Below are 57,671 nucleotides of genomic sequence, written 5' to 3' on the forward strand. Positions count from 1 at the left end.
CGATGCCGTGAATGGTGTATGCAGGCGGCTTCTTGCTGAACTTCTGCGCGTTCTCGCCATACATCCTGAGCAGATTGCCCATGTTCGGATCGATCGGATCGATGGCAAACCGGGCGGGGCGCCCGATCACCTGGTCCATCGGGATTCCAGCCATGGGGCTTGTGAATTCAATCTCGTACCAGTACAGCTGGCTGATCCTGTCGATACCAGCAAATTTCAGGACCGAGAAGGGCGCCGGGTGTGGCGCCAGTTTCAATTCATAAGCCTGCAACGGCATGACCATCGACATCGGAGACCTCCTCAACGCGCGAACGCAACGGCATAGCCGGGGCACTGATCGGTGCCCCGGCGGGTACATGCGGGAATCGTCAGATCAGCCCGGTCAGCTCTTGGCCTTTCTGCGTCGAATCGGCCGAGAAGAAGCACGCGAAGTCGTGGTTCTTGTAGAACGAGAGCGGAATGAAACCGAGATTCGCAAACTCGAATTCGCGCGTCTCCGGAATCAGCACTTCCGTCGGGATCTTCGGCTGGACACCAGTCCCAAGGTCGTAAAGGTGAAGAGGCAGCCCTTCGACCTTGCCACCAGCCTGCGGACCGCGGATCTGAACACACCACCCCGTTATTCACGAAGCTACGCGTCATGTTCGCAGCGAACGCGAACGATGCGTTGACCCACAGGTACCGGTTATGATCTGGGCCCTTCACCGCTTCTTCGTAGTTGAAGGCACGCACCGGCACTGTGTCCTTGCCATACGGCAGACGGCCCAGCACGCGCGGCATCGTCAGACCCACGTAGCGGGCATCATCCATGTCTCGGAAGCTCTTCCATTTGATGTACTCGGCGCGGTCGAAATAGTTGCCGATATCCTGGATGGCCGCCACTTCTTCCATCGACTGCTTGCCCAAGAATGCCGGACCCACCGAGCCGATGAACGGCATGTGCGCGGCAGCCGCCACCTTCGAGATGTTGCGCAGCAGGGCGATGTCCATCGGCGAATTCGAAAACTCGAAGTCGCTGATCATGGCGCTGATCGGCTGGCCACCGGGGGTGTCGTATTCCTCGATGTACGCGAGGCGATACAGTAATGAGATGGCATAAAGTGCTCGATCGATAATTTAACATTGGCTAACATAGCTCAATGCGCTAGCAAAATCTCTGTAAAGAGTAGAATCCCACGTATTTCAACGAATCTTATTGATGGCTGTCAAACATACGTTAGGTTTACTAACTTATCTTAATAATTTATTCGATGCACATTGATATCGAATAAATGTTAATTTAATTTAACGAATTCTCCGATCTATGTTGATAAGTGTTCCATGGTAAAAGCGTTTGATTTTTGCTAGCCTGGCGTTTTCGCTGATGCCGGGTCTTGGATGAAGTGTGTCGTTGTGCTGGAGGCAGTTGAGGAGCTGACGTTGCAGCAGACGTCGATCAATCACCCTCTTCGGGGGATACGCGAACACGCGCGGCGGGCTTGTTGATGCTCGGACGTGGCCTCAAGCCACGTGTCATCGCGGCCCAACTGGGCGTGAATGGCCAGAGCGTCTACAACTGTCGCACGCATGGCGAGAGTGCGGCGTATGCGGCTTGATGGGTGCGCATAACGGCGGTCGGCATGCGCTGCTGAGTGAGGCCTAGATCACCGTGGCCCTGGACATCGCGCGCGCCGAACCCCTGTTGAGTCGCATCGCCCAGCGCCTCGAAGCTGCGCTCAACGGACCGCTGCCCTGCAAGATTGAAACGCTGGGTGAAGCACTCGAGCGCAATGGCTTTTCGTTCAAGCGAAACCGCTACGCGCTCAAAAAAGCGTAATGAAGAAGTGTTCGCGATGAAACAGACCACACTCGAGAAGCTCCAGCAGGCCGCGCGCGATGGTGCCGTGCGGCTGTATCTGGATGAGGCGGGCTTTCATGGATCGCCGCCGGTTCAGCGTAGCTGGTCACCGCGAGGCTTGCCCCATCAGTTCGAACCGAATCATCATTGCCGTCGCAGCATGATCGGTGCGCTGGACTTCGGCGAGAACACGTTGATCCACGCCGCGCATGGCGGGACTATCAAAGCCCCGAACGTCGAGCACTTCATCGACGGCTTGCTCGCGGATGCCACCCCTGAAATACCGATGGCGTCGAGCCCTCACCTGGACACGCGATACCATTGACGCAGAACTTGCAGCATTGCTAATGCAGATACGGCACTGACTTTCAAATCAATTTCTCGTGAACACTTAGCGTCTCTACGACGGGAACGGTAACGCTGCCGTAGACATTGATTTCGACCATGACCATGGTTTCGGCGCCCCGCATTCGCATAATCGGGACAACGGCGTCAGAGATAACGGGAATGCCTTCTCCCTGTTGGCTTATTAAAGAGGTTTTGTGTGAACAGGCTAAAAGAGTTTTAGTATTTCCACGACTGGCATATGGATACACTCGCCGTGCGTGATCGCCATAAACTCATCATTGCGCTTGAATTCAACGGGAAACGCGCAACACTGACTTTTAACAGGACTAGTCCATTGAACCATTGAAATTGCACTGATCTAATAGTGCATGGGTAAAATGAATCTGAGTGAAACCGAGCGCGAAGAGCTGATGTCGATTCAGCGCAGCCGCACGATGGCCGTTGGCCAGGTGAGGCGTGCGCGATTGATCTTGCTGCTCGACGAAGGGGCCTCGCGCGCGGCGATCATGGCCGAATTGCACTGCGATTCGCGTTTCATCACAACGTGGCAAACGCGTTTCGCAAGTGAGCGCCTGGCAGGCCTGTACGGCAGACATCCAGGCCGCACGCCGCGACCTGACCTCGCGGGTCTTGAAGCGAGAGTGCTCGACTACACGCTGCGACGCAAGCCTGCCGACGGCTCGACGCACTGGAGCAGCCGCAAACTGGCGGCACAGCTGGGCATGGCTTTCATGACCGTGCAACGTATCTGGCGCAAGCACGACATTCGGCCACATCGTCTCGATACGCACATGGTGTCCAATGATCCTGACTTTGAGGCGAAGGCGGCCGACGTGATCGGGCTGTACCTCAATCCGCCATTGCATGCGGTGGTGTTCTGCGTGGACGAGAAGACAGCCATCCAAGCGCTGGATCGCAAGGACCGGATGCTGCCGCTCTCGCCCGGGCGCGCCGAGAGCCATGGCTTTGAATACAAACGCAACGGCACCCTGAGCCTGTTCGCGGCATTGAATGTTGCCACCGGTGAGGTGCTGGGCAAAACCGCGCCACGCCACACCAGCACCCAGTTTGTTGCGTTCCTCACCGAGGTGGTATCGGCGCAGCCACGCGGAAAGGAGATTCACGTGATCTGCGACAACGTGAGCAGCCACAAAACCGACGCTGTTCAAACATTTCTGGCTGACCATCCGAAGGTCTCGATACATTACACCCCCACGTATTCGTCATGGCTGAACCAGGTCGAGAACTGGTTTGCCCGCATCCAGCGCGACGTCATTGCGCGTGGCGTATTCACCAGCACCAAGGATCTCGACAAAAAGCTCATGCGTTACATACGTCAATACAACAAGCAGGCGCTCCCGTTGAAATGGAAGTACTCCGATCCATCGCGGCGAATCCGGTGCAATTCATCCGGTTCAACGGACTAGCCGCTGTACCGTTGAGCATTTCAGCGTGGCGAATAACATCGTTTTTGAAGTAACGATACTCAAACCGGGCGATGCTAATTACGACCTCGCGCTCGCTATGCTAGCGAAGAGTGAGCGTTTTTCCGATACGCCAGGGAGCCGGATAGCGTTAGTCCTTGCTACGGCCGGCGCGGAACTGGCCGTCGAGTTTGAGACGCTGGAAATCGCTACTGTGTGACGTTATGCGCAGACGGCGCACGCATGGAGACCGACATAGGGTGCCGCCCCTCCGGTTTTCCCGTCACGCCCGCGAAACCAGCCTTGGTAGGGGTTGCCGGAAAACAGCTGTTTCCGAGACGGGGCAGCCGCAGCGCGCGCAATAAATCGCCTCATGCACGCCACGACGATTCGTTAACTAATGTACTTACCAAAAGCGTGGCCTTTGAGTACAAAGTTACCAGGAAGCCCTTTCGCCGGCGTATGAAAAGATGGGGCATCGCCTTCCGGAGGCGTTGCCCAGTGCGGCGGCGCGCGAGATGCTATTCGCTGGCCGCGGCATCCCCTTTCCGGGCTGTCAAGCGGTTCGTCACGGCCTTCACGCCCAGCACCGGCCTTGCCGCATTGGCCGCGCGCGAGATCTGCCAGGTCTGTGGGACTGTGCCCGAGAGCGTGACGACACCATGGCTGACCCGGATGTGAATATCCGAATCGTCGAGATCCGGGACGCGCCTGATGGCGCGGCGAACGTCGCGTACCACCGAGCTGTCCGGCCGGGTTCCGGGTGTCGATGCCGAGACTCTTTGCACGGCCCCACCGACAGGCTCGTTCATACCGGTTTGCGCGTTCGCATTGGCAGCGCAGTTCGCGACAGCCACGAACACCATCACGCAGATCGTTCCCTTCGCACCGTCTCTATTCATGCTGCCTCCATCGGGTCGAGTCAACCGAGGAAAAAGCGCCCCCTCTGCGCGTATATTCTCACAGGAATTCACGCGTCGACCCATAGACAGCGAAAAGGCACGCTTCGACTGTCGCGAAGCGCGCTGGCAATGTGCCGGGCGCTACATGCCCATGCTCGTCCCTGCACCCGTTCCCGTTCCCGTACCGGTGCCGATGCCGGTGCCTGTGCCCGTAGTCGCGCCTGTGTTCGACGTCGCATTCAAATCGATCCTTCCATACACACCATCGGCTTCGTCATTCGGCCCCGCCGCAAAAAACAGCGTATTGGAAGGCTGATTGCTGAGGTCGTTGCCGAACGCAATGCCCCATACGCCCGGCTCGACAAGCGCCTTGCCGTTCGACCCGGCGAGCGGTCCCATCGACTGGCCGTTCGAGGCGTTGAACGCATTGATCGCGCCGTTACCGAAATTGCCGATCAGTATCGCGCCACTCATCGAGCCGAAGTTTGCCGGCGCCTGGGCGATGCCCCATGGCGCATCGAGCGGACTCCCTGTCGCGAAGCGCTGCTTCAGGTTGCCGGCCGTGTCGTACACGTCGACCATGCCGAGCCCCGCGCCTGCGACATCGTCGTGCCTGGCCGCGTCCTGCATGGCATACGTGACGAACAGATTCGAGCCGACCGCCTGAATGCCGAACGGCGCGAAGCCGGCCGGGATCGCCGGGTCCGTGAAGCCGCCGGGCATCGTAACCTTGTTGAATGAGGTATTGAAAACATCGATCTTGTTGTTATGGAAGTCGGTCGCGTAGAGGAAATTCGCGTTGTTCATCGTCGCGAGCGCGAGACCCTTGTACACGGCGCCGCCCGTGCCGTCGTCGTACATGACGAACGCGTTGGTCGGCCCGACCGCCGGCGCCCACGCGGTGATGGTGCCGCCCTCGCCCGCGAAGATGAATGCCGCGACGCCGGACTTGCCGTTTTCCGTGACGGTAAAGCTTTGTGTGCCGTTGAAGACGAGGCCCGTGGGCGATGCCGTGCCGTTCTTCCCGTTCGGTATCGCGACGATCAGCGATTGCGGCACGCCGTTGCCGTCATAGAGCGTTGCGACATTGGTGCCGTTGTCCGCAACCCAGACGAAACCTTTCGGATTAAAGGCGACACCCCACGGGTTTCTCAGATTCCCGTCGATGTGGGCGGCCGCCACCGCGCCATCGGAAACGAGCGCCGTCGCCGCGAACGACGACTGGACGGGCGCGCTCGCACTGCCGGAACCCGAACTGGAACCGGAACTGCCGCCACACGACACGAGCGTCGCGATGGCCGCGCCACACGCTACGACGCCAAATACGGCGAGTAGAGACTTCATGACCGCACTCCTCGTTCAGTCCAAGGGACTAACGGAAACAGAACGAGGAGGACGCAGCGTTTATTCCAGTGAAGAGCCAGGACTTGCTTTGCGGGAGCACGCAATGACTGAACTAGCTAGCGAAAAACCCATGGACGGCTATGAGCGCTATGCGTGACTCTCCGGCGCCTGCAGACTCGCCGATACCGGCGGCAATCTGCGCGGCGTACCGAGCAGGGCGAGTTGCTTCTCGTGCGGCGTCAGCGCCCCGCTGTCGCGCTTGTCCGCCTCGGCATATTTTTGTGCCGCATGAGACAGATCGCCTTCGTTTTCCAGCGCCTGTCCCCATAGTTCATACGAGGGCGCGAGATCGGGACGAAGTTCCACCGCATGCGCGAGCTTGACGATCGCCGCCTCATACTGGCCGTTGTCGATGAGCGCTTCTCCCCAGTCATGCAGGATGTTCACGTCGTCGCGATGCATTTCATCTGCGCGGTGAAACGCGCTGAGGGCTTCGGCATACCGGTGCGCGTGCAACAAGACGTCGCCGAGCAGGCGCTGGTTCTCCGCGGTGCTCCACCGCTCGTGAGCGCCCGCGCGAAGCTCCTTGATCGCGGCGTCGATTCTATGCTCCTGCTCGAGCGCAATGCCGAGATTGGCCCGCAAGACGGCCGAGTGCGGATACAGCAGCAGCGCGTCGCGCGACTGCTGTTCCGCCTCCTCGGAGCGGTTTTGCCTCAGCAGCAGCCAGCCTTTTCCAGCGAGCGCCCATTGGCGTTGCGGCGAGCCTGGCCGGCCGAGGACATCGTCATAGATCGCTTCGACGTCGCTGTAGTCGCATTGACCCGGCGAACACCGTGTCTTTTGCACCGTCGAGAACACGTGGCTCGCGAGCGTATTCGGTTCGACGAGACGCATGACTTCGATCGCGATGTCTCGCACCGACTGGTTGAAGTCCTTGCCTGTGAACGCGACGTCGTCGTGCATGGCGTTGAACGGGCCGTTTTCGATCTGGATATGCGCGACATACGCATCCGCACCGTCGGCCGCATGCGTAATGCCGATATGGACGACCACGTCCTGCTTGTTCCTGAACAGCGTCGATTTGAGAAACCCGACAATCGAGGCATAGGACATGTCCTGGCCCGGCAGCTTGATATCCGGGCTGTCGTTATCGGCCAGCGATACATCGTGCGGAACCGCGTCGCTGTCGCTGCTGATGCCGCGCATCGCCGCAAGAATGCGTTCTGCCAGCAATTCCGGGGCATAGCCGGTTTCGGCCAGCGCTTTCGGCGTTTCAATCGGCGGCACCAGCACGTGTTGCGTGAGCGCCCCCGAGATGACGAGCCAGCAAAAAGGAACGGTCAGCACCACGATGACCCAGGTCAGCACAAAGGGCCATAGCTCCCGTGGAGCGCGGCCGATCAGTTCGATCAGCAACAACACATGCGAAAGACCCGCGGGCCTGCGATCTGGAACGCTCGACATGTTGCACCTCGACTCGGCTGCAGCTGGCTGTGCCCAACTGTCGGTCGGCGTGAACGCATCGACTGTGCCAGTACTCTCGAACGCTTTACTGCTGGGCGTTCTGGCCATGTTTGCGAATTTCGGGCGGCGCGGGTGTTATCTCCTGACCGACTCTTAAACATGGCGAGTGCCGGTTTGCGGCACACAGTTGTCATCGAGGCTGATCCGTCGCGCTCACTTCACCGCCTCCACGTCTTCGATCTGGCCCGCCACCGGCACATTGCCCGAGGGGCTCATCATGCGCGGCTGCAGCATCAGCGCGACGAGCCCGGTCCAGCCGGTCTGGTGCGATGCGCCGACGCCGCGTCCGTTGTCGCCATGGAAGTACTCGTGAAACAGCACGAGACCGCGGCAGCGCGGATCGGCCTGCAGCAGCGGGTACGCGCCCATCACCGGGCGCTCATTGTTGCGGTCGAGCAGGAAGAGCGTCGTGACGCGGCGCGCGAGCTCGTCGGCGATCTGTGCAAGTGAAAGCTTCTTGCCTGACCCGGTCGGATACTCGACACGAAAATCGTCGCCATAGTAGCGGTGGAATTCGTACAGCGACTCGATCAGCATATAGTTGACCGGCATCCACACCGGGCCGCGCCAGTTCGAATTGCCGCCGAATACGCGCGATTCAGATTCGGCGGGCAGATACTTGACGCGGAAGTCGCAACCGTTGTGCCGGTAGACGAAAGGCTCGTCGAGATGGGCGCGCGAGAGCGCACGCACGCCGTGGTCCGAGAGAAACTCGGCTTCGTCGAGCATACGCCGAAGCAGCGCCTTCATCCGGTGCCCGCGCAATAGCGAGAGCAGCAACGCATTGCCCTTGCCGGGTTCGTTCCAGCGCGACACGAGGCTCGCCAGGTCGGGCCGGTGCTGGAGGAAAAAAACAAGCCGCTCGCGCAGCCCCGGCAGCCCGCCATGGACCCGCTCTTCCAGCACGCGCACCGCGAAGAAGGGAATCAGCCCGACGATCGAGCGCATGCGCAGCGGCACGCTGCTGCCGTCCGGCAGCCTCAGCTTGTCGTAGAAAAACTCGTCCACGCTGTCCCACAGGCCCGTGTCGCAGCCGTCGTCGCAGCTCACTGCCCCCGCGATATACAGGAAGTGCTCGAAGAACTTCACGCCGATATCGACGAACACATGGTTTGCGAACGCGAGCTCGAGCGCGATGCGCATCAGGTCGAGCGCATAAGCCGCCATCCACGCGGTGCCGTCCGCCTGGTCGAGGTGCCCGCCTGTTGGCAGCGGCGACGAACGGTCGAAGATGCCGACGTTGTCGAGTCCGAGGAAGCCGCCCTGGAAGATGTTGTGGCCGTCCGCATCCTTGCGGTTCACCCACCACGAGAAGTTCAGCAGCAGCTTGTGGAAGATGAGTTCGAGAAAATCCCGGTCCGCCTTGCCGGTGATTGCGCGATCGATCTCATACACGCGCCACGCCGCCCACGCGTGCACGGGCGGATTCGCGTCGCCGAAGGCCCATTCGTAGGCAGGCAACTGGCCGTTCGGATGCTGATAGCGGTCTTTCACGAGCAGCAGCATCTGCTTCTTTGCAAACATCGGATCGACCAGCGCGAACGCGACCGCCTGAAACGCGAGGTCCCACGAGGCATACCACGGGTACTCCCATTTGTCCGGCATCGAGAGAATGTCCGCGTTGCACAGATGCCGCCAGTCCGCGTTGCGCCCGCGCTGGCGCGCTGCGGGCGGTGGCGGCTGCAGCGGGTCGCCTGCCATCCAGCGGTTCACGTCGTACTGGTAGTACTGCTTCGACCACAGCATGCCCGCCAGCGCCTGGCGCTGCACGAGCCTCGCGTCGGCGCTCTCGATGTCGCGCTGCAACGCGTCGTAGAACGCGTCCGCTTCGGCGATGCGCTGCGCGAACAGGCTGTCGATGTCGAGCGCCACGTCCTCCTTCGGCGCGGACAGCGGACGCCAGCGGAACGTGACGACCGCGCGGCCGTGCGCCGCGATCTCGAGATGCACGCGCGCGGCCGCCTTCGTGCCCGCGTCACGCCGGATCGCGTCGTGGTTGCCGTGCACGACATAGTCGTCGAAACCGTCCTTGAACGGACCGGCGCCGTCCATGCCGAAGAGACGCTTCACGTTGGTCTCGTTCTCGCAAAACAGCCATTCGACGCGCTCGCCTCCTTTTGCGGCGGCCGTCACGACGAGCGGCTCGTGCGTGCCACAGTGGGCGACGACGTGCTCGCCCCCCGCCGACGAGACCAGCGTGAGAGACGGCTTGCTCGTGGCCTTCCACGACCACGTATTGCGCGCCCAGATCTGCGGCAACACGTCGATCGATGCGTGCTGCCCGGCGCGGTTCTCGACTGTCACGCGCATGGCGATGTCTTCCGGCGTGTGCTTTGCGTATTCGATCTGCACATCGAAATAACGCTCATCGTCGAATGCGCCCGTGTCGAGAATTTCATATTCGGGCAAGCCGACGCCGCGCCGCGCGTTTTCGTCGATCAGGTCCTGGTAGGGAAACGCGGCTTGCGGGTACTTGTAGAGCATGCGCATATACGAATGCGTCGGCGTGCTGTCGAGGTAAAAGTACAGCTCCTTCACGTCCTCGCCATGATTGCCTTCCTGATTCGTGAGGCCGAACAGGCGTTCCTTCAAAATAGGGTCGAGGCCGTTCCATAGCGCGAGCGAACAACACCAGTCCAACCGCTCGTCGGCGAAACCGGCCAGACCGTCCTCGCCCCAGCGATAGGCGCGCATGCGCGCGTGGTCGTGCGGGAAGTAGTCCCACGCGGTGCCATGCTCGCTATAGTCCTCGCGCACCGTGCCCCATTGGCGCTCGCTGAGGTACGGTCCCCAGCGCTGCCAGCGGGCGTAGTCGGCCGAGTACAGGCGTTGGCCTTCGACCGTGTGGATGAGGCCGGCGGCGCGCTGCAGCATGGGCATCTCCTTGAATTGGGGCCGCCAGGGTGGGGCGCGAGCGGCGAACGCCGCGAGTCTTCCATGCTAGCGCGGTTTGCCCGTCGGGCGTGCGCGCAGCGCCGCGGGCGCGGGTTAGCCCGCGTCGCCAAGCCGCTTGAGAACGCGCATCAATTCGCCGAGCGACCATGCCTGGAACGGTGCGCCGCCGGGCTCGTGCGGCGCGTCGCCGTCGGCGACCTCGGAAACATGGTCGAGCCCGGCACGGTCGAGATGCGCGAGCAGCGGCACGATGAACCGCTCGCGAGCCACCGCGCGCTGCGTCGCGTGATCGCCGTTCACATGCAGCCAGGCATCCACGAAGGGGCCGAGCAACCAGGGCCAGACAGTGCCCTGATGATAGGCGCCGTCGCGCTCCAGCACACCGCCCCGGTACTGCCCACGATACGCGCGGTCCGACGGTGCGAGCGTGCGCAGCCCCATGGGCGTGAGCAGATTGGCCTCGACCTGGGCGACGACCGGGCGCGCCGCATTGCCTTCGAGCAGCGCGAACGGCAGACCGCCTGCCGCGAAGATCTGGTTCGGCCGAATCGAGCGATCGGCCGTGCCCTCCACATGATCGACGTCGACCACGTCGAAGAGCGCGCCCGTCGACGGATCGACAAAGCGCCCGGCAAACGAGGCGCTGGCGCGCGCTTCGAGTTCGCGCCAGCGCGTATCCCATGCCGCGGCAATGCGCAGCGCATTGATCCACAGCGCCTGAATTTCGACCGGCTTGCCAATGCGCGGCGTGACCACCCAGTCCCCCGCCTTCGCATCCATCCAGGTGAGCTGCACGCCCGGCACGCCCGCTCGCAGCAGCGCGTCGCGCGGATCGGCTGCGATCCCGTAGCGCGTGCCGCGCGCATAGCCTTCGAGGATGGCGTCGACGGCGCATTGCAGCGCGTGCCGGGCTTCGCGCGGCACGTTCGCAGCGGCGAAGTAGTCGTGCACCGCCACGACGAACCACAGCGATGCATCGACGGAGTTGTATTCGGGCTCGCCGCCCGCATCGGGAAAGCGATTCGGCAGCATGCCCTCTGAAACGGTCGCCGCCCATTCGAGCAGGATCGTGCCGGCCTCCTCATAGCGCCCGTTCGCGAGCAGCAGGCCACGCATGGCGATGAACGTGTCGCGGCCCCAGTCGGTGAACCACGGATAGCCCGCGACGATCGTGCGGCCGTCGCCGCGCGCGACGACATAGGCGCTGGCTGAATGCTGCAGGCGCGAGCCGGGCGCCGCGCGGCGCACTTCTTCGAAGCCGGCGAGCCGTTGCGCGCGGCTCAGCGCGCTTTCTCCGCTGTCGAATGAGGCATCGGGTACGCCCGACGATGATTGCGCGCGCAACAGCATTACAGCGTCGCCCTTGCGCAAATCGAATGTGAACACGCCTGGCGTCGCGAGATCCTCGATGCAGTCGAGGCCGCGCTCGCGCTCGCGCGTGTAGCAGAAGTTGCGGTACCAGTCCGGCGCGTGCGTATAGCCGCCGTTCGCGTGCGCGACGATGGCGGGCAGATCGCCGTACGGTTGCCAGCGTACGTGCTCGCCGTCGATCCGGGCGTTGAAATCGAATGCCGCGTTCTCGTGATGCAGCCCGTGATAGTCGCGGCCCGAAATCAACGGGCGGACTTTCAGCACGGCTTCGCCAGTGCCGGACACTCCGTCGAGCCGCCAGCGCAGCACGGTCTCGCGGGTCGCCCTGGCCACGAACACTTCTGCCGTGAGCACGGCGCCGCCTTCCAGCCGGTAGCGCCACGTCGGCCACGGCGATGTGTCGAAGCTTGCGATGCGCTCCGACGTGTCGGGATAGAGCAGATCGGGGGCGTAGCGCTGCATCGTCAGTGCCGTCTTGCGCTCCCCGTCCTCGAGCCAGGCTTCGATGCCGTTGACGAGCACCACGCGGTTCGTGGGCGGCTGCCTGGCCGTGAGCAGCAGCGCATGATAGCGGCGCGTGCGCGCGGTGCCGACCGTGCCGGACGCGAATCCGCCAGCGCCGTCCACCTGGAGCCATTCGTCGTCGAGGCGCTGCGCATCGACGGGGCTATCAAGACGCGTCATCGGTTGTCCTGCTCTCGTGGATCACCTGCGCAACGATACTACCGTCGGCGTGCCACAGCCGGAAAGCGAATCGAAAGACGAACCGCCAACATCCGCCAGCATCGGGCAAACAGGTCGTGCGCAAATTGGCGGGTGCCGCGCGCACTAGCGACTATTATGGATTCACGCATCACGCGCCGCGCGCGAACTCGAAAGCGGCGGCTATGCCATTGCCAAAAGGAATCAGGGGTAGGAGTGCGCGGCGGCATAGGGGCCGATGCCGCGGCTTGCAGCGCTGTCTCGAGGCCTCACTGGAAGGAGACAACGCAATGAACTCGAACGGCGGGCTGTGGCGCGCGTGGAGGCTCGTACCTTCGCGAGCGGGTGCGTTCTGCGTGCTGGTGCTGTGCGCCATCTGGAGCCTCGGCACGTATGCGCAACCGGTAGCGGACTCGTGCCGCGACGCGGCCTGCGGACCGCACGGGACGCCGCCGCCGTCAAAAACGGGTTGCCCGCAATTGATCGGGCTGACCGTTGCGGCCCGCAAGATCGACCTGCCGACCACCGGCGCCGTCGTCACGTCCGCAACGCAGATGGCGGCAAGCGGCAGCGGAGCGACCGCCACCGGTTCGTACTGTCTCGTAGCGGGCGCGATCCATCCGGTCGATCCGTCCGCGCCGGACATCCTCTTCGACATCGCATTGCCTGACCGGTGGAACGGCAAGGTCCTGATGCTCGGCGGCGGCGGTTTCGACGGCTCGATTCCCGCCGTGACCGGCAACGTGCCGAGCGCGCCGCCCAATCTGCCGGGACCGCTGTCGCGCGGTTACGCGGTGTTCGCGAGCGATTCCGGGCACGAAGCAACCAACGGCGCAGTGAACGGCGCGTTTTCCGTCAACGCCGAAGCGTACGACAACTTCATGGGCGCTGCGCTGAAGAAAACGCACGACGCCGCACTCGTGATCGTCAAGGCCCATTACGGCGTGCATCCGTTCAAGGCGTATTTCGCGGGCGGCTCGACTGGCGGGCGCGAGGCGCTGACCGTCGCGCAGCGCTGGCCGCGGGACTGGGACGGCGTGATCGCGTTCTATCCCGCCTACGACTTCACGACGCTGAGCCTGCAGCAGTTGCGCGTGACCGAAGGCTTCGCGGCGCCAGGCGCGTATCCCGACACCGCGCAGCGCGCGCTGCTGCTCAAGGCGGTCATGCAGGCATGCGACGGGCTCGACGGTGTCGTCGACGGCCTGATCAGCAACGTGCAGGCGTGCAACGCGACGTTCAACCCGGCAACCGCCAGTGTCGACGGCGCGCCCCTGCGCTGCGCAGGCGGGGTGGCGCACGGCGACACGTGTCTTTCAGACCCGCAGATCGCGGCGCTCAACACCATGAATACGCCGCTCGTGTTTGCGTACCCGCTCGAAAGCGGCGAAACGCAGTATCCGGGCTACAACGTGTATGGCGCCGATCTCGGCGTGGGCAGCAACTCGCCGCTCGAGCCGACCGTCACGACGCTCGCATTGGGCACGACGCAGCCGTCGTATCCGCTGCAGAGCACCGCGATGTTCGACGGGCAGATCGCCGACGAGTTCGTCCGCTACACGGTCATCGACAACCCGAACTTCGACTCGCTCACGTTCAATCCCGCGCTCGCGGGTCAATCGTCGGGGCGCATCAGCATGCTCTCGGGACTCGACGCGACCGACGCGAACCTCACGCGTTTCATGCGGCGCGGCGGCAAGCTGCTGATGGCGCACGGCACGGTGGACCAGACCGTCAGCACGCGGGCGACCGAGGTCTACTTCCAGCGCATGCAGCTGGCGATGGGTTTCGGCGCCGTGGCGTCGTTCGTGCGCTTCTATGAGATTCCGGGGCTTCAGCACGCCGTCGGCACCGAGTTCAACGCGTCGTGGGATTCGCTCACGGCACTGGAAAACTGGGTCGAGCACGGCACGCCGCCAGCGCACCAGGTCGTCACCGACACCGCGGGCGTACCGGGCCGCACAAGGCCGCTGTGCCAGTATCCCGCATGGCCCAGCTATAACGGCGCGGGCGACGTGAACAGCGCGAAGTCGTTTACGTGCGTGCAGGGTTAGCGCAGGTCAGGCCGCCCGTGCCGCCGATAGTGGATCTGCGCGGGCACCTGAATGGACTCGGGCGCGCCTTCGCCTTCGAGCAGCGAAAATACGCACCGCAGGCTATGTTCGGCGAGTTGGCCGCTGTCCTGCACGATGGCGTCGATGCGAAGCGGCAGGCAGTCGAGCAGTTGATGATCGTCGAAGGTCATCACGCGGCCCGGCGCCTGCGTGAGCTGATGCGCTTCGTTCACGAATTCCAGCAAGCCTTCGAGCAACGTGATCGAACCGGCGAACAGCGCCTCGGGATAGCGCTCATGCGCCTCGAACCAGGCCTTCATCAGCGCATAACCCGACTCTCTCTGGTAGTCGCGCTGAAACACCCAGCCGGCCTGCTCCGCAATGCCGTGCCGCTCGAGCGCGAGCCGATAGCCCGCGAGGCGGTCGCGGCTCGGCGAGAGTTCCGGCTGGCCGCCGAAGAACACCACTTCCCGCGCGCCTTGCTCGATCGTCTCGCCGACCAACGCAGCCACCGTTTCTGCGGCGTCGGTAATCACATAGGGAATCGCGCTCGTCGCCACGCGCCGGTCGGCGAACACGATCGGCAAACGCTTGACCCACTTGTCGTAGCGCGGTGCATCGGCGGTGCACGGCACGACCACCACGCCGTCCACCTGCTGCGCGACCAGATGCGCGATGCCTTCGGTCTCGCGCACCGGGTCTTCGTCGCTCGTCACGATCACGAGCTGATAGCGGTAGCGCTCGCGGCATTGCCATTCCATGGCCTGGGCAAGCGCGGCGTGCGCCGAGTTGGTCAGATCGGGGATCACGAGGCCGATCGTGTTGCTGCGCCGCGAGCGCAGCGCGCGCGCCGACTGCGACGGCGTGAAATGATGGTCCCTCGCCACCTGCAGCACGCGCTCGACCGTCGCCGCCGATATGCGGTAGCGCTCGGCATTGCCGTTAAGCACCATGCTGGCCGTGGTGCGCGAAACTTCCGCGAGGCGGGCAATGTCGTCGATAGTCAGACGCTCGAACTGGGACACGCGGCGTTCCTGCTGGATGTAGGTTGGGGATCGGGTGAACGCGAGGCGAAGCGCCGGCGATGCGGCGGTGAGCGAGGGCAAGCCCCAAAACGAAGCGCCCCGTATGGCACGGGGCGCGCAGTCGCTCTCAAGCGCGCGCGTACGCGAAAACCTTCGCGTCCGATGGTACTACGCTCGCGCGCGCCTGAAAACGTGCTTACTGCTTGTACAGGTTCAGCGGCACCGGGATGAACTTGTCGACCGGCTGGCCGTCGACCACCTTCTTCGCGGCCTGCACGCCATACTGGCCGATCAGTTCGGGCTGCTGCTGCACGGTCGCGGCCATCTGGCCGGCCTTGACCGCGGCGATTGCATCGTCGGTCGCGTCGAAGCCGACCACGGCCACGTTCTTCAGGCCCGCAGCCTGCAGCGCCTTCACCGCGCCCAGCGCCATTTCGTCGTTCTGCGCGAACACGCCCTGAATGTCCTTGTTGCTCTGGATGATGTTTTCCATCACCGAAAGACCCTTGGCGCGATCGAAGTCGGCCGGCTGCTTCGTGACGATCTTCAAACCGCCTTTTGCCGCGATTTCGTCGTCGAAGCCGGCGCCGCGCTCGTTGGCAGCCGACGAACCCGGAATGCCCTGCAGCTCGACGATGTTGCCCTTGCCGCCCAGCTTGTCGGCAAGGAAAGCGGCGGCCATCTTGCCGCCTGCCTTGTTGTCCGAAGCGATATGCGAGCTGACTTGCGCGCCGTTCACGCTGCGGTCGAGCGAAATCACCTTGATGCCCTTGCTGGTCGCTTCCTTCACGACGTTGGCCACCGCTGAAGAATCGGTCGGGTTGATGAGGATGACGTTGACCTTCTTTTCGATCAGGTCTTCCACGCTCGCCTGCTGCTTCGCCGGATCGTTCTGCGCGTCGACGGTGATGAGCGTCACGCCGTCCTTCCTGGCCTCGTCTTCGGCGCCCTTCTTGAGCGAGACGAAGAACGGATTGTTGAGCGTCGAGATCGACAGGCCGACCGTGACCGCGCCGCCCGAAGCCGGCGCCGCGGCCGAGGCGCCGCTCGCGCCGGCGTCGGCCGTGCTGCCCGGACCTTCCTTCGAGCAGGCCGCGAGGCCCAGCACGAGCGAACCGGCGACGAGCGCTGCCAGGAGTTTCGGGATGGACGGCGAGTTGTGCTTATGCATTGTCTTCCTCCTCGTTATATGTGGAGTGTGTGGAGATAAAAACCTCAGGATAACTACTGATACGGGACTGCCGCGCCGCGCGAATGGAACATGGCGCGGCTCGGGTATTACGACGACTTCTTGTTGCCGCGATCGATCAGCACGGCGAACAGGATCACGATGCCCTTGATGACCTGCTGATAGAACGACGACACGTCGAGCAGGTTCAGGCCGTTGTTGAGCACGCCGATCAGGAGCGCGCCCACGAGCGTGCCGAAGATCCAGCCACGGCCGCCCGTGAGGCTCGTGCCGCCCAGCACGACCGCCGCGATGGCATCGAGCTCGTAGCCCGTGCCCGCGGTCGGCTGCGCGGAGTTCAGTCGCGAGGTCAGCACCACGCCGGCGAGCGCCGACATGACGCCCGCGAGCGTGTACACCCACAGCTGGATGCGATCGACCTTTACGCCGGAGAGCTTCGCCGATTCGGCATTGCCGCCCGTTGCGTAGATATGGCGGCCGAACACGGTCTTGCGCAGCAGAATCCAGAACACGCCGAACATCACGAGCATGAGCACGACGGGAATCGGCACGAGGCGTGCGACATAGCCGCCGCCGAGCAGCGAGAAAAAGTCGCTGTTGAAGCTGCTGATCGGGCTGCCGTTCGACACGACGAGCGCGAGACCGCGCAGCACTGTCATCGAACCGAGCGTGGCGATGAACGGCGCGACCTTGCCCTTGCTGATCACGAGACCGTTGGCGAAGCCCATCAAACCGCCAGCCACGAGGCCGGCGAGTGTCGCCACGATGGCGGGAGTGCCCGCGCTCAGCAGCGTCGCGATGATCACCGACGACAGCGCGAGCACGGAGCCCGCCGAGAGATCGATGCCGCCGAGCAGAATCACGAGCGTCATGCCGAACGCGATCAGCGCGTTGATCGACGCCTGCCGCATCACGTTGAGCAGGTTGTCGAGCGTGAGGAAATCGCGGCTCACGATCGAGAGCGCCACGGAAATGATCAGGAGTGCCACGAAGGGTCCGAGCTTTTGCAGCGTCGCCCGGCTGCCGGGGGTGAGGGTCACTTGCGACATGTCATGTCTCGCTAGTTTTCAGTGAATGAGTCGGCGCCTTCGCTCAGGCTGCGACAGCTTGCGTAGCCGCCTGACCGCCGGCTGCCGCGGTCATGATCCGTTCCTGGGTGGCCGTGTGCGCTTCGAAGATGCCGTTCTGGCGCCCCTGATGCATGACGAGAATACGGTCGCTCATGGCCAGCACTTCGGGCAGCTCGGACGACACCATCACGATGGCGACGCCCTGCTCCGCGAGCTGATTGATGATCGTGTAGATCTCGGCCTTGCCGCCCACGTCCACGCCGCGCGTGGGCTCGTCGAGCAGCAGCACCTTCGGCGGCTGCGCCAGCCACTTCGCGAACACGACTTTCTGCTGATTGCCGCCCGAGAGGGCCTTGACGTCCAGTTCGGCGTCGCGCGTACGCACACGCAACTGCTTGATGAGACCGTCGACAGCGCTGCGCTCCGCGCGCTCGTTGACGAAGCCGAGGGTGGCATACTGGTCCAGATGCACGAGCGTCGCGTTTTCGCGCACCGACATGCCGAGCACGAGCCCCTGACGCTTGCGGTCTTCCGTGACGAAGCCGATACCCGCCGCAATCGCGCCAGACGCGTCGCGCGCCTCGAACGGCTTGCCGTCGAGCATGACGGTGCCCGCAGTCTTGCGGTTCGCGCCGAACAGCGTGCGCAGAATCTCGCTGCGGCCTGCTCCCATCAGTCCGGCGATACCGAGCACCTCGCCCGCGCGCACGTCGAACGTAACGCCTTCGATATGGCCGTCGTCCGCAAGCCCCGCCACGCTCATGCGGATGTCGCCCGGCACATGGCTGCGTTTCGGGAAACGCTCGCCAATCTCGCGGCCCACCATCAGGCGCACGATCTCGTCGAAACCGGTCTCGCCAATCGCGCGCTCGCCGACGAAATGGCCATCGCGCAGCACGCTGATCTTGTCGCACACACGGAATATCTCTTCCATGCGGTGCGAAACGTAGACGATCGCCACGCCGCCCGCCTTGAGCGACTGCATGATCGCGAAGAGCGTTTCGATCTCGCGGTCCGTGAGCGCCGCGGTCGGCTCGTCCATCACAAGGACTTGTGCATTCAGCGACAGCGCCTTGGCGATTTCCACGAGCTGCTGCTGCCCGATGGAGAGCAGCCCCGCCTCGGTCTGCGGATCGATACGCTGCGCACCGACCTTGTCGAGCCATTTGCGCGCCTCTTTGCGCATCGTCGCGGTATCGACCATGCCGAAGCGGCTCGGCTCGCGGCCAAGGAAAAGATTCTCCATCACCGTCAACTGCGGGATGAGGTTCAATTCCTGGTGAATGATGGCAATGCCCGCGCGTTCGGCCTCGACGGTGCTGCGGATCTGCATCGCGCGCCCATCCACGAGGATTTCGCCTGCATCGGCCTGGTACACACCGCTCAGGATCTTCATGAGCGTCGATTTGCCCGCGCCGTTTTCGCCCATCAACGCGTGGATCTCGCCCGCCTCAATGCGGAAATCGACGCCTTCGAGCACCCGAACCGGACCGAACGCCTTGCCGATCCCCTGCATCATCACTTGCATCCTGGACCTCTCAGAAGATCACGCCCGAATGCAAGATCACATTCGCGTAGGGGCGGCATTCGCCGGTGCGGATCACCGCCTTCGCCTCGCGGCAGCGGCGCTTGAATTCTTCGTGCGGCACGTTTTCCACCGCGATGTGCGCGGCGGCCATATCGCGGCTGCGTGCCGCCACGGCCGCGTTGTGCGTTTGCGCCTCGCTCGCGAACACCGCGCGCTCGGCCTTGAAGTCGGCGAGCACGCTGTCGAGCACGGCGAAGAAGTCGGGCACACCCAGCGCGAGCGCAACGTCGATGCATTCCACGCCGTCGGGAACCGGCAGCCCGCAGTCGGCGATCACGAGGCTGTCCGTGTGGCCCATGCGGGCCAGCACGCGTGCGATGTCGCGATTCAGATGTCCGTGTCTTTTCACTGCGAACCTCGGGCTTGCGCGCTCAGAAAGGCTTCGAGCTCGGCGAGCGTGGGCATGCCGCCCTGCGCACCGGCGCGCGTCACCGAAAGCGCGGCCGCCGCGTTCGCGCGCCGCACGGCCTCACCCATGCCGAGATGCCAGAACGCCGCGAGCGCGCCGTTGAAGGTGTCGCCGGCGCCGGTCGTATCGACGGCTTCGACGCTGAATCCCGGCTCATGCACGAGCGCGCCATTAGCGCCGGCGTCGGGGTTCGCGTAATACGCGCCGTCTTTACCGTGGGTCATGGCAATACGCGGGCCATGCGCGGACGCGCGCACGATGACCTCGGCCCACGCGCCTTCCGGTGTTTGCAGCGCGGTCGCCAGTTCATGCTCGTTTGGCGTGAGCAACGTGGTCAGCTCGAGCAGCTCGCCGCTCAGTTCGATTGCGGGCGCGGGATTGAGAAAGAACGGCTTGCCGTGTTCGTGGGCGCGCCGCGCGGCGTGCAGCACCGTTGCATAGGGCACTTCGAGTTGTGCGAGCACGACGTCGGCCTGTGCGAACGCGGCGCTTGCACGGTCGATGTCTTCGGGCGAAAGCGCGTGGTTCGCGCCAGGCACGACGATGATCGCGTTATCGCCGCCCGAGAGCGTGATCGACGCGATGCCGGTCGCCTCGCGCGCCGTGCTCACATGGGCGATATCGACGCCTTCGCGCGCCAGCGTCGCTTTCATTTCGCCACCGAACGCGTCGGCGCCGACGCAGCCGATCATCGTCACCTCCGCGCCAAGGCGCGCCGCCGCGACCGCCTGGTTCGCGCCCTTGCCGCCCGGATGCGTCGAAAAATGCGTGCCGAACAGCGTCTCTCCGAGCCGGGGAAACGTATCGGTCGTGACGACCATGTCCATGTTGATGCTGCCCACCACCACTACGCGCGCCATTGCACTCCCTTTCCACGGCTTGCCGCACCTGCGGTTTTTTGCCGTGCTAAAACGTAATCAGCTTGGGAGCGCAGTTATACCAGAGTCGCCGCGCGAGTGAAATAGACCCAGGGTATAACCGGATGCCCAGGTCACTATGTCCCCGGTTCTCGACGGCCAGCCGAAGCGGGACGACGCCGTGCCATGCGAAGCGCTATGCTGTCGAACCCAGATCAGGAACAGCAAGGAGATGACGCAGCATGAAGAAAACGGTGACGGTGGCGGGCGTGGTCGGTACGGGGTTGATGGGCGTCGGCATCGCGACGCAATGTGCACTGCACGGCCTGCGCACGATCGTGCATGACGTCGATCCCGCACGGCTCGAGAGCGTGCCCGTGAAGGCCCAAGCCGTGCTCGACGAATTGACCGACGCGGGCCGCATCGATGCGGCCACACGTGCAGCCGCGCTTGCGCGTATCGAAACGAGCGCAACACTCGAAGCCATGGCCGACGCCCAGTTCGTCTTCGAGGCCGTGCCCGAAGTGCTCGATCTCAAGCACCGGCTCTATGCGCAAATCGAAGCAGTGCTGGCCCCCGACGCGATTCTCGCGAGCAACACGAGCGGCTTCGAGCCGGATCTGCTGGCAGGGCCGCTAGCCGCACCCGAGCGCTTCGTGATCGCGCATTTCTGGAATCCGCCGCACATGATCCCGCTCGTCGAAGTCGTGCCGGGGGGCGCCACCACGCCCGACGTCACCGCGCGGACCGAGACGCTCATGCGCGCGATCGGCATGGAGCCCGTGGTGCTCGCGAAGGCGATCCCCGGCTTCGTCGGCAACCGGCTGCAATTCGCGGTGCTGCGCGAGGCGCTCAATATCGTGCGTTCGGGCGCGGCGAGTCCCGAAGTGGTGGACCGCGTAATGAAGGCGTCGCTCGGCCGCCGGTGGGGCATCGTCGGCCCATTCGAGAGCGCGGACATGGGCGGCCTCGACACCTTCGTCGACATCGCCTCGCATCTCATGCCCGAACTCGCGAAGGACGAAGACGTGATCGATTTGTTGCGCGCGCAAGTACAGGCAGGCCGCGTGGGTGTGCGCAGCGGCGCGGGTTTTTACGACTGGGACGAAGCGCATGTCGCGCGCGTGAAGGCCGCGCGCAAACAACTCATCGCGGGCGGGTGACCGCACGGACTCGCGGCATCAAACGTCGATGCCCAGCGCGACGATGCGCCGGTACAGTGTCGCGCGCGCCATGCCGATCTGCGCGGCGGCTTTCGTCACCTGCCCGCCCGCTACGCGCAACGCTTCGGTCAGGAAGCGGCGTTCGTAATCGCGCATTGCTTCGCCGTACTGCTGGTACGGCGGATCCTGCTGCACGCCGGCACCGTCCGGCGTGTCGTGCGGATCGCCCTCCGCCTCGTCCCGGCGCTGTCCGCGCCCATCGCCGATGAAGCGCGCGAGCGAGCGCGCATCGATGCGCTCGCTATCCGATAGCAGCACCGCGCGCTCGAGCGTATTGCGCAACTCACGCACGTTGCCCGGCCAGGTGTACGCACACAGCACTGCAAGCGCATCCTTGTCGAGTTCGAGATGCCCCGCACCGCTCTCCACCGCGAGCTTGTCGAGAATCGAATACGCCATCGCCTCGATGTCTGCCAGGCGCTCGCGCAGCGGCGGCACACGAATCATCAGGACGTTGAGCCGATAGTAGAGGTCCGCGCGAAACCGGCCCTGCGCCACGAGCGCGGGCAGGTCCGCCGAGGTCGCCGCAATGATGCGCACGTCGGTGCGCACGATGCGATTCGAGCCGAGCGGCTCGAACTCCTGCTCCTGCAAAACCCGCAGCAATTTGCCCTGCAGCGCGAGCGGCATGTCGCCGATCTCGTCGAGAAATAGCGTGCCGCCCTGCGCCAGCTCGAACTTGCCGATGCGCCCCTTGCGCTCCGCGCCCGTGTAGGCGCCCGCCTCCGCGCCGAAGAACTCCAGTTCCAGCAGCGTGTCGGGAATCGCGGCGACGTTCACCGTCACGAGCGGTGCGTCCGCGCGTCCGGACGCGCCGTGTATGGCGTGCGCAAGCAGCTCCTTGCCCGTGCCCGTTTCGCCGAGCAACAGCACCGGCGACGCGAGACGCGCAGCCCGGCGCGCCTGGCGCTTCACTTCGAGGCTTGCGGCGCTCGTGCCGATCAGGCTCGAAAAGCTGTACTTCGCGCGACGCACCTGCGCGAGCGACTGACGCGTGCTGATCAGTTCGGCTCGCAGCCGCGCGTACTGGCTGAATAGCGGCGACAGCCCCTTGAGTTCGTTGAACAGCACGAAGCCGACGGCACCGATCGTTTCGCCGTTGTCGTCCTTGATCGGCAAACGCGTGACGACGATCGGATCGCGATCGGTCTCGAGAATGTCGAGCAGGATGGGCTCGCCTCCCTTCACGACGTCGCGCATCATGCTGTTCGGAATGACGGCTTCGCAATCGAGACCGATCACCGCCGTGGGATCGTTAAAGCCGAAGCGCGCCGCGTAATCGCGGTTGATCCATACCACGCGCGCGTTGCGATCAACGATCACAGTGCCTTCACTGAACTTGTCGAGCGATTGAAAGAGCGATTGCATCGCCAGCTTGCGCACGTGGTCGTAGTCGGCCAGCAGCGCGGTCGTTTCGATTTCCATTGGGTGCTTTTCTTTGGTCGCGGCCCTGACGTGGTTTGTCACGGTCACCGAATTCCCAGTTTCGGGACGCATTATCTCAGAAATGAGATTGCGCCATATTCCCGGCAATTTCGCGGATTGACGCGCGGGCTCGCTCGCCACGGCGCGCTTTTCCGCCTTGGCCGTCTCACTTTTGAGACTTGCCGCCGCCGCAACCACCGCAGCGCACCCACATGTTCCATGCCACCCGTTTGCGCGCCGCTTCGCGCAAGGCTCTACGCCCGCTGGCACATATCGTGCTCTATTGCGCGGTCGCGCCAGCTTCGGCGCGCGCAAACAACAAACAGACCTGCACGAATAACCGACTGGAGACAAGATGTCCTTTGTGATTGTGATCGCCGCTTTGGCGTTCCTGATGTTCGTGGCCTACCGCGGCTACAGCGTCATTCTCTTTGCGCCCATCGCCGCCCTGGGCGCCGTGCTGCTGATCGATCCCTCCGCCGTCGCCCCCGTGTTTTCCGGCATCTTCATGGAAAAGATGGTCGGCTTCGTCAAACTCTACTTCCCCGTGTTCCTGCTCGGCGCGGTGTTCGGTAAGGTCATCGAACTATCTGGCTTCTCCGAGGCGATCGTGGCCGCCGCGATCCGCTACATCGGCCGCTCGCGCGCCAATGCCGTGATCGTCGCAGTGTGCGCGCTGCTCACGTATGGCGGAGTCTCGCTGTTCGTCGTGGTGTTCGCGGTGTATCCGTTCGCCGCCGAACTCTATCGCCAGAGCAACATTCCCAAGCGCCTCATGCCCGGCGCGATCGCGCTCGGCGCATTCACGTTCACGATGGATTCGCTGCCCGGTACGCCGCAGATCCAGAACATCATCCCCACGACGTTCTTCAAGACCACGGCGTGGGCCGCGCCCTGGCTCGGCGTGATCGGCTCGATCTTCATCATCGTGGTCGGCCTCACGTACCTCGAATGGCGCCGCCGCAGCGCCATGGCGAAGGGCGAAGGCTATGGCACTTCGCTCGTGAACGAACCGGAGCGCGTCGAGACCGGCAACCTGCCGCATCCGGCGCTGGCCATTGCGCCGCTCGTGCTCGTTGGCGTCGCGAACTTCCTGCTGACGAAGTGGATTCCGCAGTGGTACGGCGAAAGCTTCACCGTTGCGCCGGACGTGCTGCCCGGCATTCATGCGCCCGTGACGGTCGCTGTGAAAAGCGTGGTGGCCATCTGGGCCGTGCAGGGCGCACTGCTGGCCGGCATTCTGCTCGTCATCGCGACGGCGTTCGGCCGCGTGAAGGAACGCTTCGCGACCGGCACGAAGACCGCCGTGGGCGGCGCGCTGCTCGCCACGCTCAATACGGCATCCGAGTACGGCTTCGGCGGCGTGATCTCGGCGCTGCCCGGCTTCCTCGTGATCGGCAATGCGCTCAAGGCCATTCCGAATCCGCTCGTCAATGCAGCCGTTTCCGTTTCGGCGCTCGCGGGTATCACGGGTTCCGCGTCGGGCGGCATGAGCATTGCGCTCGCCGCCATGTCGGACACCTTCATCAAGACCGCGCAGACCATGCATATTCCGATGGAAGTGCTCCACCGTGTGGTGGCGATGGCGAGCGGCGGCATGGATACGCTGCCGCACAACGGCGCGGTCATCACGCTGCTCGCGGTCACGGGCCTCACGCACCGGGAATCGTATCGCGACATTTTCGCTGTGACCATCATCAAAACGCTCGCGGTCTTCTTCGTCATCGCCGTGTTCTACCTGACCGGTATCGTCTAACCCGCATTCGTACCAGGCCCTCACTCATGCCTCTCCTCAACACGCTCTCCCTCGCCGGAAAAACCGCCGTCGTCACCGGTTCGACCAGCGGCATCGGTCTCGGCATTGCGACGGCGCTGGCGCGCGCAGGTGCCAATATCGTCGTGAACGGTTTTGGCGATCCGGCGGCCGCGCTTGCGCAAATCGAAGCGGCCGGCGCGCGCGCCGTGCATCACAACGCGGACATGAGCCGTCCCGCCGAGATCGAAGCCCTCGTGGCTTTCGCGGCAAGCACGTTCGGCGGGCTCGATATTCTCGTCAACAACGCGGGTATTCAGTATGTCGAAACGATCGAGAACTTCCCGGCAGAGCGCTGGGATCAGATCATCGCGATCAATCTGAGCGCGACGTTTCACGCGACGCGCGCGGCGCTTCCCATCATGCGCGCAGCGGGTTGGGGACGCGTGATCAATATCGCTTCGGTACACGGGCTCGTGGGCTCGGTCGGCAAGTCGGCCTATGTCGCAGCCAAGCATGGCGTGATCGGGCTCACCAAGGTCGCCGCGCTGGAGACCGCGCGCAGCGGCGTGACCGTCAATGCGATCTGTCCGGGCTGGGTGCTCACACCGCTCGTGCAGAAGCAGATCGACGATCTGGCCCGCCGCGAGGCAATCTCCGTCGAAGACGCGACGCTGAAACTGCTCGGCGAAAAACAACCGTCGGCAAGCTTTGCGACGGTCGAGCAAATTGGCGGCGTAGCGGCGTTTCTGTGCTCGGAGGCAGCGAACGAGATGCGCGGCGCCGAGCTCAAGGTGGACGGAGGCTGGCTCGCGCAGTAAGCGTGGCGGCGGCGGGCGAGCGACGCGGGTTGATATGTCGTCAAGCCAACGCGTCAATCGCGCGCCTTTCGGTTCGTGGCGCAGTGAGTCGATACGATGCTGGCGGCATCGATTCGTTAGCTATTGCTTCGCCCCTGCTCGCCAGCCGCCCCTTCTGCGATCAACGGCCAGACCAGATGTTCGAACGGCTCCGGCGCGACGGGCATGGAGTACAAATAGCCCTGCGCGAAATCACAGCCCATTGATTTGAGAAAATCCCGTTGCTCGACCGTTTCCACGCCCTCGGCGATGACCTGGATGCCCAGCTTGTGCGCAAGCACCACCATCGCCTCGCATAGCACCTGATTGTTTTCGTCCACGCTCAGGTTCTGGACGAATGAGCGATCGATTTTCAGGTAATCGATGTCGAAGCGTTTGAGATAGGCCAGCGAGGAATAACCGGTCCCGAAGTCGTCGATCGAAATGCCAATGCCCGCAAGACGGAAATCGAGCAGCCTCTCGTCGATATGCGATTCAGCCTGCAGCAGCAGCCCCTCGGTAATTTCCACCACCACGCTCTGTCCCGGCATGCCCTCACGATTGAGATAGTCATGCCACCTCGCGCCGAGCGTGCTGTCCTGGCGGACCTGCACCGGCGACATGTTGACACTGATCTGGAACGACGGATCGTATCGCTCGCGCCATAGCCGCGCCTGTTGCACGGCTTGCCGGAACACCCAGTCGCCAATCGGAATGATCAGTCCGGTATCTTCGGCGAGTGGAATGAATTCCAGCGGGTTGATCATGCCCCGCTCGGGATGCAGCCAGCGTATCAGCGCCTCCGCTTTGCGGACCTGGCCCGTTGCCAGATCGACGACTGGCTGATACAGCAGCCGAAGCTGATTGCGAGGAAGCGCTGCACGCAGGTCGCTCGTCAGACGCAAGCGCGTTTGCGCCTCCAGTTGCATGTCGGGCGTGAAGTAACTAAAGCGATTGCGTCCGGCATTCTTGGCCGCATACATGGCCTGGTCGGCGTTCTTGAACAGCGCGTCGAGTTCGACGGTGTCGTCGGGGAAAACGGTGACGCCGATGCTTGCCGAAATATAGACCTCGTCCGCGCCGAGTTTGAATGGCTCGGTCAATCTGCGATTGATACTGCGCACGGTCTGTTCGACCGCTTCCATGTCTTCGAGATCGGGCAGGATCACCGTAAACTCGTCGCCGCCCAGTCGCGCGACGGTGTCCAGATTGCGCACGCTTGCGCTAATGCGGCGCCCCGCTTCGATGAGCAGCACGTCGCCGCGGTCGTGGCCCAGCGAGTCGTTCACTTCCTTGAAGCGATCGAGGTCGATCAGCATCAGGGCCACGCGCCTTTGCGAACGGCACGCGAGCGCGGCCTCTTCGGTGAGACGATCGTGAAATAGCTGCCGGTTCGGCAGACCCGTCAGCGCATCGAAATTGGCCTGCTTCCAGATGGTGGCCTCGAACGCCATCCGGTCGGAGAGGTCGCGACCGACGGCGAGCACGGATGTGACATAGCCGGAGCGATCGATCTCGGGCGTGATGCGAATGTGAGTACATTGCTCCTGCCCGTCCTTTCCCGCCCACCGCAGTTCGAACTGCGCACTTTTTGCCGTCGCGATGACTTCGGCGATCTTCCTTTCGTAGACCAGCGCATTCGCACCGCCGGGGAGCTCCGAAGGCCGCTTGCCGAGGGCGGTAGCGAGATCGCACCCCGCCGACGTGCAAAAGGCCGGATTGGCGAAGGTGCGGCGCAGCTCACGGTCATATCGCGTGATCGTATCGGGCGAATTCTCGATCAGCGTGCGCGCCTCCCGTTCGCGGGCAACGAGTTCCGCCGTTCGGTCGACGACAGCCTGTTCGAGCGATGCATTGATTTCGTTGATCTTGTGGATCTTCTGCCTGATCGCCGTGCGCATGCGCTCGAAACGCTGCGCGAGGCGCGCCAGTTCGTCCGGTCCGCCGAGCGGGCCCGCCCCTTCCGTGCCGCCGTCCTCGACAGCGCCGGCATCCTCGCCCGTGTCGTGCATCCGTCGCACGAGGTCGCGCAGCGGCGCCGATATACTGTTCGAAATAAAGTAGGCGAGGAAAATGGAAAGCAGGAACCCGGAAATGCCGACCACCACGATCTGGTTGCGTACGGCCTGTGCCTCCGCAGTGAGACTCTGTTCCGCGATCGTGCTGACGACGAACCAGCTCGTGCCGGGAATGCGTGCGTAGGCAGCAAGAAAATGCCCGCCGCGTTTTGCGGCGAAATTGACGAACCGGCTTGACTCGCCCGACAGGCGGTGGCGGGTGATATCTTCAATGAGGCCAGGTTCGGGCGTGGCGCCCGCGCTGGGCGACGACGCATTATTCGGGACGACGATGATCTTGTTGTCGCTCGCATCGAACACGTAAATTTCGGTCCCGCTGCCTGTCGCGACGTCGTTGAAAATCGTCGAGAAATATTCAGGGCGAACGACCAGAACCAGACTGCCGAGCTTCGTGTTGTCGCTCTTGTTGTAGATGGCGCGCACCATGCCCAGATTCTGCTGGCCGACCCCATCGTCGTAGCTGCCCCAGTAGGTGCGTTCCTGCGACTCTTGCGCGACGCCGACGAGCGCCGTCACCCCCGTAGTCAACTGCGCAAACGCCTGCGTATCCAGAATCCGGTCTTTCTGGTCGAGAAAATATTTCTGATTGATGAAATCGACCGACCCGTAGTGCTCCAGCAGCAAACGCGTCATGTCCTCACGCGCCTCGCTCTGCTCCCTGGCGCCGCCGCTTGCCGCTCTCGCCAGCGCGTCCTGCACCCGGTCCGAAAGTACGAGAAGATTGCTTTCCGTTTCGATTTGCTGCATGCGCAGCCCGACATTTCTCGAAACCTGCCTCACGACCTCTTTCGAAAAGATCTCCGCATTTTCCTTGATCGCCGCGACCGACTTCACATAGGAAATGCAGCCCGAAATGATAATGGGCAGCAGCGCCAACAGAATGAAAGCGCCAATCAGCCGATAGCGAATTTCGACGCGTCGAAGCAAATCCTGGCAAAGGTAGTCGAAAGCGCGTCGCAGCCGCGCGGAGATTGCATTCATTTGTAGTGCATCTTCGCTTCAGTCTTGACCGAGATGTCCAGGCGCTGCGCAGCCTGCCTGGGCGTGATTTTCCTGAGCAGTACATCCTGCATCAACTTGTGCACGAGCTCAATCGTGTTGGAAGGAAGCGACGAATAATAGGGGCTTGCCGTGACCGGATAGCGGCTGAGCGCATTCGTGTAGTCGACGATCTCCACGTCGCTCACCACGGTGCCCATGCCTTGCTGAAACGGCGAAACGTTGTGGCGCTTCCTCTGAAGAATCGGGAATCCCTTGCCGGCGATGAATTCCAGGAAACGCATGGCCGCGGCCTTGTTGGGCGTTTCGCAAACGGCAAAGCCCGTTTCGCTGCCGAGCACCGGCACGACGCGTTGGCCGCGCGCGTTCCAGGGCGGCACGAACACTCCCACCGAGAAGTCGTTTCCACGCAGCATGAGGCCGGCGGACCAACTGCCCTGGAATGCCATTGCCACCTTGCCCTCCCTGAAAAGGCGAATGCCCTCGTCGTATCCCGTCGTCATAAACGATGGCTGGGCGTAACCGCGTGCGGGAATCAATGCGATCCTGGCGAAGATGTCGGCTACCGCCGGCGTATCCAGGTTCAATGTGCCGTCCGCCATCCTCTCTTTCCAGTGCGGTTCGCGCGCGACCACATTGTTGGCAAAGCCGGACGCGAATGGTCCGTTGCCGAGCATGTTCGGAAAGCCGCCGTTCCACATCACCGGAATCATTCCCGCCTGCTTGAGCCTGGCGCATACCGCCAGGAATTCATCGAAATTGGTGGGCAGCGTATCGATACCGGCCCTGGCGAACATGGCCCGGTTGTAATAGATCATCGTCGTCGCCACGCCGCCCGAAATGCCGAACCCCTTGCCGTCGCGGCTGGTCCAGTCGGCCTTGAGCGGGTCCAGCATGTTCTTCCATGCGGAGCTCTGGCGGACATCGGCAAGCACGCCCTGGTCGGCCAGCTCAGCGGCATAGGCGTTCGGATTGATGCTGACGAGGTCCGGCAGCGTGCCTGCCGCCACGCGCGGCTTGATGTTCTCCTCGACCGAGTTGCCGACCATGAACTGCACGTTCACGTGCAGATCGGGATTGAGTCTGTCGAACTCGGCGGCGATCTGGAGCATCTCCTCCGGCCAGTCCGGCGCCCAGATCAGTGCGGTGATGGTGGTCCGTGCCGGCGCGGCCTTGCTGCTCCGGGCGCCATTGTGCGGATCGCAACCCAGAAGCAAGAGCATGCCGATCAAACCGGGCAGCAGCCAGGTCAACTTGATTCCGTGCACGTAACGCTCGCTTTCAGTTCGGGAGTGGCGGACCCCGCGGAACGCAGGAGAACCCCATTGCATATCGGCCGAAACCGGGCGTCACTTGAGGGAGACGCGTGAGCCGGGCTCGCGCGAATTGCCGAGCGCCTGCGGACGAACATTCATTCCCGCTCACAAACGTTAGCGTGGTGCTGTGCGCTAACGTGGTGCATGGGTATCAGGTCTCTTTGCGCAGACCCGGAACACGCGTACCCATTTCGCGCCACACGGTGCGGCGAACTCGATGGCTCGCCGCCTTGCGTCGCTCCCGTTTCAGTCGAGCGACGGGCTGCATTCGCAGTCAAGCGCCGCGGCCCGCGCCGGCCGCTCCATGGCCGCAAGCCGCTGCAACGTCACCAGTCCGAACACCGCGAGCGCGCAGCCTAGCACCAGGTCCGCGCGTATGCCCGCACGGTCCACGATCGCGCCGCCCACCGACGAGCCCAGCGCAATCGCCACCTGGATCACGCTCACGAACATCGCCGAGCCCGCTTCGGCCTGATCGGCCGTGCCGCGCTGAATCCACACGGAAAAGCACAGCGGAATCGCGCCGAACGCGACGCCCCACATCAGCATCGCCGCGATTTCGCCAATGCGTGCGTGGTCGAGCAGAATCATCGCCGAGATCGCGCACAACAGCAGCGCCGTCATCGTCGCCACCGCCGACTTCAAGCGCGTGGCGACGAACGCCGAAGTCAACGCGTTCGAGAAAAAGCCGATCACGCCGAATGCGAGCAGCAGCAGCGTGATCGCGCCCATCGAAAAGTCCTGCTGAAGCAGCGGTGAAATGAAGGTGTACGTCGAAAAATGCGCGCCGAACACGAGCGCGACCATCAGCATGCTCAGCCGCACATGCGGGCGGCGCAGCAGCGTGACGAAATCGGCAAGACGCAATGCGGCGGCAGAAGGCAGCGACGGCACCAGCAGCGCCTGGGCAATCAGCGCGAGCGCGACGAGGCCGCCCGTCACGAAAAACGACATGCGCCACGACGCGAGCCCGGCGATAAACGTGCCGACCGGCACGCCGATCACCGTCGCGCAGGTCACGCCGGTCAGGATGATCGCCGTGGCGCGCGCGGCGTCGCTCGTATGCACGAGTCGCCCCGCCGCTGCGGTCGCGAGCGTCCAGAAGCCGCCGAGCGCCGCGCCGAGCATCGCGCGGCCCACCAGCATGAGCGCGAAATCAGTCGAGAGTGCGGAGACGATATTCGATGCGAGCAGCATGGCCGTGAGCAACAGAAAGACCTGCCGCCGGTCCATGCGTCCCGCAAACATCATCAGGCCCGGCGCGAAGATCGCGGCCATCACACCCGGCGTGGTCACCATGAGGCCAGCGGTGCCCGCCGTCACGCCGAGATCGCGTGCGATCTCGGTGAGCAAACCGACCGGCAGGAACTCGGACGTCACGAACGCAAAGGCGCTGATCGCCACGGCAAAGACGGACAGCCACTGGCGCAGCGTCGTCTCTGCGAGCGGCGCGGGCGCGAGATTGGGAGAACGGTCGTTCATGTTTCGATGACTGTTTTGTGTGTGGCGAATAATAAAAGCCATTGTTCGGCAATTTCGCACCAAAAAATGGGGAAAATCGCCGTTTAAATGGCCAATCAGGAATAGCGTTTAAATTAACATTAAAAAAAGGACCGCGTGTGACCCTGCGATTGGCGGGGTCGACAAGAGGGTTATGAACGGAATGTGCGGTGACCCGCTGCGCGCCGCGCCAGCGGGGAAAAGATTATGTCACTTCAGCCCCGGAAAAATAAACGTTATTTTTCCAGGGACAAAATACGCATCGATTTGATGCTTATGCCTGGCGCCCGGATAGCAGGCTGAAGGCGCGCCGCGACGCGTTACCGGAAAACCGGTATGTCGTTTCAAGCACGGCGCCGGCAAGCGCCTGAGTTTAGAAGCGCGTCTGCACACCCACGCATGCGATGAACTGATTGGGCCCGCTCGACGTGCCATCGGGATCGAGCACGCCGCTGATCAGCGCCTGCGCCCCTGCGTTGGTACGCAGATACACGGTCTCCCCACAGACGACGGTACACCTGGACAGGAAGTAATCGACGATAGCGGTGATCTGTTGGGCGTGATTGTTGTCGAGGTACGCGTTGCCCTTCATGTACATGTAGTCGGCCCCAATCGCCCGAGCCGGCGCGAGCAGCCAGTTCGCGCCCACCTCGGCCTGAGCGATCGCGCCGCCGTTGCAGGTGTTGCGCACGGTCGTCACGAGCAGCGTCGCCATGACCTTGCCGAAGTCGTAGTGCGCGCCCACCCCCCAGTTGCGAATGCCGACATCGGGTTCGCCATCCTCGACGTATTTTGCCTCCGTAGACGCCGCCGCCATGCCGTACGCACCGTTGGTGTAATTCGCTCCCGCGCTGACGGTGTTGCCGCGTCCGAATGCGCCCGGAATACCGCCAAAGCCGTACAAGCCGCCGAAGCTGAATCCACCAAACTTCGGTGATTGATACTTGACCGGGTTCCCGACCGTGGCGCCGGCCATGCGGTCCCAGTCGAATTGCGGCGCGAAGGGCGGATTGCCCGGAATTCCGATCTTCGCGAACGGCCCCGCGCGGAAGTTTTAGAAGCCCAACTTAATGACCCCTGATGTACACAATTTACCTTTGCATTCGGCTTGCCCTTACACGTTTACCCGGATTTTGGCGTTGGTTTGATTGATTTTTCCAGATGCCTGTATACAATCCGTACACAACACGACGCGACCAGCAGATTGCATTCGCGCGCCATTCACACCCGTTTCCGACCACGCCCATACGCATGAACGGCATCGACGACACCCCCGCCAGCACGCGCGCCGGCTCCGCCGCTTCGCAGACCGTCAAAGCCCAACTCGGGCTGCGAGAACTGATACTCGGCGGCGAACTCGCGCCCGGCGAGCGCATTTCCGAACTGGGCGTGGTAGAGCGCCTTGGCGTGTCGCGCACGCCGGTGCGCGCGGCACTCATGCGTCTGCAGGAAGAAGGGCTGCTCGAACCGATTCCGAGCGGCGGCTACGCCGTGCGCTCGTTTTCGGAAAACGAAATACGCGACTCGATCGAACTGCGCGGCACGCTCGAAGGGCTGGCCGCACGCCTTGCCGCCGAACGCGGCATTACCCATTCGATGTTCCGCGACCTGCACGATTGCATCGACGAGATCGACGAACTGCTCGCAGGCGAACTGAGCGAGGAAACCTTCTCGCGCTATGTCGAAGCCAACGGCCGTTTTCATCGCCTGCTCGCCGCTGCTTCGGATAGCGAAGTCGTTGCACGGCAGATCGAAAAAGTCGCGACGCTGCCGTTCGCCTCGGCAAGCGCATTCGTGGTCGTGCAGTCGCTCGACCCGCGTGCGCGCGAAACGCTGATCGTGGCGCAAGCCCAGCATCGCGCGGTGCTCGAAGCGATCGAAAGCCGCGAAGGCGCGCGTGCCGAAGCGCTGATGCGCGAGCACTCGCATATCGCCCATCAAAACCTCAAGCGCGTGCTCGACAATCAGCGCGCGATGACGAGACTGATTGGCGGCAACCTCATTCGCCGCAATCCGCGCTAGCGACGTGCGGCGCCCTGGCTTGACCTGAACGGCGGCACGCGTGCCGCCCCCCACCCTGAACAAAGGCGCAACGAAGCGCGCTGGAGGAGACGTATGTTCCTGAAGAACGCATGGTATGTCGCGTGCACCCCCGATGAAATCGACGGCAAGCCGCTTGGCCGGCAAATCTGCGGCGAGCGCATGGTGTTCTGGCGCACGGCCGATGGCGGCGTCGCCGCGCTCGAAGACTTCTGCCCGCATCGCGGCGCGCCGCTTTCGCTCGGCACCGTGCGCGAGGGGCACCTGGTGTGCGGCTATCACGGCCTCACGGTGGGCGCGGGCGGGAAATGCGTGAGCATGCCGTGCCAGCGCGTAGGCGGCATTCCGTCCGCGCGCAGCTATCCCGCGGTCGAACGCCATGGCTTCATCTGGGTGTGGCCCGGCGATGCCGCGCAGGCCGACCCCGCAACGATCCATCACCTCGAGTGGGCCGACAATCCCGCGTGGGCCTACGGCGGCGGCCTGTATCACATCCAGTGCGACTACCGCCTGATGGTCGACAACCTCATGGACCTCACGCACGAAACCTACGTGCACGCCTCGAGCATCGGCCAGCCCGAGATCGAGGAAGCGCCGCCCAGGACCACGGTCAACGGCGACGTGGTCACGACCAGCCGTTTCATGCACAACATCATGCCGCCGCCGTTCTGGGCCGCGGCGCTGCGCGGCAACGGCCTCGCCGACAACGTGCCCTGCGACCGCTGGCAGATCTGCCACTTCTCGCCGCCCAGCCACGTGATGATCGAAGTGGGCGTGGCGCACGCGGGCAAGGGCGGATACGACGCCGAGACGCGCGACAAGGCGTCGAGCATCGTCGTCGATTTCATCACTCCGGAGACCGAAACGTCGATCTGGTACTTCTGGGGCATGGCACGCAGCTTCGCCGTGCACGATCAGGCGCTCACCGAAACGATCCGCGCGGGCCAGGGCAAGATCTTCGCGGAAGATCTCGACATGCTCGAATCGCAGCAGCGCAATCTGCTCACGTGGCCCGAACGCCGCATTCTGAGCCTGAACATCGATGCGGGCGGCGTGCAGTCGCGCCGCGTGCTCGACCGGTTGATCGCCGCCGAGCGCGGCGCGCCCGCTACGGCTGCCTGACCGACCTGAAGCCACGGCCGCGTGCGCACGCGCGGCCGCCCTCCTTCTCTTGCCCCAACGCATCATGAAAGTCACCCTTCTGCGCAAGATTCCCCTAGCCACCGACATCTGCGTTTTCGAACTGGCGAGCGCCGACGGCGCGCCGCTCCCGGCGTTCGAGGCGGGCGCCCATATCGACGTCCACGTCGATGGATTCGTGCGCCAGTACTCGCTTTGCAACCGCCCCTCCGAAGCGGGCGCCTACCGCATCGGCGTGCTGCGCGACGCGGCTTCGCGCGGCGGCTCCGTCGCGATGCACGCGCTCGAAGCCGGCAGGATCCTTGAAATCAGTACGCCGAAGAATCATTTCCCACTCGACGATCGCGCCACGCAAACCATCCTGCTCGCGGGCGGCATCGGCATCACGCCGCTCATGGCCATGGCCGAGCAGTTGCGCGAGCAAGGCCGCACATTCGAGCTGCACTACTGCGCCCGCGACCCGCAACGCGCCGCGTTTCGCGAGCGGCTGGCCGAAGCGGGCTTCGCGGAGCACGCACGCTTCTATTTCGACAGCGAGGGAGCCGATGCCCGCATCGACCTCGCACGGGTGCTCGGCGCGCCGCACGACGGCAAGCATGCCTACGTATGCGGCCCCGCGGGCTTCATCGAAGCCGTGCTCGGCGCAGCGGCCAACGCGGGGTGGCCCGCGCAGAACGTGCATCGCGAGTACTTCGGCGCCGCTCAGCCGTCCGCAAGCACCGACGCCGACGCCAACGGCGCTTTCCAGGTCACGCTGGCGAGCTGCCAGCGCGTGTTCGACGTCCCGGCCGGGACATCGATCGTCGAAGCGCTGCGGGCGGGCGGCGTCGAGGTGCCGGTCTCATGCGAGCAAGGTATATGCGGCACCTGCCTCACGCGCGTGCTAGCCGGCGAGCCGGACCATCGCGATCTTTATCTGACCGACGAGGAGCGCGCCGCAAACGACCAGTTGCTGCCGTGCTGCTCGCGCTCGCGCACGCCCATGCTCGTGCTCGATCTCTGACGCTTCGATGCGGCGCCGCGCGTCACGACGTGCGCGCGCGCCGCACCGCGAGCAGCGCCGCGAGCGCCGCCACCACCGTGACCGGCACGCTCGCGCCAATCACCGTCGTGGCGCTCGCGCCGCCCGCCAGCAATTGCCCGGCCGCGAGCGGACCGACGATCGAACCCACGCGGCCCACCGCTACAGCCGCGCCCACGCCGGTGCCGCGCATGACGGTGGCGTAACTCGCGGCGGAAAGCGCGTACAGCATCGACTGTGCGCCCACCACGCCCATGCCCGCGAGCAGCACCGAAACGCAGATCCAGAACAGATTGTCCGCGCCCGCGAGCATGAAGAGCGAAATCGCAATGGCCGCGTAGACAGCCGCGACGACACGCCCGGGCTTCACGCGATCCATCAGCACGCCGATGCCAAGCACGCCGATCACACTGCCGACGTTGAAAAAGATCTGCGTGACACCGGCCTGGCTGCGCGTGAGGCCGCGGCTCACGATCAGCGAGGGCAGCCAGTTGAGCAGAAAGTACAGCACGATGAGCGTGCAGAAAAAGCCGATCCAGATCTGCGCGGTCACCCTGGCGCGGCCCTCGCCGAACAGCACGCGCCACGTGGGCGGCGGGCCGCCCTGCGTGGACTGCGCGCGGCTCGCGGCGGCCTCATAGGCTGCGGATTCCGGCAGGCAAGCGAGAATCAGCGGCGCGACCACGAGCGGACCGACGCCGCCGGCGTAAAAGATATGCCGCCATCCGGTATCGCCCGCACTGAGCACGCCGATCAACGCCGCAAGCGCCCCGCCGAGCGGCATGCCGCAATACATGATGCTGACCGCCGTATTGCGCAGCCGCGGCGCCACGGCTTCGGCCGAGAGCGCGATCAGGTTCGGCATGGCGCCGCCCAGGCCGATGCCGGTCAAAACGCGCGCCGCCAGCAGCGAGGCGAAGCTCCACACGTGGGCAGTGAAGATCGAGAACACGCCGAACGCCACCATCGAGAGCAGCAGGACGCGCTTGCGTCCGATGCGGTCCGCGAGGCGTCCGCCGATCATCGCGCCGGGCAGGAGCCCCAGCATGCCCGCGCTGAACGCGAGCCCCATCTGGCTGACCGAAAGACCGAACTCGCGCGCCATGCGCGGCGCGGCAACCCCTGTCGATTGAAGATCGACGCCCTCCAGCACCGCCACGATCAGACACAAACCCAACACCCATGCGGCGCCCGCCGCCGTGCGGGCGCCCACCTGCGTAGTCGATGACGACACGTTGCCTCCTCGTTTTGTAATGGAATGCCGCGGCCTTTCACCGCGCCGGCACTAGTTAGTTAGCCTAATCTACGTGCTGAAAAATTTTCAAACGTGCAGTAGCGGAGCGCGGCAGCCCGCTTCGATGAGCCGCAACCGGTGATCGAACGCCGCGAGCGGGTAAGCGAAGAAGTAACGCGCTGTGGTGAGCTTGCCGGCATAGAACGGATCGCCGGCGGGTGCGTTCGACGCGATACGCAGCGTTCGCGCCCATGCGAATGCGAGCAGCAGCCAGCCGAGGAGCGCGAGGTAGTCGTCGGCTACGCGGTAGGGCAACTCGCGATCGTCGGCACTGCCCTGCCCGATTTCACCAGTGATGCGCTGCACGTCGGCAGCCAGCGCGTCGAGCCGTGCGCCCGCGCCGTTCAGCGCCGGATCGCCAGATGCCATACAGTGCGCCGCCTCCGCCGTGACATGCGCCAACAAGGCGCGCAACGCCTCGCCGCCATCGCCCAGCACCTTACGCACGAGCAGATCGATGGCCTGAATTTCGTTCGTGCCTTCGTAAAGCATGGCGACGCGGCTGTCGCGCACGGTCTGCTCCACGCCGTACTCGTGAATGTAGCCGTAGCCGCCGAACACCTGTAGCGCACTCGACGCAGCCGCAAAGCCATTGGCGGTGAAGAACGCCTTGGCGACAGGCGTGAGCAGCGAGGCAAGCTGCCTGGCCGCCTCGCGCTCTGTGGCGTCGGGATCGCGCGCGGCCACATCGAGCCAGTAACCGGTCCAGTAGCCTATCGCCCGCTCGCCTTCCACGGTCGCGCGCAAATCGAGCAGAATGCGCCGCATGGCCGGATGAAACGCAATCGGCGCGGCCTTTCCGGGCTCGCCTTCGTAGTGCGCGGGCACGCTCACGGCGCGCATCTGCGCGCGCTCGTGCGCGTAGGCATGGGCGCGCTGCGCGGCAAGCTGCGCGTGGCCCACGCCCTGCATCGCCACCTGCAGGCGTGCCGCGTTCATCACCACGAACATCGAAGCGAGGCCGCGGTGCGGCTCGCCTATGAGCCACCCCAGCGCCTGCTCGAAACGCATCGAGCAGGTCGGGCTCGCCTTCAGACCCATCTTTTTCTCGATGCCTTCGCAATGCACGCCGTTACGCACGCGCTCGCCGTTCTCGCCCAGGAACCATTTCGGCACGAGGAAAAGCGAGAGACCTTTCGTCCCCGGCGGCGCGTCGGGCAGACGCGCGAGCACGAGGTGCACGATGTTCCCGGTCAGATCGTGATCGCCACCCGTGATGAAAATCTTGCTGCCGTCGATACGCCACGCGTCGTGCGCCGCGTCCGGCGCCGCCCGCGCGCGCAGCAGCGCGAGATCGCTGCCCGCCTGCGGCTCGGTCAGGCACATTGTCGTGAGCCATTCGCCGCTTGCGATCTTCGGCAGCCAGTCGCGCTTGAGCGCATCGGAGCCGTGCGCCATCAGGCACGCCGTCGCGCCGTGCGTGAGGCCGGGCGACATCAGCCACGCATGATTGGCCGCCGCGAGCATTTCCTGGAACGCGACTTCGAGCAGTTGCGGCAAGCCCTGACCGCCCGCGTCGGCATCGAGCGCGAGCGTGGGCCAGCCTGCCGCCACGAAGTCCGCATATGCCTCGCGAAAGCCCGCTGGCATCGCGACCTCGCCGCGCTCGAAGCGGCAACCTTCGAGGTCGCCACGCGCGTTTAACGGCGCGATGCGTTCCATTACGAATCGTGCGGCTTCTTCGAGCACCTGCTGCGCCGTCGCGCTGTCGAGGTCTTCCCATGCGGGAACGCTGCGCCACCACCCCGGCGCGTCGATCCATTCGTCGATCACGAAGCGCATGTCGCGCAGCGGAACCTGATAGTCGAGACTCATCGTGACCGTTCCTTAGACTTGCTGCACATGACGCGCGAAAATCACGCGCGCGCTTGCGGCGCTCTCACCGTGCGTGGCATAGAGCGCATTCACGAGCGCCGAGCGCTGGCTCAACACGACGCGCTGATTGATCGACCCTTTGTCGGTGATCTCGCCGAGATCGAGCGAAGGCGGCGCGTCCATCACGTGAAGCCGCGTGATGAGGGTCGCGCTGCCCGTTGCGTCGCGGTTCAGCCGCTCCATGAGGCCAGCAAAGAAATCCCGCACCGCAGCCGAGTCCAGAACGTCGCGCGCTGCCGCACCCGCGTCGAGCCCCGCGAGCCGGCGGCACTCATCGAGGCGCGGGAAAATCAGCACGCCAATGTCGTCGCGGTCCATGCCCGCGATCACCGCGTCCTGCACATACGGCGCGCCGCCCGAGACGATGCGCGCGCGCATCGGCCCCACGCTCACGAACGTGCCGGAGCTGAGCTTGAAGTCCTCGGCAATGCGCCCGTCGAACAGCAGCCCCAGTTCGGGGCGTTCGGCATCGACGAAGCGCACGGCGTCGCCGGTACGGTAGTAGCCCTCTTCGTCGAACACGTCGTGACGGTCCGACTCGTCCGCGCACCAGTAGCCGCTCATCACGTTCGGTCCGCGAAAGCGCGCTTCGAGCTTGCCGTCCACCGGCACGAGACGCGTCTCGCAGCCCGGCGCGGGCAGCCCGATATAGCCCGAGCCCATCACCGGCCCGGTCGTGAAAAGGCACGACGGCGCGGTCTCGGTCATGCCAAGCCCCGCCATGATGCGGATGCGCTCGCCGCAATGGGCCTGCGTCACGCGTTCGAGCCGGTCCCACGCTGCCTGCGAGAGCCCCGCTCCCGCGAAGAAATACATCTTCACACGCGAGAAAAACGTCTCGCGCAGGCGTGCGTCGGTTTCGAGCGCCGCGGTCAGTTCTTCCCACCCCTTGGGCACGTTGAAGTAGAGCGTCGGAGCGATTTCGCGCAGGTTGCGCAGCGTCTCCTCGAAGCGGCCCGCAACGGGTTTGCCATCGTCGATATAGAGCGTGCCGCCGTTGTAGAGCGCGATGCCCACGTTGTGGCTGCCGCCGAAGGTGTGGTTCCACGGCAGCCAGTCCACGAGTACAGGCGGCTCCATGCCGAACTGCGGGAAGGTTTGCAACAGCATCTGCTGGTTGCTGCACAGCATGCGGTGCGTGGTGGGCACGGCCTTGGGCAGGCGCGTCGATCCCGAGGTGAAGAGGAACTTCGCGATCGTGTCGCCGTTCACGCGCGCTTGCGCATCTTCGACGCTGCCCGGCTGCGTCTGAAGCAACGCCTCAAACGGCGTCTCGCGGCGCGCGCCTCCCGTGGGTGTCACCACCACGCGCTCAATGGAGTCGGGCACGGCCGCATCGAGTGCTGCCGCGTAAGCCGGGCCATCGGCGGCGAATACCAGACCAGGGTTGAGCAACCCCAGCGTGTGCCGCAGCTTGCCGTAGTCGCTCGACACGAGCGAATACGCGGGTGAAATGGGCGCGTAGGGCACACCTGCCCACAGCGCGCCGAACGCCATCTGCAAATGTTCGAGATCGTTACCCGAAAGCAGCGCGACCGGACGCTGAGCGGACAAACCCCGCTCGATCAACGCCTGCCCGATCGCGCGTGCGCGCTCGAGCATCTGCGCGTAGCTGATGCCCTGCCATTGCCCATCGGCGCCTCGGCGCGCCACGAGCCAGCGGTCTGGATGCGCACGCGCGCCGCTCGCGAGGCGGTCGGTCACGCGTGCGGGGAAGTCCTCGAGCGTCTCGGTCGAGCGCAAATACCAGCAGTCGCCACGCAGTTCGATCTGCGGCGCGGCTGAGCCGATCGCGACGGCGCGGTAGCCGGCGAAGTCCGGCTGCACGCGCGCGCGCGCGTGCGTTTGGGTCGGCTCCGAATCCAAAGCCTGTCTCCTTTGTCTGGCCGGTGCCGGTCAGCGCCGTGTGTCGGCGCTGCCGGCCCGGTGTTTCATGTTGTGAACGCGTTCAGATCGGATAGTGGCGCGGGCCGGTCTGCACGGTGATCCAGCGCAGGTCGGTGAACTCGGCGATCGAAGCCTTGCTGCCGAAGCGCCCATAGCCGCTCGCCTTCACGCCGCCGAACGGCATTTGCGCTTCGTCGTGCACCGTCGGCCCGTTGATATGGCAGATGCCCGATTCGATGCGCTTCGCCACGTTCATCGCACGCGCAATATCGCGGCTGAACACGGCCGCCGAAAGACCGTATTCGCTGTCGTTCGCCACCTGCAGCGCTTCGTCGTCGCCATCCACGCGCTGCACCGTCACCACGGGGCCGAACGATTCGTCCGCATAGAGCTTCATCTCGCGCGTGACGTTTTCGACAATCACGGGCTGCATGATCGCGCCGTTCACCTCGCAGCCCAGCGGCAGCGTCGCGCCCTTCTCGCGCGCATCTTCCACAAGCGCACGGATGCGCCGCGCCGACGCTTCGCTCTCCAGCGTACCCAGCACCGACCCCGGCTGCGCGGGGTCGCCGGCCTTCAGCGTACGCGCCTTCGCAACGAGTTTTTCCATGAACGCGTCGGCAATCTTGCGATCGACGATCACGCGTTCCGTCGACATGCAGATCTGCCCCTGGTTGAAGAACGCACCGAAAGCAATGCCTTCCACTGCCGCGTCGATGTCGGCGTCGTCGAGCACGAGCACCGGTGCCTTGCCGCCCAGTTCGAGCAGCGCCGGTTTCAGATGCCGTGCGCAATGCTGCGCGACGACGCGGCCCACGCGCGTCGAGCCCGTGAAGTTCACGCGCTTGACTGCAGGGTTGGCGATCAGACGCTCGACAATGGCCGGCGCGTCTTCCGGCGCATGCGTGAGCACGTTCACGACGCCCTCGCCGAGCCCTGCCTCGTTGAGCACCTCGCCGATCAGCGCATGCACGCCAGGACACCCTTCGGAAGCCTTGAGCACCACCGTGTTGCCGCACGCGAGCGGCATGGCGAGCGCACGCGTGGCGAGAATCACCGGCGCGTTCCAGGGCGCCATGCCGAGCACCACACCGCACGGCTGGCGCACGGCCATCGCGAGACTGCCCGGCACGTCGGAGGGGATCACCGCGCCGTCGATCTGCGTGGTCATGGCAGCCGCCTCGCGCAGCATGTTGGCCGCGAGCATCACGTTGAAGCCGTACCAGTTCGCCATCGCGCCCGTTTCCGCCGCGCCGATGGCGATGAAATCCGTTGTGCGCGCATCCATTTTGTCGGCGGCAACCGAGAGGCGCTTGCGGCGCTCCGTGGGTGTGAGCGCGGCCCACGCGGGAAAGGCGCGCGCGGCGGCGGCAACGGCCGCGTCGGCATCTTCCTGCGTGGCGGCTGCCGCGCGCGTCGCCACCGCGCCCGTGGCCGGATCGATGCGCTCGAACGTCTTGCCATTCGACGCGGCGCGCGCCGCGCCGCCGATCAAGAGGCCAGTTTCATGCATGTCGTTGTCTCCTCCGTCCTTGTGCGTTGTGAGCGATCAGCGCTTGTATGCCTGCAGGCCCGGCTTGATGCTCTTCTCGTCGAGGAACTGCTTGAGGCCCTGCTCGCGGCCGCCTTCCTTGTCGCGATGGTTCGCCTGGTCGAGCTTCGCGTAGAGGTAGTCCTCATTCTGCTCCCAGGTGAGTTCGCGCGAGCGCTTGAAACCGTGCTTCGCGTTGCGCAGCACGACCGGGTTCTTGTCGAGCAGCTTCGCCGCAAGCGCGATCGTTTCTTCGCGCAACTGCGCGAGCGGCACGCTCTTGTTGACGAGCCCCATTTTCGCGGCCTGCTGGCCCGTGAAGGTGTCGCCCGTCATGATGTAGTAAAGCGCCTCGCGGTGTCCCACGGTATCGGCCATTGCCTTGCTCACGAGGTTGCCCGGCGGAATGCCCCAGTTGATTTCCGAAAGGCCGAACGTGGCTTCGTCGGCGGCGATCGCGAGATCGCATGCCACGAGCGGCGAGAAACCGCCGCCAAAGCACCAGCCGTTGACCATCGCGATGGTCGGCTTCGAATACATGCGCAGCAGCTGCCATTGCCAGCGGCTCGCGTCGCGGCGGATGCGTTCCTGCAGCACGTCGGGGCCCGCGTCGACTTCGCGGAAGTATTCCTTCAGGTCCATGCCGGCCGTCCACGCCGAGCCTTCGCCGGTCAGCACGAGCACCTGCGCCTCGGCGTCGAGCTCGAGCGTTTCGAGCACGTCGATCATTTCCTTGTTGAGCGTCGGGCTCATGGCGTTGCGCTTTTCCGGGCGATTGAGCGTCACCCAGGCGATGCCACCCTCCACTGCAACCTTGACCGTTTTCCAGCGACCTTCGTAACTCATTCTCTATCTCCGTGGACACTGCCGCACTCGCGGCTTGAAATCAATTTACTATCAGGTTACCTGATATGTAAAGTAGAATATGATCTCGTCGGTACAAACCCGTAAAACGCGATGACCCAGAAAACGCCCCCCACCGCGCCGCGCTCCCGAACCGCGCAACCGTCCGCCGAAGGCAGCCTGCACACCGTGCCGCCCATGCGCCTGAGCTATCTGATCGGCCAGCTCGACCGCGTCGTCTCCCGCCGCCTGACGGAAGCGCTCGCCCGCCACGGTCTCACGCTGCCGCAGTACACCGCGCTTTCCGTGCTGCGCGCGCGCGGGCGCGCCTCCAACGCGCAACTCGCCGAGCGCTCGTTCATCACGCCGCAGGCGGCCAACGAAGTCGTGAAGACGATGGAGGCGAATGGCTGGGTCATGCGCGAAGCCGACCCGATGAACCGCCGCGTGGTGCTGCTTTCGCTCACCGAAGCCGGCAACGCGCTGCTGGGCGAATGCGACGCCGCCGCCGATCACGTGGAAGGCGCGATGCTCGACGATATGGATACCGAAACAGCGGAAAAACTGCACGTGCTGCTGCATGCCTGCGTGCGCAATCTGCGCGCCGCTTGAGGCGAGCCCGCTGCAAATGACAAAAACAGGGAGACACCCTTGAACATCGACCCGCTCGTTGCCATCGACACGCACGTCCACGCCGAAGTGTCGTGCTGCCAGCCGCCCGACCTCTTCGCGAAGGAATTCGACGAGGCCGCCGACAAATACTTCGGGACCGTGCTAAAGCTTGGCCGCCGTCCGACGATTGCGGAAACGATCGAGCACTACCGCGAGCGCAAGATCGGCTTCGTGATGTTCACGGTGGACTGCGAGGCGAATATCGGGCGCCGCCGCATCGACAACGAGGAGATCGCCGGCTTCGCGCAACAAAACGCCGACATCATGATCGCGTTCGCGAGCATCGACCCGCACAAGGGCAAGTTCGGCGCGCGCGAAGCGCGGCGGCTGATCGAGGATCACGGCGTGCGCGGCTTCAAGTTTCACCCCACCATGCAGGGCTTTTTCGCCAACGACCGGCTGGCGTATCCGCTATACGAAGTGATTGCCGGATATGGCCTGCCCGCCGTGTTTCATAGCGGCCACTCGGGCATGGGCTCGGGCATGCGTGGCGGCGGCGGATTGCGTCTGAAGTATTCCGAGCCGATCTATCTCGACGATGTGGCCGCCGACTTCCCCGACATGAAGATCGTGATCGCGCATCCCTCGTGGCCGTGGCAGGAGCAGGCGCTTTCCATCGCGCTGCACAAGCCCAACGTCTACATCGACCTGTCGGGCTGGTCGCCGAAATACTTCTCGCCCGAACTGGTGAAGTACGCGAACACGCTGTTGCGCAACAAGGTGCTGTTCGCATCCGACTTCCCGCTGATCCGGCCGGACCGCTGGCTCGCGGACTTCGATACGCTCGACATCAAGCCGGAGGTGCGGCCCTTGATCCTCAAAGAGAATGCGGTGCGCCTGCTGGATCTCGCGGCAAAGCCCTGATGCAAGCGGCACGCCCGGTGTGCGTCATGCGGGTCTTTCAAGCGCCGGAACCTGTTCGCCCTGCGCCTTCTCGCGCTTGACGGCGTACATCGCGAGATCGGCGCGGCGCAGGACCAGATCGAAGTCCAGGTCATCGGCCGCGACCGTCGTGAATCCGACGCTCGCCCCGACGCTCACCTGCAGCCCCGGCGCAAGTTCGAACGGCCGCTCGATCGCTTCGGTCACGAGGCTGGCCCAATCGCGCGGCGCCCGGTCCACCTGAGGGTCGACGATGACGAATTCGTCGCCGCCCATGCGCGCCACCCATGCGCCCGCGCTGGCCAGCATGCGCAGGCGGCTCGCGACCTGCACGAGCAGCATGTCGCCGGCCTTGTGGCCATGCGCGTCGTTGATCAGCTTGAAGCCGTCGAGATCGGCGAAGAACACTGTCATGCCCGCCTTGAGGGGCGACGCGCTCGTCGTTCCGGCCGCGCTGAACAGGCCATCCCGGTTCAGGAGTCCCGTGAGGGCGTCATGGCGCGCGCGATGGCTGTTTTCCCGTTCGGCCTTCATTGTCGAAATGAGCATGGCGTTCAGGTGGCGCGCGGCGGCGCTCATGGCGAACAGATAGAACGGAATTTGCAGGAGCGTGAGCAGGAGGACCGGCTCGCCGCCCAGCAGCGCGCCGATGCAGCACGGGCCGAGCGAAAGGCAGATCATGACTGCCACCAGTCGCGGCGCCGCGAAATTGCGAAAGCAGATCCCGCCCACCATGGCGGCAGCGGAAAGAAAAGCGAGCGTAGCGGATACCCAGTCCCGGCTCATGGCGCTGACGAGCGCGCCATAGCCGACCGTCGCGCCCCACAACGGCGCGAGAAGAATATAGAAGTCGGTGGGCGTGCTCTTGCCCTCCCTTGCCCGGCGGCGTGACAGGGCGAGCGTCGCGAGGCGCACCGCGCAAACGACGATTTCGGCGATGAGCCAGCACTTGAACGGCAGCGTTGCGTGACGGCAAGCGAGGACCCACGCCACGGCCACGGTATTGGATACACCGCCAAAGAAGATCGGCAGGGTTCCGAACAAGGTGCCGACAAGGGCGACACGGATTTCGTGCGGCGTGTCCTGCCCGGGCTCGGTTAGCCAACGGGCCAGCTTGCCACGCGGCAAAGAGTAGATTTCGTTGCGGGAGCTCACATGCGTCACCGTCGGTCGTACTGCGCGCCCAGGCGCTTTCGCCTCTCGCGCCCTGTAAAGTCCGGGTCGTACGGCCGTGCGAAAGCAACGGGCGCCGCCGCCCTACTGCATAACGGCGGGCTGCAAGGAAAACTTTAGGAATGCGGGGGTGGGGAAGTCATTGGTTGAACTGGCAACCAATGGAAGATATTTGCACGTGCCCTGTGCGATTACGTCAGACGAAGCACGATTCTTTGCAGAAGCGCTTGCAAGTCCGCGCCATCCAGCACATAACGCGCAAAAAGAAAGCTTTTCGTGGCCGCTAACGGGCGACGATGACCGTCATCTCGGACTCGTACGTGATCTTCACGTGGCTATGGTGCTTGAGGGTCTGCATCACCTCGATCAGGTCCGGGCGGCTGACCCGAACGGAGCGCGCGGTGCCCGACTTGTCCACGACGGTCAGCAGGTTGAGCTTGCGATCGACGCCCGTGACCTGCGCCACGCCGCTGAAGACGCGGAGCACCTGGAAGTTTTCGTTGTCGGCGCCGGAGGAATGCTGGGTAATCTTTGCCGTGTGAGTCAGGCGCGTGACCGCCGCGCCGCCGGCAGGCGTCAACCCGGTGACGTACGGCTCCATAAAGTGGGTCGTCAGCTTGTCGCCGACCTTGACGACCTTGAGCACGCCGGGATGATCTTTCACACTGAAGCTCAGGTCGTCGCGGCCCGGCACGGTCACGACGATGAGCGCATTCTTCTGATCGATCAAACTGATGGTGCCGCTTTCCGTGTCGACGGATGCCCCTGCCGGCATGGCTTCCGAGGCGGCGGAGGCGTCCGTGTCGGCCGCGCGGCAGACGGGCGCCGAGGCGGCAAGCAAGCCGAGGGCCGCCACGGAGAGCGCCAGGCAGCGCGCGAAAGCAACGCCCGTATTCGATCGATAGAGCATGGTAGTCCCCTTGAAGCGATCAGGTGCCGCGCTTGCTGCGCCGGTCAGAGACCATGGCGTGTGCTCTCGCAGCCTAGCACTGCAGAACGCCCCGGCCATCGGACTTTGGTCCTATACGATCCAGGCTGCGCCTAACGTGCGAAGGCCGCCGCGCAGCTCGCCGGCGCCTGCCCCGGCACCGGCGAGCGGAACGTGAACAAGCCGCCCGCCAGCGGCTGTTTCTCGCGTTCGGCTGCCGTGAGTCCCTTCCACGCGGTGGAAACGTATACGGTCTTCATATCGTCCCCGCCGAACGCGAGCTTCGTGATGTTCGCGCAAGGAAACGCAACCTGATCGACCCGTTCGCCTTCGGGCGAATAACGGTCGATGCGCCAGCCGCCGAACAGCGCGACCCACACGTAGCCCTCGGCGTCCACCGCCATGCCGTCCGGGTGCCCGTCGCCGGCAATTGCGGTGAAGACGCGCTTGCCCGACAGCGTGCCGTCAATCGCCACATCGAACGCATACACGACGCGGCGCATCGTGTCGTTGTGATAGAGCGTGCAGCCGTCCGGGCTCATGGCCGGGCCGTTGGTGATCACGTAGCCGCTGTCCTGGGCGCTCACCGCCGCGCCTGCGTCCACGCGATACAGCGTGCCGCTCGGCGCTTGCTCGGCGTCGTCCATCGAGCCGAACCACAGGCGTCCGCGCGCATCGGCGAAACCGTCGTTGAGGCGATTGCCCGGCAAATGCGGCTCGACGTCCACCAGCTTGTCGAATTCCCCGCTCGCGGCGTCGAAACGATACAGGCCGTCAGGCAGGCCGCACACGAAAATCCGCTCGCCCAGCGGCGCGACGAAGCCGACCTGGTCGGGCGCGTACCACGTCGTGCGCTCCCCGGTCGCGACCACCAGACGATGAATCCGGCGGCCCTCGATGTCGACGAAATAGACTGCGTTTTCCGCGGCCTGCCACAGCGGCCCCTCGCCAAGCTCCGCGCCGATCGGCCATACGCACACGGGATGCGACATTGTCATTCTCCGTACCATCCCGCGTCGACGAAGTAGTCGCGCCCGGAGCAGCGCGAGGCGTCGTCGGATGCGAGAAACAAGGCCATGCGGGCGACGTGCTCGGGCTCGATGCGCAGCCGCAGACACTGACCCGCGACCACTTTCGCCTCGCTCTCCGGCGTTTGCCACAGATTCATCTGCCGCGGCGTTTTCACGGCGCCCGGGATAATGCAGTTCACGCGAATGCCCGCGCCGCCCAGATCGCGCGCAAGACCGCGCGTCAGACCTTCGATGCCGGCTTTGGCGGTCAGGTAGATCGGCAGGTTCGGCAAGGCGACGTGCCACGACACCGAACCGAAGTTCAGGATCACGCCGCGTCCCGCCTGGCGCATGCCCCTCGCGGCGGCCTGCGCGCAGAAGAACTGGTGACGCAGGTTCACGGCGATACGCCCGTCCCAGTAGCTTGCGGTCAGCTCGCCGATATCATGGCGATCGTCGTTGCCTGCATTGTTCACGAGCACGTCGATGGGTCCCGCGGCATCGACGATCGACGCGAACACGCTTTCGATGGCGTCTACGCTGCACAGGTCGCAGCGCTTGAACAGCGGCGGATGCTTCGCATCGCGAAGCTTCTCCTGGAGAGCCAGCGAATCGTGTTCGGCCACGTCGAGGAAGAACACGCGCGCGCCCTGCTGCGCGAAGGCCTCCACGACCGCAGCGCCAATCCCGCTGCCGCCGCCGGTGATAACGACGGTTTTATCCGCCAGGCTCGGATAGATTGCGTACGACATCAGATATTCCAGTGTTGACTTGTCAGAACCCAAACAGGGCGGCGAGCCGCAGACGACTCGCCGCCCTGCGCTGCCGCTTTCGTTCCCGTTACGACACGACCTCGACGGCGCTCAGCATACGCCAGTCGCGCGCAAGCGTGCGCGTTGCGTTGCCCACCACGGTGACCGTGCCGCTTAGATGAATGTCGCGGCTCGAACTGCCCACCATCAAATCGAACTTGCCCGGCTCGACGATGCGCTCGCCGCGTGCGTCGGTGAAGTTGAGCATATCGACGGGCAGCTTCACGTTCACGCGAGTGCGCGCGTCCGCCGCGAGCGGCACGCGTGCAAACGCCTTGAGTTCGCGTACCGGACGTGCCGCCGAAGCGTGCTGATCGCGCACGTAAATCTGCACGACCTCCGTGCCGTCGCGCGAACCGATGTTCTCAAGCGCGAAACTCAGCTCGACCGTGCCGTCGTCGAGCGGGACTTCGCGTTGCGCCACCGCGAGATCGCCGTAACGGAACTGGGTGTAGCCGAGGCCGAAACCAAACGGATAGCGGCTTCCGAAGTGGTAGGCGATCGGCGTGCCCGCGCTCTTGAGGCGATGGTTGTATACATACGGCACGGCCCCTGCGCTCTTCGGCACGGACAGCGGCAGACGGCCGCTGAAATCGGCGCGGCCCACCAGCAGATCGGCAAGCGCCTCGGCGCCGCGCTCGCCCGGCGCAAACGCCATGATCTGCGCGGCAATGCGATCTTCGAGGCCGCCCAGGTTGTACGGCCGGCCGCCCGTCATCACGACGACCGTAGGCGTGCCGCTCTCGACCACGGCCTCGAGCAGTTGCAGTTGCACGCCCGGGAGTTCCAGGCTGTCCGTATCGGAGCCTTCGCCCACCGTGCCGGACTGGAACAGGCCCGCCAGATCGCCGACGAACACGACGGCCACGTCTGCTTTGCGCGCGGCTTCGACCGCCTCGGGAATCGCTTCGGTATCCTTGCTGATCAGCTCGTCGCGGTTGGCGGCACCGCTCAGATCGAGCGAGACATCGCCCGGGAACACCGGCGCGCCCGCACGGCGGGTCTTGATGATGTCGCAACCCTTGGCGTGCACCACACGCGGCTCGCCCAGCAGCGCGCGCAATGCGCCCAATGGCGTGGCGATCGAAGCAACCGACTGCTCGCCCGAATTGATGAGGTGCACCGGGAAGCTGTAGCCGGCGAGCAGCGCGAGCGGGTCGTCGGCGGTCGGACCGATCACCGCGATTTTCTCCACGCCACTGGCGTTCAACGGCAGCACGCCGCCTTCATTGCGCAGCAATACGGCCGATTCGAGCGCGACCTGATACGCCGTATCGGCCGCCGCCGTGCCTTTCACATCCACGCGTTCGGGATCCACATACGGATTCTCGAAAAGGCCAAGGCGGAACTTCGTGCTCAACACGCGCGACACGGCGGTGTCGATCGTCGCTTCGGTGATCTCGCCGCGATCGAGCGCCTCTTTCAGATGAACCGCGCACTCGTGCCCCGGCAACTCGACGTCGAGTCCCGAATTGAACGCGAGCGCCGCCGCCGACGCGCTGTCGTGCGCCACCGCGTGATGGCTGTAGAGCAGGTCGACGGCAGCATAGTCCGCCACGACGAGCCCCTCGAAACCCCATTTCTCGCGCAGCGTGTCGTGCAGCAACGTGCGGTCCGCATGGCAGGGCACGCCGTCGATATCGTGGTACGCCGGCATGATCGAGCCCGCGTGCGCGAGCTTGACCGCCATTTCGAACGGCAGCAGGAACACGTCGTTCAACTCGCGCGGCCCGACATGCACGGGCGCATGATTGCGGGCGCCTTCGCTCGCCGAGTGGCCGACGAAGTGTTTGAGCGTGGCGAGCACGTCGCGCCGCTCGCCTTGCAGACCGTTCACGTAGTGACACGCGAGCACGCCTACCAGATACGGGTCTTCGCCGAGCGTTTCCTCGGTGCGGCCCCAGCGCGGATCGCGCGAGACGTCGAGCACGGGAGCCAGGCCCTGGTGGCAGCCGATCGAGCGCGCCTGCTCGCCGATGATGCGCCCCACTTCGCCCACGAGGCTCGGGTTCCACGTCGCCGCGTAGTTCAGCGGCGAGGGAAACAGCGTGGCGTCCTTGATCATCAGGCCCACGAGGCATTCTTCGTGCGACATGACGGGAATGCCCAGGCGCGTGTCTTCGACCATCTTGCGCTGCAATTCGTTGAGCGCGCGCACGCCCTCTTTGGGATCGACCGTGTGCGTGCCGAGCGGACGCGTAATCTGCCCAAGACCGTATTGGAGAATCTGGTCCACCGTGAGGCTGTTGGCGCTTTGCGCGAAATCGATACTGCGCGCCTTGTGTTCGCCGTCGGCCGAGAGCACCAGCCACGCGGCGTGAAGCTGGGCAATTTTTTCGTCGAGCGTCATGCGCGCGAGCAGGTCCGCCACGCGCTGCGCGGTCGGTGCGTCGGAGCGGCGGTAAAGCGGTATCTCGGTGGTGTGTTCAAGCGACATGGCTTCACTCCCTGGTATTGCACGAGCCGGCGTTTTTTTCTTGCCGTCTGTTTAGTTGTGCTTTTTTTAAAATGGCGTTGCGCAGGCGCGCGGCGAAAGACGTGCTCGGCCTAGATGAGACGGCGCAGCGCCATATCGTGATCGTCGAACACGTGGCAGGCCTCGGCTGGCAGCGCAAGCCTGACCACTTCATCGTGTGTCAACGCGCTGTCGCCCGGCACCTTGGCGATCAATGTCGCCGCTACCGGGCCGGTCTGCGTCGCGTGGATATAGCTGTGCTCGCCCATGTGCTCCACGAGCTTCACGCGGCACGCCAGCGTCTGTTCGTGGCGCGCGTCGCCGGCCACACGCAAATGCTCCGGGCGCACACCGAGCGTCACCTTCATGCCGGCGCGCGCACGCGAGCCGTCCACGCTCGCACGCACGCGCTCGCCGCTTTGCAGGTCGATGTCCACGCCGCCATCGTCGCCGCCCACCACCGTGCCCGCGAAGAAGTTCATCTTCGGCGAGCCGATGAAGCCCGCGACAAACCGGCTCTTCGGATGGTGATACAGGTCGAGCGGCGCCCCCACCTGCGCGACGCTGCCGTGCCGCTCCATGTTGTCGCCCGCCTGCAGAAGCACGATGCGATCGGCCAGCGCCATGGCCTCAACCTGATCGTGCGTCACGTACACGGCGCTCGCCTCGCTGAACTCGCGATGCAGACGCGCGATCTCGGTGCGCGTCTGCACGCGCAGCGCCGCGTCGAGATTCGACAGCGGCTCGTCGAACAGGAACACGCCCGGCTCGCGCACGATCGCGCGCCCGATCGCCACGCGCTGGCGCTGGCCGCCCGATAGCGCCGCGGGGCGGCGTTCGAGATAGCTGTCGAGCTGCAGTGCGGCGGCGGCGCTGCGCACCTTCTTGTCGATGATTGCCTTGTCGACTTTCGCCTGGCGCAGACCGAATGCCATGTTCTCGTACACGCTCATATGCGGATAGAGCGCGTAGTTCTGGAACACCATCGCGACCTTGCGCTTCGCGGGTTCGACCTCGTTCATCCGTTCACCGTCGATGCGCAGTTCGCCGTCGGTAATCGATTCGAGCCCGGCGATCATGCGCAGCAGTGTGGACTTGCCGCAGCCCGACGGGCCGAGGAACACGCAGAATTCGTTCTTGCCGACTTCGAGGTTGGCGTCGCGGATCACCGCGTTGCCGCTCGCGTAGGCTTTCTGTACGTTATTGAGGGAAATGCTTGCCATATCGATTTATGCGAAATTCGGTTAGCGATGCGGATCAGCCCTGAATCAGCCCTTGAGCGAGCCGGCCATCATCCCCTTGATCACGCGCTCTTGACCGAACGCGTAGGCAGCGATCAACGGCAACGACGTGAGCACGAGAACAGACAGCATCGAGGGTATGTTCGATGCGTATTGCCCCATGAAGTCCCAGATAGCGAGGGGCAGCGTCCGGTGCTCGGACGTCGACGTGAGCATGTACGCGAAGATGAACTCGTTCCAGAGACCAATGCCGTTGAAGATCGCCACCGTGGCGAGCCCCGGCCCCGAAAGCGGGAAGAAAATACGCCAGAAAATGCGGAACGGACTGCAGCCGTCGAGTTGCGCGGCTTCTTCGAGCTCGCGCGGAATCTGCCGCATGAACTCGGTCAGGATGAAGATCGACACCGGCAGGCTGAGCGCCACATACGGCCCGAGCAGTGCGAACTGCGTATCGTAGAGACCGAGGTTGCGCGTCAGCAGATAGATCGGCACCAGCGTGGCATGCAGCGGCACAATCATGCCGGCGACCACGAGACCGAAGAGCAGCTTGTTCAGCCTGAAGCGCATGCGCGCAAACACATAGGCCGCCATCGCGCTGATGACGACGATCAGCGCGACCGACACGCCCACCGTAAACAGGCTGTTACGGAAATACGTGAAGAACGGCCCCTGCAGCACGGCCGCGTAATTGCCCCAGTACAGATGGCTCGGCGGCGCCCACACGGAAGTCGAGAACGTCTCTTCCTGGCTCTTGAAGCTCGACACGACCATGAAAATGAACGGGACCGTCGTGACCGCCAGCCAGATCAGCGCGAGGATCGGAATCGTTACCCGGGGGAAGCGGAATTTCTTGTTCATGGTTCAAACCTCGGTTGCGTAGCGGCGCGTAAAGTACATCGACACCGCGGCCACGGCGATGACAATCAGGAACATCGCCGAGCCGATGGTGCTGCCGTAGCCGAGCTGGAACGAACTGAACACCGTGCGATACATATAGGTGGCCATCACCTCGGACGAGCCCTCGGGGCCGCCGCCCGTCATGACGAAGACGAGATCGAAGTAACGCAGCGAGCCGAGCACGGAAAGGATCACGGCCGTGCGCACCGTGCCCTGCAGATGCGGCAGCTTGATGCGCCAAAAGATGGTCCACTCGGAAGCGCCGTCGAGCAGCGCGGCCTCGTTGACCTCGGCCGGCATCGACGAGAGGCCGGCGAGGAACAGAATCATGTAGAAAGGCGCGTTCTGCCAGATGATCACGGCGATGGTCGCGCCCAGCGAGAAGTGCGGGTCGCCCAGCCAGTCCTTCGCGAGACCATCGAGCCCGAATGCCTGCAGCGCAACGTTCAGAGGTCCGAAATTCGGATCGTAGATTTGCTTGAACAGCACGCCGATCGCCACGCTCGACATGAGCAGCGGCAGGAAATAGAGCACCTTGAGCACGCGCGAGCCACGGCCGGCCTTTTCCAGCAGTACGGCGAGCGCGAGCGCGACAGGCAGCTGAATGACGATCGAGGCGAGCGCGAGAATCACGTTGTTCTTGAGCGATTGCCAGAACACGGTGTCATGGGCGAGCCGCGCCCAGTTCGCGAGCCCCGTATAGCGGGCCGTATTGCCGAGGCCATTCCAGTCGAGCAGCGACAGCCGCAAGCTGGAAACGAGCGGATAAAGCAGGAACACGGCCAGCAGCAGCAGCGCCGGCGCAAGAAACACGACCGTGACGAGCGTTTGCGAGGAAAGCTTCAGCCGGCGTTCGGGAGTAGCGGAAAGTACGATATTCACGAGCTTGTCTGCCGGCTGGCCCCCTGCGGCGCCAGCCGGACTTTTCCTGAGTGTCAGGGCTGTTCACATCAATCCTCACGCCTGGTCCTTCTGGCGGCCAGCGCAAGCCCGTTATGAATGTGAACAGGCCCTAAAGATCAACCGCCCTTCTTCGAAGCGGCTTCCATTTGCTGCGCGGCCGCCTCAGGCGTCAGCGACAGACCGAACAGCGCCTGCGTCGTGTCCTTGTGCAGTTCGCCCAACGCCGGCGGCAGCGCCTGGTCGTACCAGAGCTGCACGCTCGGCGCCGCAGCAAGCAGTTGCTGCAGACGCTGCGTGAACGGGTCGTCGATCTTGACGTTGTTGACCGGCGGGAGCTTGTGGTCATCCGACGCGCGCGCCTGCATCGCCTGGTCGTCGGTCAGCGCCTGGATCAGCTTGAACGCGGCGTCCGGCGTCTTGCATTCGGTCGAGATGCTCAGGAAGCCGTCGCCCACCGTGCCGATCAGGTCGCGCGGATCGCCCTTGCCGCCCGGCACGCTCGGGAACGGGAAGAAGTCGAGATCCTTCGAGAACCCCGGATTTTCGTTCGCGATCGTCGAAGCTTCCCAGGCGCCCATCAGCTCCATCGCGGCCTTGCCCGAATACAGCAGACGGCGCGAAGCACCCGAGTCATAGTCGAGACCGTTGATGCCCGGCGCAAACGCGCCAGCCTTCACGAGCTCCTGGATACGCTTGCCGGCTTCGATGAACGCCGGATCTTCGAAGCCCTTGCCCTTTCCTGCGATGGCGTCGCTCACGACTTGCGGACCACCGATACGGTCGACGAGGTACATGTAGTACATCGAGCCCGTCCACTTGTTCTTGTTCGCGAGCGAGAACGCGGCCACGTTGTGCTGCTTCAGCACATCGACGACGTGCATCAGCTCATCCCACGTCCTGGGCGGCGTGATGCCGTACTTCTTGAACACTTCCTTGTTGTAGAAGATCACCGCGGCCGCCGCGTTTTCGGCAGCCACACCGTAGGTCTTGCCGCCGAACGTCGTCACGCTCCACGACGACTGCATGAAGCGGTTGCGAAACGCCGGGTCCTTGTTCAGGTACGGCGTGAGGTCCACGATCTGACCGGATTTCACATATTCCTGCAGGCCGCCGCCCCCCCAGTTCTCAAACACGCACGGCGGCTGGTTCGCACCGAAAGCGACCTTCAGCTTCGTCTTGTAGGCCTCGTTCAGAACGTGCGAATTCTCGACCTTGTAGCCCGGATCGGCTTTTTCGAAGCGCTCCGAGGCGTCGCGGATGATCTTGCTCGACGACGCATTGGTCTGCTGATCCCAAACCGTAATCGTCCTGGTGTCCGCCGCGACGGCGTTCGAAACGACGGCCGACAGTGAAAACGCCAATGCGGTGGCGCCGACTATCGCCCGTGCCTTGGAGAAACCTGGGTACGCCATGTTTGTGTCCCCTCTTTAGGAATTTTGAGAGCTACCTGAGTTATCTGCGGGTTTAACGTTAGCCTTAACGTTAATAGATGTTAAGCCGTGACGCGAACTACGGCTATGCGGGATTTTCCTGGTGGGCCCCGCCCGGAGCTTGCGCCGCGCGCAAGGTTGGTGTGCGCGGGGAACGGTTGACTGCCTGCGCCTGACTGCGCATCTGATAGAATAGCCAGCACATAAACGGTATCGCTAACGTGACGAGCGCCTAACCCGCGGCGTAACCCGCGAGTCACGAGCGAGTCTTCGCAGACATGACCTCTCGTAAGCCCACACCACGCATGGCAAGGCAAACTCCCACGCTCGAGCACGTCGCGAAGCTGGCCGGGGTGTCGCAGATGACCGCGTCGCGCGCGCTCAACGGACGCCCGGGCGTGTCGCGCGAAACGCGCGACGAAGTGCTGAGAATCGCTTCGGACATCGGTTACGTCGTGAACCGCACGGCGCAGAAACTCTCGGGCGGCCGCAACGGCATCATCGGCATCATTACCCCCACGCTCGACACGCAGTTCTCGAGCGAACTGGTGCTCGGCGCGGGCCGCGCGGCGCGCGGCGCGGGCATGGAAATGCTGGTGTACACCGTGTTCGACGAAGACCGCCATGCGCATCACGACCTGCTCGGGTTGATTCAACAGTTTTCGGACGGCATTCTCGCCATCCTGCCGCGCGAATCGCTCTGTCTCGAAGCGCTCGCCACGGCCAAAGTGCCGGTGGTGGTGGTCGATCAGCGCGGCACGCTTACGGGTTTTCCTTCGGTATCGGTCGACAATTACGGCGGCGCCTGTCTCGCGGTCGAACATCTCGCGGAACTCGGCCACAAGCGCATTGCGTTCCTCGCCGGCGACGAAACCATCGAAGGGGTACGCGACCGCCAACGCGGCTATCGCGACACGCTTGCCAAGCTCGGCTTGCCGCGCGAAGACGCGCTGGTTGCCGCGGGCGATCTTTCGCAAATGATGGCCTTCGATGTTACGTTCGACCTGCTCAACCTCGCCGATCCGCCCACCGCGATTTTCACGGCCAACGACCAGAGCGCGTTTGGCGTGATCGCCGCAGTCAGGGAAGCGGGCCTGCGCGTGCCCGACGACATTTCCGTGATCGGGTTCGACGACATTCCCATGTCCGAGCAGTTTCATCCTGCCCTCACTACGATTCGCCAGCCGTTCCAGCAAATGGCGCGTTCGGCGGTCAATACGCTGCTCGCGCAGATCGCCGGCATCGACGCCGCTTCGCAGCGCATCACACTGCCTGCCGAACTGGTGGTGCGCGACTCGACCGGGCCGGTGCGAGCCCGGCACCGCCGCTCGCGTCACCAGATCGTTTCGACGTAGGTCGAGGCGCGCACCTTCGCATCGGAGGTCACGAGCGCGCCGCCGTGCGTGCGCGCGGTCGCGACGATCAGCCTCTGATGCGAGGTGAGCGCGGGCGGCAGCGTCGCCGCCCGAAACGCAATTTCCGAATCGACCGGAATCAGGCGCACGCCATCCAGTTTCAAAAACGTCGAAAGCCAGCTGCGCGCGTCCATGGTGAGCCCGAGGCTGCCCGCCTTTACGAACTCCGCAATTTCGAGCGCGCTGATGGCCGAAATCAGGATCTCGCCGCCGGCGAGTTCACGGTCGATCGCATCGTGAGCTGCCTGGCTCAGCGCTTTCTGCCTGCCCAGCCAGCACACGAGCGCAAGCGTGTCGAGCGTGATCATTACTCTTCCTGCTCGGCGGGAACCGGTGCAAGCGCGTGCTTGAGATTGACATGCGTGATCGAGGCCCGCAGCAACTCGAGCGGATTTTCCGTCTTGCTGCGATACGGCCGGATTTCAATGGTGGGTTGTCCCCGGTCCGTCACGACGACGGTTTCGCCCAGCGTTTCGACCTGACGAAACAGCTCGCAGGCGCGGGACTTGAAAATGGCTTTGGATACTCGTTTTTCCATGACGCTCTC

At 64.2% G+C, this 57,671-nt stretch carries 46 protein-coding genes and 2 pseudogenes; 14 read left to right on the forward strand and 34 right to left on the reverse strand.

Annotation, left to right across the window (positions count from 1 at the left end):
* Together BHE01S_RS21565 and tssC are read right to left on the reverse strand one after the other, a co-directional pair.
* Nucleotides 1-289, reverse strand: a pseudogene (locus BHE01S_RS21565) (type VI secretion system tip protein VgrG); the annotation flags it as partial.
* Between the two features lie 106 nt (nt 290-395).
* Nucleotides 396-1,083, reverse strand: a pseudogene (gene tssC / locus BHE01S_RS21570) (type VI secretion system contractile sheath large subunit); the annotation flags it as partial.
* A gap of 565 nt (nt 1,084-1,648) precedes the next feature.
* On the opposite strand from tssC, the gene BHE01S_RS39220 reads away from it, so the two are divergent.
* From BHE01S_RS39220 to BHE01S_RS21590, 4 genes are all read left to right on the forward strand, one after another.
* Nucleotides 1,649-1,816 carry a hypothetical protein gene (locus tag BHE01S_RS39220; protein ID WP_245639818.1) on the forward strand — a complete coding sequence of 56 codons (168 nt, stop codon included), beginning with the start codon at nt 1,649-1,651 and terminating at the stop codon, nt 1,814-1,816.
* Between the two features lie 16 nt (nt 1,817-1,832).
* Nucleotides 1,833-2,162: a transposase gene (locus BHE01S_RS21580; RefSeq protein WP_042267519.1), complete on the forward strand. Its 330-nt coding sequence runs from the start codon at nt 1,833-1,835 to the stop codon at nt 2,160-2,162.
* A 391-nt stretch (nt 2,163-2,553) separates the two neighbouring features.
* A complete protein-coding gene (locus BHE01S_RS21585; RefSeq protein ID WP_042267520.1) occupies nt 2,554-3,612 on the forward strand; it encodes an IS630 family transposase in 1,059 nt (352 codons plus the stop codon).
* A 25-nt stretch (nt 3,613-3,637) separates the two neighbouring features.
* Complete coding sequence (locus BHE01S_RS21590; RefSeq protein WP_042267521.1) at nt 3,638-3,829, forward strand: hypothetical protein; 192 nt, start codon at nt 3,638-3,640, stop codon at nt 3,827-3,829.
* A 301-nt stretch (nt 3,830-4,130) separates the two neighbouring features.
* Here BHE01S_RS21590 and BHE01S_RS21595 read toward each other — a convergent pair whose 3' ends face one another.
* The 5 genes from BHE01S_RS21595 to BHE01S_RS21615 all read right to left on the reverse strand — a co-directional run bounded on the left by BHE01S_RS21595 (nt 4,131) and on the right by BHE01S_RS21615 (nt 12,332).
* Nucleotides 4,131-4,511: a BON domain-containing protein gene (locus BHE01S_RS21595; protein WP_042267522.1), complete on the reverse strand. Its 381-nt coding sequence runs from the start codon at nt 4,509-4,511 to the stop codon at nt 4,131-4,133.
* 141 nt (nt 4,512-4,652) lie between these two features.
* Nucleotides 4,653-5,855: a TIGR03118 family protein gene (locus BHE01S_RS21600; RefSeq protein ID WP_042267523.1), complete on the reverse strand. Its 1,203-nt coding sequence runs from the start codon at nt 5,853-5,855 to the stop codon at nt 4,653-4,655.
* 147 nt (nt 5,856-6,002) lie between these two features.
* The gene (locus BHE01S_RS21605; RefSeq protein WP_167337701.1) at nt 6,003-7,322 is read right to left on the reverse strand and encodes a tetratricopeptide repeat protein; all 1,320 of its coding nucleotides are present in this window, start codon (nt 7,320-7,322) and stop codon (nt 6,003-6,005) included.
* A gap of 213 nt (nt 7,323-7,535) precedes the next feature.
* A complete protein-coding gene (locus tag BHE01S_RS21610) occupies nt 7,536-10,262 on the reverse strand; it encodes an MGH1-like glycoside hydrolase domain-containing protein (RefSeq protein WP_042267524.1) in 2,727 nt (908 codons plus the stop codon).
* 108 nt (nt 10,263-10,370) lie between these two features.
* Complete coding sequence (locus tag BHE01S_RS21615) at nt 10,371-12,332, reverse strand: amylo-alpha-1,6-glucosidase (RefSeq protein WP_042267525.1); 1,962 nt, start codon at nt 12,330-12,332, stop codon at nt 10,371-10,373.
* A gap of 308 nt (nt 12,333-12,640) precedes the next feature.
* On the opposite strand from BHE01S_RS21615, the gene BHE01S_RS21620 reads away from it, so the two are divergent.
* Nucleotides 12,641-14,404, forward strand: coding sequence for a tannase/feruloyl esterase family alpha/beta hydrolase (locus tag BHE01S_RS21620; RefSeq protein WP_052406039.1), 1,764 nt, complete (start codon nt 12,641-12,643; stop codon nt 14,402-14,404).
* Here BHE01S_RS21620 and BHE01S_RS21625 read toward each other — a convergent pair.
* The 6 genes from BHE01S_RS21625 to rbsK all read right to left on the reverse strand — a co-directional run bounded on the left by BHE01S_RS21625 (nt 14,401) and on the right by rbsK (nt 20,545).
* Complete coding sequence (locus tag BHE01S_RS21625; RefSeq protein ID WP_042267711.1) at nt 14,401-15,429, reverse strand: substrate-binding domain-containing protein; 1,029 nt, start codon at nt 15,427-15,429, stop codon at nt 14,401-14,403. The genes BHE01S_RS21620 and BHE01S_RS21625 overlap by 4 nt on opposite strands.
* Before the next feature lie 196 nt (nt 15,430-15,625).
* Entirely contained in the window at nt 15,626-16,600 is a 975-nt protein-coding gene (gene rbsB, locus BHE01S_RS21630) for a ribose ABC transporter substrate-binding protein RbsB (protein ID WP_042267527.1), read from the reverse strand.
* Nucleotides 16,601-16,707: 107 nt separating this feature from the next.
* Nucleotides 16,708-17,667, reverse strand: coding sequence for an ABC transporter permease (locus BHE01S_RS21635; RefSeq protein WP_042267528.1), 960 nt, complete (start codon nt 17,665-17,667; stop codon nt 16,708-16,710).
* A 43-nt stretch (nt 17,668-17,710) separates the two neighbouring features.
* Complete coding sequence (locus BHE01S_RS21640) at nt 17,711-19,207, reverse strand: sugar ABC transporter ATP-binding protein (protein ID WP_304622438.1); 1,497 nt, start codon at nt 19,205-19,207, stop codon at nt 17,711-17,713.
* Nucleotides 19,208-19,226: 19 nt separating this feature from the next.
* The gene (gene rbsD, locus BHE01S_RS21645) at nt 19,227-19,625 is read right to left on the reverse strand and encodes a D-ribose pyranase (RefSeq protein WP_042267531.1); all 399 of its coding nucleotides are present in this window, start codon (nt 19,623-19,625) and stop codon (nt 19,227-19,229) included.
* Complete coding sequence (gene rbsK / locus BHE01S_RS21650) at nt 19,622-20,545, reverse strand: ribokinase (RefSeq protein WP_042267532.1); 924 nt, start codon at nt 20,543-20,545, stop codon at nt 19,622-19,624. Before rbsK ends, rbsD begins: the two co-directional genes overlap by 4 nt.
* A gap of 239 nt (nt 20,546-20,784) precedes the next feature.
* Here rbsK and BHE01S_RS21655 point away from each other — a divergent pair, with 239 nt between their 5' ends.
* Nucleotides 20,785-21,705, forward strand: a complete 921-nt coding sequence (locus BHE01S_RS21655) for a 3-hydroxyacyl-CoA dehydrogenase family protein (protein ID WP_042267534.1) — start codon at nt 20,785-20,787, stop codon at nt 21,703-21,705.
* 18 nt (nt 21,706-21,723) lie between these two features.
* On the opposite strand, the gene BHE01S_RS21660 is transcribed toward BHE01S_RS21655, so the two are convergent.
* Complete coding sequence (locus BHE01S_RS21660) at nt 21,724-23,190, reverse strand: sigma-54 interaction domain-containing protein (protein WP_042267536.1); 1,467 nt, start codon at nt 23,188-23,190, stop codon at nt 21,724-21,726.
* 355 nt (nt 23,191-23,545) lie between these two features.
* On the opposite strand from BHE01S_RS21660, the gene BHE01S_RS21665 reads away from it, so the two are divergent.
* Together BHE01S_RS21665 and BHE01S_RS21670 are read left to right on the forward strand one after the other, a co-directional pair.
* Nucleotides 23,546-24,946 (forward strand): GntP family permease, encoded by a 1,401-nt coding sequence (locus BHE01S_RS21665; protein ID WP_042267537.1) that lies wholly within the window; start codon nt 23,546-23,548, stop codon nt 24,944-24,946.
* Between the two features lie 26 nt (nt 24,947-24,972).
* Complete coding sequence (locus BHE01S_RS21670) at nt 24,973-25,764, forward strand: 3-hydroxybutyrate dehydrogenase (protein ID WP_042267539.1); 792 nt, start codon at nt 24,973-24,975, stop codon at nt 25,762-25,764.
* 116 nt (nt 25,765-25,880) lie between these two features.
* Here the strand turns inward: BHE01S_RS21670 and BHE01S_RS21675 are convergent, their stop codons facing one another.
* The 4 genes from BHE01S_RS21675 to BHE01S_RS21690 form a co-directional block, all read right to left on the reverse strand.
* Entirely contained in the window at nt 25,881-28,841 is a 2,961-nt protein-coding gene (locus BHE01S_RS21675; protein WP_042267541.1) for a bifunctional diguanylate cyclase/phosphodiesterase, read from the reverse strand.
* On the reverse strand, nt 28,838-30,082 hold the full coding sequence (locus BHE01S_RS21680) for an ABC transporter substrate-binding protein (RefSeq protein ID WP_245639825.1): 1,245 nt from the start codon (nt 30,080-30,082) through the stop codon (nt 28,838-28,840). Before BHE01S_RS21680 ends, BHE01S_RS21675 begins: the two co-directional genes overlap by 4 nt.
* A 339-nt stretch (nt 30,083-30,421) precedes the next feature.
* Nucleotides 30,422-31,657, reverse strand: coding sequence for an MFS transporter (locus BHE01S_RS21685; RefSeq protein WP_042267545.1), 1,236 nt, complete (start codon nt 31,655-31,657; stop codon nt 30,422-30,424).
* Between the two features lie 391 nt (nt 31,658-32,048).
* Nucleotides 32,049-32,651 (reverse strand): porin, encoded by a 603-nt coding sequence (locus BHE01S_RS21690; RefSeq protein ID WP_052406041.1) that lies wholly within the window; start codon nt 32,649-32,651, stop codon nt 32,049-32,051.
* Nucleotides 32,652-32,926: 275 nt separating this feature from the next.
* On the opposite strand from BHE01S_RS21690, the gene BHE01S_RS21695 reads away from it, so the two are divergent.
* The 3 genes from BHE01S_RS21695 to BHE01S_RS21705 all read left to right on the forward strand — a co-directional run bounded on the left by BHE01S_RS21695 (nt 32,927) and on the right by BHE01S_RS21705 (nt 35,858).
* Nucleotides 32,927-33,697: a GntR family transcriptional regulator gene (locus tag BHE01S_RS21695; RefSeq protein ID WP_042267546.1), complete on the forward strand. Its 771-nt coding sequence runs from the start codon at nt 32,927-32,929 to the stop codon at nt 33,695-33,697.
* 93 nt (nt 33,698-33,790) lie between these two features.
* Complete coding sequence (locus tag BHE01S_RS21700) at nt 33,791-34,837, forward strand: aromatic ring-hydroxylating dioxygenase subunit alpha (RefSeq protein ID WP_042267547.1); 1,047 nt, start codon at nt 33,791-33,793, stop codon at nt 34,835-34,837.
* Nucleotides 34,838-34,901: 64 nt separating this feature from the next.
* Nucleotides 34,902-35,858, forward strand: a complete 957-nt coding sequence (locus BHE01S_RS21705; RefSeq protein ID WP_042267548.1) for a PDR/VanB family oxidoreductase — start codon at nt 34,902-34,904, stop codon at nt 35,856-35,858.
* 22 nt (nt 35,859-35,880) lie between these two features.
* Here the strand turns inward: BHE01S_RS21705 and mhpT are convergent, their stop codons facing one another.
* The 5 genes from mhpT to BHE01S_RS21730 form a co-directional block, all read right to left on the reverse strand.
* Nucleotides 35,881-37,110 carry a 3-(3-hydroxy-phenyl)propionate transporter MhpT gene (mhpT, locus tag BHE01S_RS21710; protein WP_042267550.1) on the reverse strand — a complete coding sequence of 410 codons (1,230 nt, stop codon included), beginning with the start codon at nt 37,108-37,110 and terminating at the stop codon, nt 35,881-35,883.
* An 87-nt stretch (nt 37,111-37,197) separates the two neighbouring features.
* A complete protein-coding gene (locus tag BHE01S_RS21715) occupies nt 37,198-38,985 on the reverse strand; it encodes an acyl-CoA dehydrogenase family protein (protein WP_042267553.1) in 1,788 nt (595 codons plus the stop codon).
* Nucleotides 38,986-38,997: 12 nt separating this feature from the next.
* Nucleotides 38,998-40,911: a feruloyl-CoA synthase gene (locus BHE01S_RS21720; RefSeq protein WP_042267554.1), complete on the reverse strand. Its 1,914-nt coding sequence runs from the start codon at nt 40,909-40,911 to the stop codon at nt 38,998-39,000.
* Nucleotides 40,912-40,993: 82 nt separating this feature from the next.
* Complete coding sequence (locus tag BHE01S_RS21725) at nt 40,994-42,445, reverse strand: aldehyde dehydrogenase (RefSeq protein ID WP_042267556.1); 1,452 nt, start codon at nt 42,443-42,445, stop codon at nt 40,994-40,996.
* A gap of 36 nt (nt 42,446-42,481) precedes the next feature.
* Entirely contained in the window at nt 42,482-43,309 is an 828-nt protein-coding gene (locus tag BHE01S_RS21730) for a p-hydroxycinnamoyl CoA hydratase/lyase (protein ID WP_042267557.1), read from the reverse strand.
* 111 nt (nt 43,310-43,420) lie between these two features.
* Here BHE01S_RS21730 and BHE01S_RS21735 point away from each other — a divergent pair, with 111 nt between their 5' ends.
* Both BHE01S_RS21735 and BHE01S_RS21740 read left to right on the forward strand, forming a co-directional pair.
* On the forward strand, nt 43,421-43,918 hold the full coding sequence (locus tag BHE01S_RS21735; protein WP_042267559.1) for a MarR family winged helix-turn-helix transcriptional regulator: 498 nt from the start codon (nt 43,421-43,423) through the stop codon (nt 43,916-43,918).
* 39 nt (nt 43,919-43,957) lie between these two features.
* Complete coding sequence (locus tag BHE01S_RS21740) at nt 43,958-44,842, forward strand: amidohydrolase family protein (RefSeq protein WP_042267562.1); 885 nt, start codon at nt 43,958-43,960, stop codon at nt 44,840-44,842.
* A gap of 24 nt (nt 44,843-44,866) precedes the next feature.
* Here the strand turns inward: BHE01S_RS21740 and BHE01S_RS21745 are convergent, their stop codons facing one another.
* From BHE01S_RS21745 to BHE01S_RS21785, 9 genes are all read right to left on the reverse strand, one after another.
* Nucleotides 44,867-46,015 carry a GGDEF domain-containing protein gene (locus tag BHE01S_RS21745; protein WP_042267715.1) on the reverse strand — a complete coding sequence of 383 codons (1,149 nt, stop codon included), beginning with the start codon at nt 46,013-46,015 and terminating at the stop codon, nt 44,867-44,869.
* A gap of 301 nt (nt 46,016-46,316) precedes the next feature.
* The gene (locus tag BHE01S_RS21750; RefSeq protein ID WP_157025558.1) at nt 46,317-47,042 is read right to left on the reverse strand and encodes a hypothetical protein; all 726 of its coding nucleotides are present in this window, start codon (nt 47,040-47,042) and stop codon (nt 46,317-46,319) included.
* Nucleotides 47,043-47,074: 32 nt separating this feature from the next.
* Nucleotides 47,075-47,959 carry an SMP-30/gluconolactonase/LRE family protein gene (locus BHE01S_RS21755; protein WP_042267565.1) on the reverse strand — a complete coding sequence of 295 codons (885 nt, stop codon included), beginning with the start codon at nt 47,957-47,959 and terminating at the stop codon, nt 47,075-47,077.
* Nucleotides 47,956-48,723, reverse strand: coding sequence for an SDR family NAD(P)-dependent oxidoreductase (locus BHE01S_RS21760; RefSeq protein WP_042267567.1), 768 nt, complete (start codon nt 48,721-48,723; stop codon nt 47,956-47,958). Before BHE01S_RS21760 ends, BHE01S_RS21755 begins: the two co-directional genes overlap by 4 nt.
* An 88-nt stretch (nt 48,724-48,811) precedes the next feature.
* Complete coding sequence (locus tag BHE01S_RS21765; RefSeq protein ID WP_042267568.1) at nt 48,812-51,220, reverse strand: glycoside hydrolase family 3 N-terminal domain-containing protein; 2,409 nt, start codon at nt 51,218-51,220, stop codon at nt 48,812-48,814.
* A gap of 110 nt (nt 51,221-51,330) precedes the next feature.
* A complete protein-coding gene (locus BHE01S_RS21770) occupies nt 51,331-52,461 on the reverse strand; it encodes an ABC transporter ATP-binding protein (protein ID WP_042267570.1) in 1,131 nt (376 codons plus the stop codon).
* Between the two features lie 45 nt (nt 52,462-52,506).
* A complete protein-coding gene (locus BHE01S_RS21775) occupies nt 52,507-53,337 on the reverse strand; it encodes a carbohydrate ABC transporter permease (protein WP_042267571.1) in 831 nt (276 codons plus the stop codon).
* A 3-nt stretch (nt 53,338-53,340) separates the two neighbouring features.
* Complete coding sequence (locus tag BHE01S_RS21780) at nt 53,341-54,258, reverse strand: carbohydrate ABC transporter permease (RefSeq protein ID WP_245639819.1); 918 nt, start codon at nt 54,256-54,258, stop codon at nt 53,341-53,343.
* Between the two features lie 137 nt (nt 54,259-54,395).
* Nucleotides 54,396-55,691: an extracellular solute-binding protein gene (locus BHE01S_RS21785; protein WP_042267572.1), complete on the reverse strand. Its 1,296-nt coding sequence runs from the start codon at nt 55,689-55,691 to the stop codon at nt 54,396-54,398.
* A 323-nt stretch (nt 55,692-56,014) separates the two neighbouring features.
* On the opposite strand from BHE01S_RS21785, the gene BHE01S_RS21790 reads away from it, so the two are divergent.
* Entirely contained in the window at nt 56,015-57,064 is a 1,050-nt protein-coding gene (locus BHE01S_RS21790) for a LacI family DNA-binding transcriptional regulator (RefSeq protein WP_042267573.1), read from the forward strand.
* Here BHE01S_RS21790 and BHE01S_RS21795 read toward each other — a convergent pair.
* Entirely contained in the window at nt 57,043-57,432 is a 390-nt protein-coding gene (locus BHE01S_RS21795) for a type II toxin-antitoxin system VapC family toxin (RefSeq protein WP_042267575.1), read from the reverse strand. The two genes, BHE01S_RS21790 and BHE01S_RS21795, sit on opposite strands and share 22 nt — an antisense overlap.
* On the reverse strand, nt 57,432-57,662 hold the full coding sequence (locus BHE01S_RS21800) for a type II toxin-antitoxin system Phd/YefM family antitoxin (RefSeq protein WP_042267577.1): 231 nt from the start codon (nt 57,660-57,662) through the stop codon (nt 57,432-57,434). Before BHE01S_RS21800 ends, BHE01S_RS21795 begins: the two co-directional genes overlap by 1 nt.
* Nucleotides 57,663-57,671: the final 9 nt, after the last annotated feature.

Origin of the sequence: Paraburkholderia heleia NBRC 101817 (assembly GCF_000739775.1) — a bacterium.
Taxonomy (GTDB): domain Bacteria; phylum Pseudomonadota; class Gammaproteobacteria; order Burkholderiales; family Burkholderiaceae; genus Paraburkholderia; species Paraburkholderia heleia.

What these genes read in the sequence shown, in the direction of transcription:
- BHE01S_RS21705 (WP_042267548.1), top strand. Translation starts at nt 34,902, where the DNA reads ATGAAAGTCACCCTTCTGCGCAAGATTCCCCTAGCCACCGACATCTGC.
- BHE01S_RS21615 (WP_042267525.1), bottom strand. Translation starts at nt 12,332, where the DNA reads ATGACGCGTCTTGATAGCCCCGTCGATGCGCAGCGCCTCGACGACGAA.
- BHE01S_RS21595 (WP_042267522.1), bottom strand. Translation starts at nt 4,511, where the DNA reads ATGAATAGAGACGGTGCGAAGGGAACGATCTGCGTGATGGTGTTCGTG.
- BHE01S_RS21725 (WP_042267556.1), bottom strand. Translation starts at nt 42,445, where the DNA reads ATGCATGAAACTGGCCTCTTGATCGGCGGCGCGGCGCGCGCCGCGTCG.
- BHE01S_RS21690 (WP_052406041.1), bottom strand. Translation starts at nt 32,651, where the DNA reads ATGGCCGGCGCCACGGTCGGGAACCCGGTCAAGTATCAATCACCGAAG.
- BHE01S_RS21605 (WP_167337701.1), bottom strand. Translation starts at nt 7,322, where the DNA reads ATGTCGAGCGTTCCAGATCGCAGGCCCGCGGGTCTTTCGCATGTGTTG.
- BHE01S_RS21660 (WP_042267536.1), bottom strand. Translation starts at nt 23,190, where the DNA reads ATGGAAATCGAAACGACCGCGCTGCTGGCCGACTACGACCACGTGCGC.
- BHE01S_RS21785 (WP_042267572.1), bottom strand. Translation starts at nt 55,691, where the DNA reads ATGGCGTACCCAGGTTTCTCCAAGGCACGGGCGATAGTCGGCGCCACC.
- BHE01S_RS21730 (WP_042267557.1), bottom strand. Translation starts at nt 43,309, where the DNA reads ATGAGTTACGAAGGTCGCTGGAAAACGGTCAAGGTTGCAGTGGAGGGT.
- BHE01S_RS21695 (WP_042267546.1), top strand. Translation starts at nt 32,927, where the DNA reads ATGAACGGCATCGACGACACCCCCGCCAGCACGCGCGCCGGCTCCGCC.
- rbsB (WP_042267527.1), bottom strand. Translation starts at nt 16,600, where the DNA reads ATGCATAAGCACAACTCGCCGTCCATCCCGAAACTCCTGGCAGCGCTC.
- BHE01S_RS21685 (WP_042267545.1), bottom strand. Translation starts at nt 31,657, where the DNA reads ATGAACGACCGTTCTCCCAATCTCGCGCCCGCGCCGCTCGCAGAGACG.
- BHE01S_RS21735 (WP_042267559.1), top strand. Translation starts at nt 43,421, where the DNA reads ATGACCCAGAAAACGCCCCCCACCGCGCCGCGCTCCCGAACCGCGCAA.
- BHE01S_RS21680 (WP_245639825.1), bottom strand. Translation starts at nt 30,082, where the DNA reads ATGCTCTTGCTTCTGGGTTGCGATCCGCACAATGGCGCCCGGAGCAGC.
- BHE01S_RS21655 (WP_042267534.1), top strand. Translation starts at nt 20,785, where the DNA reads ATGAAGAAAACGGTGACGGTGGCGGGCGTGGTCGGTACGGGGTTGATG.
- BHE01S_RS21770 (WP_042267570.1), bottom strand. Translation starts at nt 52,461, where the DNA reads ATGGCAAGCATTTCCCTCAATAACGTACAGAAAGCCTACGCGAGCGGC.
- BHE01S_RS21755 (WP_042267565.1), bottom strand. Translation starts at nt 47,959, where the DNA reads ATGACAATGTCGCATCCCGTGTGCGTATGGCCGATCGGCGCGGAGCTT.
- BHE01S_RS21635 (WP_042267528.1), bottom strand. Translation starts at nt 17,667, where the DNA reads ATGTCGCAAGTGACCCTCACCCCCGGCAGCCGGGCGACGCTGCAAAAG.
- BHE01S_RS21700 (WP_042267547.1), top strand. Translation starts at nt 33,791, where the DNA reads ATGTTCCTGAAGAACGCATGGTATGTCGCGTGCACCCCCGATGAAATC.
- BHE01S_RS21600 (WP_042267523.1), bottom strand. Translation starts at nt 5,855, where the DNA reads ATGAAGTCTCTACTCGCCGTATTTGGCGTCGTAGCGTGTGGCGCGGCC.
- BHE01S_RS21675 (WP_042267541.1), bottom strand. Translation starts at nt 28,841, where the DNA reads ATGAATGCAATCTCCGCGCGGCTGCGACGCGCTTTCGACTACCTTTGC.
- BHE01S_RS21795 (WP_042267575.1), bottom strand. Translation starts at nt 57,432, where the DNA reads ATGATCACGCTCGACACGCTTGCGCTCGTGTGCTGGCTGGGCAGGCAG.
- BHE01S_RS21670 (WP_042267539.1), top strand. Translation starts at nt 24,973, where the DNA reads ATGCCTCTCCTCAACACGCTCTCCCTCGCCGGAAAAACCGCCGTCGTC.
- BHE01S_RS21790 (WP_042267573.1), top strand. Translation starts at nt 56,015, where the DNA reads ATGGCAAGGCAAACTCCCACGCTCGAGCACGTCGCGAAGCTGGCCGGG.
- BHE01S_RS21715 (WP_042267553.1), bottom strand. Translation starts at nt 38,985, where the DNA reads ATGAGTCTCGACTATCAGGTTCCGCTGCGCGACATGCGCTTCGTGATC.
- BHE01S_RS21580 (WP_042267519.1), top strand. Translation starts at nt 1,833, where the DNA reads ATGAAACAGACCACACTCGAGAAGCTCCAGCAGGCCGCGCGCGATGGT.
- BHE01S_RS21800 (WP_042267577.1), bottom strand. Translation starts at nt 57,662, where the DNA reads ATGGAAAAACGAGTATCCAAAGCCATTTTCAAGTCCCGCGCCTGCGAG.
- rbsK (WP_042267532.1), bottom strand. Translation starts at nt 20,545, where the DNA reads ATGGCGCGCGTAGTGGTGGTGGGCAGCATCAACATGGACATGGTCGTC.
- BHE01S_RS21750 (WP_157025558.1), bottom strand. Translation starts at nt 47,042, where the DNA reads ATGGCCGGGGCGTTCTGCAGTGCTAGGCTGCGAGAGCACACGCCATGG.
- BHE01S_RS21620 (WP_052406039.1), top strand. Translation starts at nt 12,641, where the DNA reads ATGAACTCGAACGGCGGGCTGTGGCGCGCGTGGAGGCTCGTACCTTCG.
- BHE01S_RS21765 (WP_042267568.1), bottom strand. Translation starts at nt 51,220, where the DNA reads ATGTCGCTTGAACACACCACCGAGATACCGCTTTACCGCCGCTCCGAC.
- BHE01S_RS21760 (WP_042267567.1), bottom strand. Translation starts at nt 48,723, where the DNA reads ATGTCGTACGCAATCTATCCGAGCCTGGCGGATAAAACCGTCGTTATC.
- BHE01S_RS21640 (WP_304622438.1), bottom strand. Translation starts at nt 19,207, where the DNA reads ATGATGCAGGGGATCGGCAAGGCGTTCGGTCCGGTTCGGGTGCTCGAA.
- BHE01S_RS21665 (WP_042267537.1), top strand. Translation starts at nt 23,546, where the DNA reads ATGTCCTTTGTGATTGTGATCGCCGCTTTGGCGTTCCTGATGTTCGTG.
- BHE01S_RS21610 (WP_042267524.1), bottom strand. Translation starts at nt 10,262, where the DNA reads ATGCCCATGCTGCAGCGCGCCGCCGGCCTCATCCACACGGTCGAAGGC.
- BHE01S_RS21585 (WP_042267520.1), top strand. Translation starts at nt 2,554, where the DNA reads ATGGGTAAAATGAATCTGAGTGAAACCGAGCGCGAAGAGCTGATGTCG.
- BHE01S_RS21775 (WP_042267571.1), bottom strand. Translation starts at nt 53,337, where the DNA reads ATGAACAAGAAATTCCGCTTCCCCCGGGTAACGATTCCGATCCTCGCG.